The following is a 56,630-nucleotide window of genomic DNA, read 5'->3' as shown; positions in this document are numbered from 1 at the left end:
GGTGGCATGATTCTCGACACGACCGCCGACGGAGGAACGCGATGACGCACATCGGCTACACCATTTCGAGCGAGGAGCACGGGCCGAACGAACTGGTCGACCACGCGGTCCGCGCAGAGCGGGCGGGATTCGAGTTCGCGTCCATCTCCGATCACTACCATCCGTGGATAAGCCAACAGGGAAACGCCCCGTTCGTCTGGTCCACGCTTGGCGGGGTCGCACGGGCGACGGACGACCTGCCGGTCGGGGTTGGGGTGAACTGCCCCATCATGCGGATGCATCCGGCCATCGTCGCGCAAGCCGCCGCCACCGCCGCGACGATGTTCGAGGGCGATTTCTTCCTCGGCGTCGGGACGGGCGAGCGCCTGAACGAACACGTCACCGGCGAGCACTGGCCCGAACACGCGGTTCGAACGGAGATGCTCGAAGAAGCGATAGAGATTATCCGCAAACTGTGGCAGGGCGGCCAGCAGAGCTACTACGGTGACCACTTCACGGTCGAGAACGCGCGCCTCTACACGCTACCCGAGGAACCGCCGGACATCATCGTCTCCGCCTACGGGAAGCGGGCGGCGCAAGCCGCCGCTGACCTCGGCGACGGATTCTGGAGCGTCGGCCCGCAGGACACGGTGGAGACGTGGGAGGACGCGGGCGGCGAGGGACCGCGATATAGTCAGATGACCGTCTGTTACGCGGAGGACGAGGAGGACGCCATCGACACGGCCCACGAGTGGTGGCCGAACAGCGCGCTCGCGGGCGAACTCAACTCACAACTGCCGACGCCGACCCACTTCGAACAGGCGTGTGAAATGGTCTCTCACGAGGACATCGCCGAGGGGAGCATCGTGACCGACCCCGACCCGAAGACGCACATCGAGAATGTAGAACAGTTCGCCGACGCGGGCTACGACCACGTATACATCCACCAAATCGGCCCCGACCAAGAGTCGTTCTTCCGGTTTTACGAGGAGGAAGTGCTACCCGAGGTCGAATGAGCGAAGCCGACGGACGCGGAGAGAGCGAATCTTCGCTCCGTCTTCGAGACTAGAGCGAACGGACTCGAACAGGCGCGAACGGGAAGGACAACCCTCAAGGTTTAGGTGTGCCTAATCTCGTTCGAAATGGAGTTAACGCGCCGGGACGCGCTGTCCGCCCTCGCCGCGAGCGGTGTCGCCGTCGTCGGCGGGGCGGCGCTGGTCGAATCCGACGTGTTGGAGTTCGGCGACGACGGGAAGGAGCCAGCGCTGGCGGCGCACGACATCGACACGCTCGTCGCGGTCGCGCGGGTCGTGTTCCCCTCCGAGGTGACCGAAATCCGGGAGTTCGTGACGACCTACGCCGTCGGCCGCACCGAGGACCGCCCGGCCTATCGGCGGGGGACGACCGCCGCGATTTCGACCCTCGACACCTACGCGACCGAGTGGTACGACGGGGCGTTCGTCGAACTCGACCGAGAGACGCAGGATACCCTCCTCGACGAGATGGGTGTGGCGACCGCGCATCCCGACCCGGACGGATCCGACGCGGCGCGGGTCCGGTACTACCTCGTCAACGACGTCCTCTTCGCGCTGTTCACCTCGCCGACCGGTGGGGAACTCGTCGGTACCGAGAATCCACGAGGATACCCCGGCGGCCTCGACGGCTACCGAGGTGGTGGGGAGTGACCGACCGAACCCCCTCCGAGCGCGCCGACGTCTGTGTCATCGGCGCGGGTCCGGCGGGCGCGTTGGTCGCCCACACGCTCGCACGGCAGGGCCACGACGTCGTCATCCTCGAAGCGGGCGAGCGATTCGAATTCGAGGACCGAAAGCGTCGGATGGAGCGAGCGATTCGCCCCGGCGACGATGACCGCTCCGTCTGGGACATGGGCGGGCCGCGGGACGCCTACACCTCGACCGGCGAGCAGTTCTATCCGCTGAACCGCGCCCGCGTCAAGGGGGTCGGCGGCAGCACGCTCCACTGGCAGGGAATGGTCATGCGCCTGCACGAATCCGATTTCGACGCGTGGCCCATCAGCTACGACGACCTTCGACCGTACTACGCCCGCGCCGAGTCGCAACTCGGGGTCGCGGGTGCGGACGACAACCCCTTCGCGCCGCCGCGCGAGGAACCGTTTCCCCTGCCCGCGTTCCGTCCCTCCCACAGCGATTCCATCTTCGCCGACGCGTGCGAGTCGCTCGGCGTCGCCATGCACTCTGTGCCGAACGCGCGCAACTCCGAACCGCACGATGGACGAAGCGAGTGCGTCGGCTACGGCACCTGCAAACCGGTCTGTCCCTCCGGCGCGAAGTACGGCGCCGACGTCCACGTGCGGAAGGCCGAGGAGAAAGGCGCGCGCGTCATCGACCGCGCGGCGGTGCAACGCCTCGAGCACGACGACGCGGGAAAGCGCATCGAAGCCGCGGTGTACGCCGCGCCGGACGACGAGAACGGGGGAACGGGAAGCGTCAAACACCGACAGGAGGCCCGCGAGTTCGTTCTCGCCGGTGGCGGCGTGGAGATACCCCGCCTGCTTTTCCTCTCGAAATCGAAGACGTATCCCGACGGACTGGCGAACACCAGCGGCGCGGTCGGCCGCTACTTCATGGACCACCTGTACGCGGGATGGGTGGACGAATCGACCGGCGAACCCGACAGCACCGCGTCGGCTTCATCACCAGCGAGTGTCACCAGTTCTACGAGGACCCCGCGCGGGGAACGAAGGGAATCCCGGCGGCCGACGACGCCGAGTACGACCGCCTGAAACTCGAATTCTCGAACTACGCGGGACCCACGCCGGTCGGCCTCGCCCTCGGCGGGGACGAGTGGGGCGACGACCTGCTTTCGACCATCCGCGAGGAGTACGGCAACTCGGTCGGCATGGGGGCGCTCGCCGGTCAGAAACCGCGAAAGGAGAACCGAATCGCGCTCGATTCCGGGACGACCGACGACCACGGCAACCCGGTTCCGCGGATTCACTGGCGAGTCGACGAGCGGACGAAAGCGACGCTCCGCCGGGCGAACGAGATTCAGCGGGCCATCCTCGACGAACTCGGCGCGGAGGTGACGTGGCACGTCGGCCCCGAAAACACCGGCCCGGCGTTTCACCACATGGGGACGACCCGGATGGGAACCGACCCGAAAGCGAGCGTGGTGAACGCTCGCCTCCGCACCCACGACCTGCAGAACTGCACCATCGCGTCGAGCAGCGTCTTCGTCACCAGCGGGGCGATGAATCCCACTCTCACCATCGCGGCCCTCTCGTTGAAGGCCGCGGACCACGTTCACGAGCGGTTGTGAACCGTCCACGGGGGGCTATGAACTTCCCACAGGGGCCGTGAGCTGTCCGCGAGCGACTGCGAGCTGTCTTCCTCGATTATTCCCCTTCGTCCGTAACGGGCGCGGCAGACGTCTCCGACTCCAACCGGCGGCGCAGGAGCAGTACCGCCCCGCCGACCGGAACGCCGAGGACGACCAGATACGGAAGGAGGTAGGCCGCCCCGACGACGAATGCGCGGAGCATGACGATGGCACCGTCGACCGAATCGAGGAACGCGGCGACGACACCCGTCTCGTACCACGACTTCTCGGCCGGGCTTTTCGTGTCGCTCGTCGGTTGCGGTTCGTGCATCCGCACCGTCACCGTCGAGTAGGCGACTCGCCGTTCGAGCGACTGCTGTTTCGCCTCCAGTCGTTCGATGTCGGTTTGCACGTCGGAGAGTCGCTTCTGGACCGAGAGCACTGCCTCCGTGTCGCTCGCGTTCTCGTAGAGCGCTCGGAGTTTGTCGCGCTGTGACCGGAGGTTTTCGAGGCGAGCGTTCAGGTCCACCAACCGGTCGGTAACGTCCTCGGTGCCGGTGCTCGACTCCGCCACTTCACCCGCTCGTTTGACCTGCTCGAAGAACGCCGAGAAGTTCTCCTTCGGGACGCGGAAGACGACGCTCCCGGAGGTCCACGTCTCGTTACCATCGCGGTGGACGCGCTGGGAGGAGTCGCTGACGAACCCGCCGCGTTCGCGGGCCGCGCGGGTCAGGGACCGACTCGTGTTCCCGAAGTTTTCGACCGTCAGCGTGACGTTTCCGGTTCGGATGAGGGCGCGTTGCTGGACGACCAAGGCGGACTGCGGTGCCGTTCCGTCGTTCGGGCGCGCGTTCCCGGCGTCGCCGCCGTTCGAACCGCTGCCATCGTGATTCGCGCTGTCCTTCGCCGCGTCGTTCCCGCCCATTCCGGCGCATCCGGCGAGGACGACGAGGACGACCACCGAGAGGACGGCCAGTCGTCGGGTCCGTGTTGTCATGGAGTCTACTGGTAAAGCCGTGGACAAAACTGTTGGGTAGAGTGAAAGACCTGTTTCACCCTTCGGTCGCATCAGCGCTCGTCCCGCTCCGCATCCACCTCCCACGTTTCCGTCGTCCGGTTTCCCCGTCCGTACTTGCGCATGACGCAACCTATTTGGGGGCGCCGACAGTCGCTTCGGATATGTTCGTACTCGTCAATCTGAAAGCCTATCCGTGCGACCCGGTCGAAATCGCGGACGCCGCCCGCGACGTGAGCGACGACTACGGCGTCGATATCGCCGTGGCACCGCAAACCGCCCACCTCTCGCGCGTCGCCGACACGGGCGTCGAAACGTGGGGGCAACACGTCAGTCCCGTCGAACACGGAAGCCACACCGGGAGCACCCTTGCGGAGGCCGTCGCCGACGCCGGCGCGACCGGGACCATGATCAACCACTCCGAGTGCAGGCAGAAACTCGCCGACATCGACGCCGGACTCGACGCCGCCGAACGCGTCGGCCTCGACACCACGGTCTGTGCGAACAACCCCGAGCAGGTCGGCGCGGTCGCCGCCCTCGCCCCCGACGCCGTGGCCGTCGAACCCCCGGAACTCATCGGCACCGGCACGCCCGTCAGCAAGGCCGACCCGGACATCGTGACCGACGCCGTGGCCGCCGCGGAAGCGGTCGATGAGGACGTGAGCGTCTACTGCGGCGCTGGCATCAGCACCGGCGAAGACCTCGTTGCGGCGCGGGACCTCGGCGCGGAAGGCGTCCTCCTGGCGAGCGGCGTCGCAAAGGCCGACGACCCGAAGGCCGCGCTGGAGAACCTCGTCGAACCGCTGTAATCGATTCGAACTATTCGTCGGAAACGATGACGAAGTGGTCCTTTTCCTGTCGCTCCAGCACCGATTCCTCCCGCATGCTCACGATGTATCCCGTGACCGTCCGCTCCAGTTCGTGGGCCGCTCGGATGCGGACGAGGTTACCGATGACCTGCGCCGAGGGCGGTTTCTGTGCCGCACCGCAGTCGTAGATGGTGAGCAGTTGGTCGCCGCGCTCGGCCTCGTAGACGATGACGTGGGCATGTTGGGGAAGGTGCCAGCGACCCTCCTCGTCGCCCACCGCCGCCAGCTTGTTCATACCGGAACTACACGGGGCGGGGTAATCAGCGGTCCGAAGAACGAAACGGATGTTAGAAGTCGGAGAGCGACACCTGCCCGTCGCGTTTGCGTGGGGATCGGTGGTCCGTCTCGTCCGTTTTCTCACCATCATCCGCCGCCTCCGCCGACGATTTCGGGTCGTCCGCCGAGTCGGAGCTGTCCGCCGTTCTCGACGCTCCCGTTCCGCTCGGCGCGTCGAACCCGTCGAGGCTCGTCTGGTCGCTCTCGGTGAACTGGAGGTTCGAGACGCGCACGCCGACCTTTCGAACCCGGTCGTCGTCGAACTCGGCGAGCAGGTCGAGGGCGACCTCCTCGACCAGTTCGGGGTCGTCCACCGGTCCCGGAAGCGACCGTGCGCGAGTGTGCACGTCGAACGGCGGCGTCACGACCTTCACGCCGATGGTCCGGTACATGGCGTCCCGGTCGCGGGCGCGTTCGGCGACGGCCGCCGCGAGCGTGCTGACCCGCGCGCGCTTCTCCTCGGGGTCGGTCGTCGGATCGGTGAACGCCGATTCGCGCGAAAGGCTCTTGGGCCGTCCCGTCGGTGTCACCCGCCTGTCGTCGTCGCCGCGGGCGCGGTGGTACAGTTCGCGGCCGCGCTCGCCGAACCGGTCGGCGAGCGTGCGTGGGTCGGCATCGGCCAGGTCTCCCGCCGTCTCGATTCCCATCTCGCGGAGCGTGCGGGCCGTCACGGGGCCGATGCCGTGAATCTCGGCCACGTCGAGCGGGGCGAGAAAGTCCCGCGTCGTTCCCGGTTCGACGACGACCAATCCGTCCGGTTTGTCGTGGTCGCTCGCTATCTTCGCCGCGCTCATGTTCGGCGCGACGCCGACGCTCGCATTGACGCCGACTTCGCGCTCGATTCGGTTCTTGACGTGCCGGGCGAATCCCTCCGCGACCTCCCACGCGGTCCGTTCCGTGACGTCGAGGTACGCCTCGTCGATGCTCACCTCGCGCACCGTATCCGCACAGTCGTGGAGGATGGCACGAACGTCCGTGCTGACCGATTTGTAGAACTCGATATCGACGGGCCGGTAGTAGCCAGCCACGTCCACTTCGTCATCACCGTCAGCACCATCTTCGCCGTCCTCACCGTCAGCACCGCTAGAATCGGTCGAATCGCCCTCCGCCTTCCGGGGGAGTCGTTCGAGGGCGCTCCCGATTGCTTGGGCGCTTTCGACGCCGTATTCGCGGGCCTCGTAGCTCGCGGTGGCGACGGCTCCGTGGTTCTCTCCCTCCTCGTACCCCATCCCGACGACGACCGGTTCGCCGCAAAGGTCCGGTTCGCGGAGTCGCTCACAGGCCGCGTAGAAACAGTCCATATCGACGTGGAGGACGATTCGCTCCTCGCGTTCGTCTCCGACACCGGGCAAGCGTGAACCGCCGCGGTCCGACATTGACAGTCCGTTAGCGAGCCAACGGAATGAAGCTGTGCAAACCACGCCGAAAGTGGAAATAGAATCGGAAATATAGTATACATCTCCAACGGCCACAAGCAATAAATACCGACCTCCGGGCTTCTACGGGCGATTCCGCTATGTTTATGGACAGATATGTGGTAGCCGTGAATACAATGGTCGCCCCCGACGAAGGACGTTCGAATGCGGATGGTCGACTCAGTATCCGGGTAATCAACGCAATCGCCGAACACGAGGGAACGACCCCCACGGAAATCAGGCCCGTTCTCTACGATATTATCGACCCCGACGCGCTCGATTCGCTCTTTTCCGCGACGCACGAGGGGGACACCCGAGCGAGCGGCAGCGTCGAATTTCGGTACGGCCCCCACGAAGTGACGGTGCACAGCGACGGTCGAATCGACATCGAGCGCGTTCGAGACGCCGACTCGCCTTCATCGACCACCGAGACCGCATCGGGAGACAACTAACGACGACCATCGTTCGGGTACGCGACCTCCAGCCGATATCGATATCGCCACTGCCTGCGCCCGAAACCGTTCGCTATCGCTTCTGACACCGGACGACCCCCGCCGCCTCTCTCGGTTCCCGAAATCGCCGATAGCTATATTACTGCCTCGCCTCTGAGAGAGTAGTAGTATACCAGTGGTCGATTCACCCAGTGATGATAGTATGGAAATTGAGATAGAGAACCTTAGTGACGACAATCCAGCGGAAACGTCTTCGACGTACGTCTTCGATATCGAGCGCGAGATGGCAAACGGACACACCTGCGCCGGGCTCGTCCGCTCCCTCGCGAACGTCATGGACACGGAGCCGAACCGAATGCAACCGCTCCACGCCGCCGTCAACTGCGACGCCATCGACGCGCTGTTTCGAACCCGCCGCTACGGCGACGCACGGGACAACGTATCCATCACGTTCCACTACGACGTCTACGAAGTGACCGTCAACGCGAACGGAAAAGTCGTCGTCAAGGAATAGACCGGGTTCCGGCGGCGGGCGTGCGCCGCCGAGAACGCCCTCGTCTCCCCATACCGATTCGTACCGACCGAATCCGAGCCGTTCACGGAGCGGCTGCTATATTCGTAATATATCGATGATTCGATGAACGAGCCGGTAGTTCTCCGAACTTTTTAACCCTCGACTTACTATCCTCGGGTGATGAGATATTCAGACAGGGGCACGATACGAACGACCGAACCGTCTCGGCCGTTCCGTCGCGTCCGTGCTCTTCCGGCGGTGAAAATCCCATGATGCCGTGGGGTCACGCCGCCTTCGGGTACACCCTGTACTCGCTCGGCCACCGCGTGTGGACGCGCGCGCCGCCGTCCGCACAGGCAGTGCTCGCCCTCCTCTTCGGGACCCAGTTGCCCGACCTCGTGGACAAGCCCCTCTCGTGGGGACTCCACCTGTTCCCGCAAGGCTACTCCGTCGCCCACTCGGTCTTCGTGGCGATTCCGGTCGGCCTGCTGGTGCTCGCCCTCGGAGTGTACAAAAACCGCGTCGCCCTCGGTGCCGCCTTCGCGCTCGGCTACTGGTCGCACCTCGTCGGCGACATCCTCATGGCCATGATGGAACACCAGCGGTCGCCGTTCGACCGGGTGCTGTGGCCCGTCGTGACCCTCCCGCCGTACGGCCACGAGGTGTCCCTGTTCGACCGCGCCTTCCACATCATCGGCACGTTCTTCCACTCGCTCTCCACCGAAAAACAGCTGCTAATACTCGGCATCTACCTTGCGCCGTACTTCCTCGTGTTCCTCCTCTGGGTAGTGGACGGCGCGCCGGTCGTCGCGGAACTCAAACGCGCCGTCGTCGGTCGGTGAAGGCAGTCCGAACGGTTTCCCTTTCTCGCTTTTCGACAGTGGACGACGCGTTCAAGATGTTAGTTCGAACGTATATAGCCCAGTAAACGTGTCGGTGGCGACGATGAAGTCCCGCTCTTCGTTGTATTCCGTTTTCCACGCCATGGGTGCCTTGCCGAGTTGCGCGACTTCGTCGTTCACCCTGATATCGCTCACACCGTCGTCGGTCCGATATCGATCGACGGGAGTCGGAGTCGTCGGGTCGGTGATATCGTACACCACCACTCCCTCGTGCCAGTCGGCGCTGGCAACGAGCGTGGCCTCACCCTTCGGGACGATATCGAAGTGGTGGCCCGTCCAATCGAAGCGTTCGGCGTACTCATCTTCCATCCGTCGAGCGTTCGGTGAGACGGTAAATCCGACCGGGACCGGATTCTTCAGCGACCCGTTCTTCCACCCGATATCGAAGACGTGTTTTCCGCCCGGGACTCCCTGCGGGCGCTCGTCTCCCAAAACGAGCAGCTCGCGTCGCGGGTCGAAATGACCGTGATGTGCCGCTCCAAACGCTTCCTCGCCGACGTTGGCTTCGTCGTACGATTTCCGCTTCGTATAGTCGAACCGTCCGATCTCGGTCGGATTTCTCGGGTCGCTCACATCGTAGATGATGAAACCGATGAACTGTCCCGACTGGTACGCACAGCAGAGCAAGTCTCGCTCCGGGTCCACGTTGATGTCGTGACCCGCCCCCTGTGGACCGTACTCCCCGAGCTTTCGCGGGGAGGTCGGGTCCGAAACGTCGTATACGTCGAACCCGTTGCTTTCCAATCCGTAGTTCATCGTATAGAGCACCGGTTTCGTCGGGTGCGGTCGCACGTTGTGCGACTTGCCGTCCGAAACGGACCCGACGACGGTGGGATTTGTCGGTGTTCCGGCGGAGAAACCGTAGTCAACGATTTCGAAGTTCCCGGACCACGTTTTCTCTATCGCTCGATGATACAGCCCGTTTCGGGAGTCGAACTTGACGTCCAGATTCGGTGCATCGTTCGAGTTGCCGAGATAGTGAACTTGTTTCGGCGATGACGAATCGCTGACATCGACCAGAACAGTCCCGGTTGTCCCCCATTTGGTTCCGACGACGGCGTATTTCCCGTCCTTCCGAACCGACACTTCAGAATAGCCACCGCTCGAGGAGGACCCCGCCGAAAGGTGTGCCTGTCCTCGTTTCCGCAACGAGAGCCGATTGACGTCGGCCGCTTCGTCACCGCCATCCGACGTGTTCTTCCCCCGTTGTCGTTTTTGGAGCACATCTTTTATCGTCGAACACCCGGCGAGGGCCGACCCCACGAGGACAGCGCCAGAACGGCGAAGTACCCGACGGCGGGTTCGTGTGTCGCGTAGGGGTTTCATCGTGAGTGACTCACGTATGGATGAACAAACGACCGACTCGCTATTTGTTATGCGCCGTCTGAAAGCGATGCTAGAATCCCAGTTCGCGTTCGACCGAATTCGCTATCCGCTATCGACTATTATTTTGGAGAGAACCTTCGCTGCGCTCGTCGTGTGGTTCGCGGTAAAATGGGGTCGGAGGGATTTGAACCCCCGATCGACTGATATCTCCGGTGCGCCTCGGAACTCCAGAGGGTCGTCAACACGGGCGATGATCAGTCACCCGCTCGGTATATCAGCTGGAGTTTCGTCCCGGGCGCGTAGCCTCTGGAGTCAGTCGCCATCCCTGGCTTGGCCACGACCCCGCGAACGGTGATTGGTCGAAACGACCTAAAGGGGTTTCGATTTCTACTCCTCTCGCGTCCCCCAATCGCAGTCCTGGCATTTATACCCCGTAACGAACGCCGTCACGCTCGGCATGTACCCGACCGAGAGCACGTCGCCGCCGCACTCGGGGCACTCGCGCTCTGCATCCCGAATGCTGTCGGCTTCCATCACGGTGTCGTCTTCTATCAGTTCGGCCAGCCGCTTCGGCGTGACCATCCGCCCTTGCACGACGCGATTGTCCGGCATGTCAGAACCACGGCGACGGAGCGGGAAAAACGTTACAGCCGCGAACCGAGAAACAGAGAAAATCGAAGCTCGGCTTACAGCCACGGACGGCGTTCGTCGCCGTCCTCTTCGCCGGGGTAGCCGTAGGCCGCCGAGGAGTCCTCGCCCTCGGTGAGTTCGGCGTTCTCGCCGCCGTCCGTCACCGCGGTGCCGTCGGCGGGTGCCGATTCTGCCGGGGCGTCCGCCGATGCGTCCGCGTGCGCGTCGTCGAGGTCGTCCGGGACGTGTTCGCCGGGGTCGAGCGCCAACATGCTGGTGACCGCGAGGACGGCCAGCGGGGCGCGACCCGGCGCAAAGCCGAGTATCGACAGGGGCAGGACACCCAGCGCGACCGCGCTGCCGAAGCGGAAGCGGTCGATGTCCACGATGCCGCGGAGCCACGGCGAGGTGAGCGCGATGGCGAGCGCGAACGCGACGCCCGTACCGGCCGCCGCGACGGCGGGGAGGATTTGGGTCGCTTCGATGGCCTTCACCTCGAAGCCCGAGGGTTGCAGGCTGGCGAGCAGGCCGAAACCGATGATGATTCCGGGGCTCGGGAGAACCTCGCCGATACGCGCACTCGCGGTCTTCGCCGCGATTGCGGCGATGACCAGCGCGGCGAAGCGTTCGAAGGTCTCCATCTTCAACGCGCTCGCGATGGTCGGCGCGAACGCGGCCTCGATGCCAGCGATGGCGATGAGGACGACGCCGACCGCGAGAACGGACGTGGCCTGCTCACGCGGGGTGCCGTCCATCTCGGCGAGGATGACCGCGACGGTCGCGCTGCCGCCGAAGACGAGCAGGCCGACCTGGATGATGCCGACCGGCGAACTCAGCGCTCCGGCGAGAACCATCGCGGGGAAGATGCCGTCCACGAGGGAAGCCCCATGACGGTCGCCAGCAGCTTCGTCGCGCCGCCTACTTGTCGCTCAAGGCGATAGGCGACTGGGTGTTGGGAGCTGCTCATCGACTAGTGACTATAACCCTGACCCGTGGGCGAAGGGTGATGGTACCTGCGGTGCGACCGGTGATGCGAATTCGGTCGAAGATTCCCCGCAAGCGGTTTTCCTACCAGTGTTGTGCACAGTTTTGCAAAGATTGCAATCGGAGCGAAAGAGTCGCTGCTCGTCCGACCTGCAATACGCTGTGCCATGAGACTGGTAGAGTCCATATTTACGAATATTGTCGTTTGTTGCTTAAGTGTTGTGTGACAGATGCCCCCATGCAACGCGAAATAGACACGAAAACCGACGACACGCCTTTCCTTTTTTGTCAAATGCACTCATTCGCCAACTGTTCCTAAGTGGCAATATATGCCACATTCGGCCGATGACGCGCGAATAGACACATGCGTGTATAAAATTCAACGCTTACCACGTCAGTCAAGCACAATCTCGCAACGTTTTTCAGTAACCGCTTCGTTCGGATTACATGGCGAAAGATTCTCACCACGACGGGCCGTTTTCCGAGAAACTCCGCGTACCGGAGGCACTCACCTTCGACGACGTACTTTTGCGCCCGAAGGAGAGCCGCGTCGAACCGGACGACGCCGACGTGAAATCGCGCGTTTCGAAGAACGTTGAACTCAACGTGCCGGTCCTCTCCGCCGCGATGGACACCGTTACGGAAAGCGAGATGGCCATCGAGATGGCCCGACAGGGTGGTCTCGGGGTCCTCCATCGAAACATGGAGGTCGATACGATGGTCGACGAGATAGAACGCGTCAAACGCGCGGACGAACTCATCATCCGCGACGTCGTGACCGCGAATCCCGAACAGACCGTCCGAGAAGTGGACGGCATGATGGCGCGGCAAGGAGTCAGCGGCGCACCCGTCGTCGACGGCGACGACGAAGTGCTCGGCATCATTTCGGGCACCGACATCCGACCCTACCTCGAAGTCGGTGACAAGGACGAAGTACGCGAAGCGATGACCGATGAAGTCATCACCGCGACGGAAACCGTGACCGCCCGAGAAGCCCTCGAACTGATGTACGAGCACAAAATCGAGCGCGTCCCCATCGTGGACGAGGAAAACCACCTCACCGGACTCGTCACGATGCAGGGCGTCCTCCAGCGCCGCGAGTACGGCGAGGCGGTCCGCGATGAAGACGGCCACCTCCGCGTGGGCGTCGCCGTCGGACCGTTCGAAACCGACCGCGCGGTCGCCGCCGACGAAGCGGGGGCCGACGTGCTCTTCATCGACTGCGCCCACGCGCACAACCTGAACGTCATCGACGGCGCGCGAGAAATCAAGGAGTCCGTAGACGCCGACGTCGTTGTCGGCAACATCGGCACGCGCGAAGCGGCGGAGGACATCGTTGACTTCGCCGACGGTCTCAAGGTCGGTATCGGCCCCGGAAGCATCTGCACGACCCGCGTCGTGAGCGGATCCGGCATGCCCCAAATCACCGCCATCTCGCAAGTGGCCGACGTGGCGACCCAACACGACGTTCCCGTCATCGCCGACGGCGGCATCCGATACTCCGGCGACGCCATCAAGTCCATCGCGGCGGGCGCGGACGCGGTGATGCTCGGGTCGTACTTCGCGGGAACCGACGAGGCCCCCGGCCGCGTCATCACCATCGAGGGCAAGAAGTACAAGCAGTACCGCGGCATGGGCAGCGTCGGCGCGATGAAGAGCGGCGACGGCAGCCGCTACCTGAAAGACGACCCGCAGGACGAAGACGAGTACGTCCCCGAGGGCGTCGAGGCGGCCAAACCGTACAAGGGAACCCTCGAAAGCGAACTCCACCAGCTCGTCGGCGGCATGCAGTCCGGCATGGGCTACGTCGGCGCGGAGACGATTCCGGCGTTCAAAGAACGCTCCGAGTTCGTCCGCATCTCGCCCGCCGGACAGCAGGAGAGCCACGCCCACGACGTGATGATCACCGACGAAGCGCCGAACTACAGCCCCGGCGAATAAGAGAGTCGTTCACACACGTCAATTTTTGTCGCATCTGTTCGAAAATAGCAGCTATGAAGACGTTTCTCCGATTACAGTACGAGAAACCCGACGAACTCCCGTCCGAATTCGGGCACGACATTCGAACACCCGAGTCGTTCGTGGAGGAGTTCGTCACGGAGTTTTCGCAGGAAGGTGACACCGTTCTCGGCCCCTTCGCTGGGTTCGGAACGACGATGAAGGTCACCGAAGAGTTGGACCGAGTTCCCTACGGCGTCGAATACGAGGAAGACAGGGTTTCATTCATCCGTGACCGAATCGAACACGGGGAGAACGTCGTCCATGGCACCATCTTCGACCTTCCCGCTTACGACTTACCGACCGCCGATCTCTGTCTCACCTCACCGCCGTACATGGCCGAAGAAGGGGAGACCAATCCGTTTCAGAACTACACTGGAAAGGGCAGTTACGGGGAGTATCTGACAGATTTCCGCCGTGCTTTCGCTACCGTCAAAGAGTGTCTGGCAAGCGACGCTCACCTCCTCGTCGATATTTCTAACTTAAAAAACGACGGGAACGTAACGACGTTGGTGTGGGACGCTGGGAGAATTCTCTCGGACCAATATCACTTTGAGGGAGAAATCGTGATTGGGTGAGACGCGTCCGATACGGGTGAAAGAGACGGGAACTACGATTACGGCTACGACCACAACTACTGTCTCGTGTTTCGAAACGAGAAATAACGGATAGCGCCCGTACTGTGTACTCGGGCAGCGCCAGCCGAACCACCTCGTCAGCGCGCGACAGGAGGAAGGACGGGTTGTGCGATACGATCCAATCGGACGGCGCGCGATGGCGTACGCCAGTGCGCCCGCGCGAGGGACGACTGAACGGAGTGAAGGAGTCGGTTGGGGAGGGTGTGGTGCGGTAGCGGTGTGGTCGCGGACGGGACTTCTGAAAGGCTTCGCCTTTCAACTCCCCGCTCATGCCTCGCGGGGATGAAAGGGGCCGTCCGTTCGCGCTTACGTGGTCGCTTGCGCGGGCCACTATTTTGGCCGGGCGGGGGCTTTCGAAGTAGTCGTCTCGGTGGCTGCAATCGCAACAAAATCAGAATTCGAATCAAAATCAACGCGGTCTACCGCGGTTCCATCCCGTCGTCCTCAAATCACCGCGACAGCCACAACTCACGAAGTAGTTCGTGGCAAAAACGGGCCGGGCGCGATTTGAACACATGGTCGGACGTGCTCGCTTCGCTGTGCCGACATCCCGGCGATTAAAATCGCTGGCCGTTTCACTCCGCACCTCTGTTCGTCGTAGAAACGGGCCGGGCGCGATTTGAACTACGTCCAGACGTTCCGGGTCGCTCACGTCCGTTCGCTTCCCGGGCATGCGACTGGTCTACTTCAAATCGCTACTGCCGTTTTGCCACTCACGAAGTAGTTCGTGGCAAAACGGGCCGGGCGCGATTTGAACACGCGACCGTCTGATTAAGAGTCAGACGCTCTGCCTAACTGAGCTACCGGCCCAACGCATTCGGAAAAAGTCGGGTGGGACGTAAATACGTTTCCTTTCGGACTGCGGTCTTCGGGTTTGGCCGAGAAACGAACGACCTCGAGTGACCCGATGGGGTCAGTAATCACCGAGGACGCCGAGTTTCCGCGCGCGGCGCTGACAGAGGGTGAACGCCGCGTAGCCGACGGCGGTGTACACCACGGCGACGCCGACCAGAATACCGAGGTCGGTCGGGTCGATGTTCCAGAGGGTCGTTCCGTTCTGCATCGACTGGCGGAGCAGATAGCTCCCGAGCGAGAGCGGGAGGAACTTCGCCAGCGGCACGTCCGTCACGGGTGCCGAGAGCAGGCCGATGAAGACGAACTGCATCAACTGGAAGGCCGCGCTGATTCGTTTGTAGAGCAACGCGAGGCCGCCTAACGCGAACCCGAGTCCGATGGCCGACGCGATGGTCAGAATCCCCAGCGGGACGACGGTCACGAAGTCGATGATGAGCGTCTCGCCCGTCGTCACCAACATTAGAACGAGGATGAGACTGCCCCACACGAAACTCCACAGCAGGTTGACCACGGTCTGAATCGTGATGACGCGCCCGATGCCGAACGGCGTCATGTACAGCTGTTCGAGTGTCCCCCACTGCGCTTCCTGCGTCATCGTCTGTGCCAGGCTGGAGAACGCTATCTGCGTCATGGTGAACAGGAAAAAGCCGACGATGATGCCGCCGAGCGAGTCGTTCAGGGACCGACCGGCGACCGCCTGCCCGCCGAAGAAGATGAGCAAGAAGAGGATGTAGATGGTGCCGATTTGTGCGACCGTGTTGACGATGTAGCGTTTGAGCAGGATGTACGACTTGATGAAGTTGCCGCGAAAGAGGACGTAGTTGCTCATCCGCTTCCCTCCAACATTTTCTCTCCGTCATCCCCGGTTATCGTGAGGAACACCTCTTCGAGGTCGGATTCGTTCGACGAGACGGATTCGATGGCGACCCCGCCGTCGCGGAGGATATCCACGACGTCGTACAGTCGTCGTGGCGTTTCGACGGCGACGGTGAACTCGGTGCGATTGTCGGACGTCTTCCACCGACTGGTTTCGTAGGTCTCCTCGACGGTTTCCCGGTGGGAATCCGGCAGGCGACCTTCGAGCACGACCCGATAGGTCCGCGTATCGAACAGGTCCGAGAGCGCGTCCACGGGACGGTCGACGACGATCGACCCCTCGTTCATGATGATAACGCGGTCGCACAAGCTCTGTACGACGTCCATGTTGTGACTGCTGACGACGATGGTTCGGTCGTGTTCGTCGACGAGCGTGCGCAAGTCACGTTGGAGGTCGCGGGCCGCCTCCACGTCGAGCCCGAGCGTCGGTTCGTCCATGAAGACGACCGGCTTATCGCGCGCCAAGGAGATGGCGAGTGAGACCTTCTGTTTCATCCCGCGCGAGAGGTCCTTGACGACCTCGTTCGCCTTGTCGGTGAGCCGCAACTGCTCCAACAACTCGTCGTGTTGGTCTCGAACCGTCTTCGGGTGGATTCCCTGCAAACTGGCGAAGTAGTCGAGGTTTTCCCGCACCGTCAGCCGCCAGTACGCGTTTCGATTGCCTTCGAGGACCGCGCTGACGTTCTCGTACGCGCCTCGGTAGTCGTCGTGAACGTCGACGCCGTTGATGTGAACCGACCCGTCCGTCGGAATCAGCAGTCCGAGCGTGGACTTGATGGTCGTCGTCTTCCCCGCCCCGTTCGGTCCGAGAAGCCCCACGATGGTGCCGGACTCGATGTCGAACGAGACGTCATCGACGGCGGTGATGGCGTCACCATCCCGCGTCGAATACTTTTTTGTCAGATTTTCCACACTCTCGGAGGTGTCGTCCGCGGCCGAATCGGACGGCGAAGGAGTGTGGTCAGTGTCCATTTCGAGCGTGCCCATTAGTACCAAAGAGGTTTAGTAACTTACTTTTGAAAGTTTCGATGGTGAATACGATTCCTCCACCGAGTGATTAAAACAGTGCATCGGGCTGGTTTCAGCGGCGCTCCGGGAGGATTAAGTACCGGCCGGGGCTACGGCCCAATAGTAATGAGCGCCGGGATAACTATCTCCTCGATGTCTACGTACGCCATTCTCGGTTGTGGGAGCGTCGGCTACGCCGTCGCCGAGGAACTCGTTGCACAGGGGAAGGAGGTTCTCATCGTCGACAGGGACACCGACCGCGTTGAGGCGCTCCGTGACCAGGATTTGAACGCACAGGGGGGAGACATCCGCGAGGAATCGGTCGCCGAAGAGGTCGGCGACCGCGACGTCGTGCTCATCCTCTCCTCGGACGTCGCCGCGAACAAGGAAGCCGTCTCGAACCTGCAGGCACGTGGCGGCGAACGGTTCACCGTCGTCCGAGCGAGCGACCCGGTGTCGGCCGACGAACTCACCGAGATGGGTGCCGACGTGGTTATCAACCCCTCGTCTGTCATCGCCAACTCCGCGCTTCGGTCGCTCGAAGCGGGCGAGTTGGAGTACAAGGCGCGACAGCTGTCCGGCGTCATCGAGGACACGTCGAAAAAACTCGCGGTGCTCACGCACGACAACCCGGACCCCGACTCTATCGCCAGCGCCGCCGCGCTCCAGACCATCGCCGAAAGCCTCGGCGTCGAAGCGGACATCCTCTATCACGGCGAAATCGGGCATCAGGAAAACCGCGCGTTCGTCAACCTGCTCGGCATCGAACTCCTCCAACGGGACGAGGTTGACGTCGAGAGCTACGACACGTTCGCCCTCGTGGACCACATGCGGGCGACGCAACCCGAACTCGACTATCCGGTCGATATCCTCATCGACCACTACGAACCCGATTCGGAGTACGAGGCGGAGTTCTCCGACGTTCGCCCGAACGTCAGTTCCACCTCGACCATCATGACGAAGTACGTGCAGGAGTTCGACATCAACCTGAGCGAGGAAGTCGCCACGGCGCTCCTGTACGGCATCCGGGCGGAAACGCTCGACTTCAAGCGCGACACCACGCCCGCCGACCTCACCGCGGCAGCCTACCTGTATCCCTTCGCCAACCACGACACGCTCGAACAGGTCGAGTCGCCGTCGATGTCGCCCGAGACGCTCGACGTGCTCGCGGAGGCCATCACAAACCGCGAAGTACAGGGCAGCCATCTCGTCAGCAACGCGGGCTTCATCCGCGACCGCGACGCGCTGACGCAGGCCGCACAGCACCTCCTCAACCTCGAAGGCATCACGACGTCCGCCGTCTTCGGTATCGCCGACGACACCATCTACCTCGCCGCCCGGTCGAAGGACATTCGAATGAACATCGGCAACGTCCTGCAGGACGCCTTCGACAACATCGGCGAAGCCGCCGGTCACTCCACGCAGGCCAGCGCGGAGATTCCGCTCGGCATCTTCACCGGCATCGAGACGAACGAGGACAACCGTGATACGCTCCTCTCGCTCACCGAGGAAGCCGTCAAAAAGAAACTGTTCGACGCGATGGGCGTGGATGGAGAAACGAACGGAAATTAGACGACCGCTTCTTCTTCGCCGTCTTCGGATTGCTTCAGTCGTTCCACGACGTCGTTGACGAGGATGACGTCGCCGACCGCGCGTACCCACCGATACGGGATGATGACGCCGCGTCCGCCTTGAATCCGCTTGCCGAACAGTTCGTCGTTGATGCCGCCGAGCGCGAGGCCGGTCACGGCGATTTCGTTCAGGTCGAGTCGAACGTCGTCGACCTCTCCAACGAAGACGCCGTTGTTGGAGTACACCTCGCGGCCGACGAGCGTGGTGATTTCCTCTGGGGTTCCGTCCATATGAACGTGGATGGTATGCGCGGGCCTTAACTCTTGGCAGATACCGTATCGAGGACATCTCCGAACGCGTCCAATCCCTCCTTCACCGTCGCCGTATCGAGGCCGAGACTCAAGCGGAAACGGTCGCTATCGTCGAAAAAGCGCCCCGGAACGACGAGAATGTCCTCCTCCCACGCGGCCGCCGAAACCTCGTCGCCGTCGGCCGACTCGTGGGCGAAGAAACCGTAGGTACAGCCCGATGGAACGTCCCCGGAGAGGTCGTCGCGTTCGGCGACGAACGACGCGAGGAGTTCCCGGTTGGCCTCGATTCGCTCGCGCGAACCGTCCGCGAGGTCGGACTCGGCGTACAGTGCACGGCGGGTGAGGGCCATCCCGGGTGCCGAAATCGCCGGAACGTGGAACATGACCGACCGCGCACGTGAGACGAACTCGGCGTCGGCGACGAGCCACCCGACTCGAACCGGCCCGAACCCGAGGAACTTGGTCATCGAGTTCGTGACGACCGTGTTCGGGAGGTCGGCGGCGGTCGGGCCGCCGAACACGCTGGCCTCGCCGTTCGCACAGAAGGGTGCGTACACCTCGTCGACGAGGAGGGTCGCGTCGTTGTCGGCGGTAATGCGGCTCGCCTCGGCGAGCGTCTCTCGACTCGCCCCGCGTCCGCTCGGGTTGTGACGGTTCGTGACGACGACACAGCACGTCTCCTCGTCCATCGCCGCTTCGATTCGTCCGGGGTCGAGTTCGTATCCGTCCTCTTCCGGCCGTCGGAACCGGTCCACCGTGGCACCGAGGCCGTCGGGCGTCGCCACCAGCGGTTCGTAGCCCGGTTTTTCCACCATCACTCGGGGTCCCGATGCTCGTCGTCCGCCTCGTCTGTCTCCTCGTCCGCGTTCGCGTCGCCGATTGCTGCCGCTATGGCGACGAAGTTGGCGTGGGTCGCCCCGGCCGTGACGAGGACATTCTCCGTCCCCACGTCGTAGGCGTCGGCGATGATGGTTTCGAGGTCGAGGTCGTCCGGTGGAGACGGGAGGGCTTCGAGTTCGGGCGGGACGATGCCGTCCGGTTCCGGGACCGTCCGCCGAAGGTCGCTCGACCCGAGGTCGTGGGTCGCGGCCTCGGGACGACCGGTAATCCACTCGAGATAGTCGATATGGGGGAACATGGCGGGGGCTACGAGTACGAGGGTCTTAACGTTCGGGAAGGGTGCAAAGCGCGTCGCCGAAGGAATCAGTCGGTTCGTATCGCGTGCGGCATCGACATCGCGTTCGCCGCGAGCGAGTCGAACCGGTCGCGGGCGTCTTCGGCCATCGGATAGACCCCGTGGTAAGGGTCGGGGTCGTCGTCCACCCCGGTAACCGTTCGGATGGCGTCCGCGATGGACTCGTAGTTGTCGCCGACGATATCGCCGACCAGCGTCGGCACGCCTGCCCGCTCACAGAGTTCGCGGGCCGCGTCCCGCCCCACGTACACCCGTTTCTCCTCGCGTTCCGCGAGCACCAGCGCGAACGGCGTCTTGTCGAACTGAGCTTCGAGAAACGACTGGGCGGCGTCGTCGTCCCACGGAACCGCACCCACGCCGCGAACCCGTCGGAGCGCGGACGCGGCGGCCGAGCAAAACGGACAGTCGCCGTCGAAGACGAGCACAGCGCGATAGTCGGTCATGCGATTCGGCGTACGTGATTTTCGCGGAAAAGCGTTCTCGCACCGAGAACAGGAGAGTCGAAGGGAAACCGAGCGAACGAGGAGAGCCGCGAGCGCGTTCGTCCCTCACCGCTTCGAGCGTCCGGGCGGTTGGTCGTGTTCGGCCCGAACGTCGAGCATCTCCTCGTACTGGCAAGCTTCGAACGCGAGGTCCGAACGCGGTTTCGCGGTGCACGGCAGAATCATGTCTTCCTCACGGTCCTCCTCGTAGTAGCGCCGGGCGTCCGACTGGTCCACGTCGCCGGAGAGCAGTTCGGCGGCACAGGTCGTACACCACCCCTGTTGGCGGTCGGCGGGGAGCCACACGCCGCTCTCCCGCGCGGCGGCGAGGAGGTATTCGTCCTCGGGCACGTCTATTTCCACCGTTTCGCCCGCCTGCTCCACGTCGCACTCCTCGGGGACCTCGATTTCGACGGTGTAGGAGCTCACGGGAGTACTTACGAGCGAAGAAAAATGTGGGTGTCGGCCTTCGTGGTTCCCTACGCCGACTCGTTGAAACTGTGGTTCTTGGAGTACGGCGCGTCGCCGGGTTGGTCCCGGACGAAGTGACCGGCCGGGTTAACTTCGTCGTCGCGCTCCATCGAGAGCAGTTCGATGAACCACGCCTCGTGGTCGATTTCTTCCTGCAGAATTCGACTGGCCATGTCGTACGTCCGCGGGTCACAGCCCTGGGTCATGTCACAGACTTCGGACCACGTTCGAATCGCACACCGCTCGGCTTCGAGAAGGACTTCGAGGATGTTCTCGGCCGTCGGGTCGTCCGGCAGTTCGGCGTGCGGACAGCTCGCGCGGTCCATGAAGTCGCCGATATCCACGGGGATGTGGCCGCCGAGTTCGTACACCCGCGGCATCACGAGTTCGAAGTGAGCACGGTCTTCGAGACGCGCGTCCTCGGTTATTTCCTTGTAGTCCTCGTGACCCGCGAGGTGGGTGCGGAGATTGGTGTAGTAGTAGTACGTGGAGAACTCCGCCCCGATGGCGTCGACGAGCGTCTCACGAATCGCTTCCGGGTCCCCACCCCGCTCCCGAATGACCTGCATGCCGACTCGGTCGCTCGTGTCGCCCGGTGATACGCTTCCGGCACCGTGTTTCCTGTCGTCTGACATAGTTTCTAACCTCCTCATAGCACAGGATTCCAATTTCCTTAAGATTTTCTTCTGAATACTGGCCAAAGTTTTCGAGTGAGCAAAATCATTTTGCATGTTATTCGTTTCGGCGGAGTTTCTCACCTCGGAACGTTACCGACCGGTAGTGGGAAGTGGAACGGAGAAATGTACGCGTTGAACGGTCTCCACCTCGATTACGGACGGCGACGAATTCACCCGTAATCGGTAATTACTCAAGAGGGTAGTTCGCATTGAACCATACACTTCCCGGTGGGCGACTGGCCGACGTGAATAACCGCCCACTTCCGGGAGCAACGCCCCCATACCGTCTGCTTTCTCTTGGGGTGAAGCGGGAAATTCCAATTTATTTCCTATAATTATCATTTAGAAAAAGCTATCCTCAGGCGGTCCCTCCGGACTGATGCGATGTCCGAAAGTAATGACACGTTAACGACGTACCTCGCGGAGAACCCACGAATGATCGGCGTGCTGTTCGCCATCTGCCTGCTGCTCACGCAGACCGGTAACGTGGCGGCGGCGGCGGGCGGAACGATTCGGTAATCACCGTTTTTACAGCAGTTCCAGATTTAATTCGGTCGACCACGTGAGGTCACCATCGACGATCACCGGTATCTGTTCGAGGCGGAGAAACTGAACCAGCGTCTCCTTGTCCACCGAGAACGTGCTCACCTCCCCGCCGCTCAAAAAGTAGGTGTCGATGTCGTTGATGAACGGAGTGAAGAGGGCACCCATCCCAGACTCGACCGTCGGATACGTCAGTATCCGCAGTTCGTAGCGCCCGTCGTTTCCGTCCGCGTCCAGATGGCAGACGAACGGTGTCCCGCTTTCGCTCTGGGCGATTTCGATGCTCCCGTCACCGACGACGATGTACTGATTACCGACCATCCGCTGGTCCCGAACGATGGTGAGCGCGGATCGAAGAGAGAAGCCCCGGTTCAGAAGTCGTGCGATGGTTCGACCGACCGCTATCGCGCTCTTGTTCGTGATTTCGCTGTAGGTGACGACGCCGCCGATACTCCCGGAGTCGATGAGTTCGAGGCCCTGCTCGTACGACCGACACCCGTTCAACAGGAAGGTATCGACCGCAACGCCGTCGACCGATCCGACGTCGAGTTTTCCGTCCCGACAGATGAAATGGCCGTCCTCTACGTGACCGATGTAGTGGAGGAAATCGGTTGGGGTGGCGAGTACCGACGCCAGTTCGTCCACCGAGAGGTTCCGATGAACGTCGATGTCGAACGCGAGTTCGTCCCGTTTCCCGTAGAGTGCGTCCCCCGCGTCGTACTCCGCGCTCATCTCCGGTTCGTTACACACCACCGTGATGTCGATACCGTCGGTCGAGGACGAGCGCTCCAATCTGTTCTCGAACGCGCGTTCTACCAGCTTGTTCGCGCCGATGGGCATCCCCTCGCCGAGCCACGCGCGTTCCAACGAATTCGTCGAGGTCGGCGCGACGTACCGGCCGGGGTCGGCGGGACGGTCCTCCCGTCGTGATCCTCCGCCGCGCAGAAAGCTGTCGATTGGGTCGGGAACCTCCGGTGCCGGTTCGTGGCGCTCGTCCTCTCTCGGCGACGAGATGAACGAAAGGTTGTTCACCAGATACGGAATCGACCGGACGTTGGCGATATCGTCCGTGACCGTCGTCGACAACAACCACGTCGGGACGTGCTCCCGAACGACGTCGAACGGAATATCGAGATACGTTTCGAGTTGCTCGGCGAGGTCCAGTTCGTACAACTCGTCGAACGAGAGGTCGAGAAGCGGTTCTATCACGCGTCGCTCGTGAAGCGGTATCCGATACAATCCCTCGGTCCGCGTCACACAGTCGAAAAACAGCGACTGCGCGAGAACCCGTTCGATTTCTCCCTCGTATCCCCGTTCGTGATGGTCGAGGGGGTGAACGAAGCTGCGGTCCGTCACGAGCCTCGGTTCGTCGCCCGGAACCACGGTCGCGCCGAGATAGTACGCGAGGGTGCTCGCCGAATATATCATCGGCAGTTCGGGCGGAAGCTCGATTCGGACCCCCGTCTCCGGCGGCGAGAGTTCGTCAGGGACGTGCAGTTCGTCCCCGAGTTCGATTCGAGGGGGATGGCCCCTGAGCGACGGGAGCGACCGTTCGCAGCTCAGCGTCTTCAACGCCGACCTGAACGTCGAAACAGCGGTCATCACGTCCCGTGGGTCCGTCGTCGTCGTCACCGTCGCTTCGGGCTGTTCGTGATAGGACCGCGCGCCGATTCGAACCCGCGTCTCCGTGCCGAAGTCGAACGCCATGTGCTCCGCCGACGACGCGAGGGTCATCTCGCCGGAGACGCGCAGGTAAATTCGGATGGGTGCGTTCAGTTCGACGAGGTACTCCCCGTCGGGAAACTGTTCGTACGAAAAATCCTCGACTTCCCGCAGGAAGGCCCCGTCGATACTACGGACGTGTGTGATGACGACGTACGGCAGCATGAGGCTGTCCGTCGTGACTTCGACCGCACTGTCCACCGGGAAGTGAAATTGGTCGGTATCCGTCGGTCGCGGGGCGACGGGGGCTGACGTTCGAATGGGGAACTGTCTCCGATGAATCGGGTCGACGACGGTTACTCCTGGGAAGTCCGAACTTCGGCGAAATATCGGCTTCATTACTGTTCTGTAGGTTGACTCGCTATGCGGTACTTCGCAGACATCTCATATTCTGACAAGGACCGACGGGCGGGAACCGTTAGAGGGGGAACCACGTGGTCGTATAGTCCGTGTCGTGTAGATGCCACCGTTGCATCGGACCTCGCGCACCGACCTTCAGTTCGATTGTTCCGTCGAACAGCGGTTCGACGGCTCGAACGGGTGCGGAGTCGTATGCGCCCGGGAAGAGATACTGACCCAAGCCGGACACGTCTTCGACGGTCTTCGTAACGTTTCGCACGAACTCCTCCACCGAGGACGCCGATTTCTCCTCCGAGAGGAACTGTAACGAATCGAAACAGAATCGAAGCTGACCCGGTTCGAACCCTTTTTGCCGATATTGGAGTTCGAAGATGTCGTCCACAATCGCGGTTTCGAACTCGTCGAGCGACCCGACGACCGGCGTCACGGACGGTCTGTTCTGTTGGTTCTGCGGTTGTACTTCCGTCGCGGAACGTACCGCCGCTTCGTAGGTGAGGATGTTCGCGTGGTCGGTGTCGGCGGTCGCGCGTTCGAGACGCGCCCGGGCCGTGTCCGTATCTCGTCCGTAGAGCGCGAACAGATGCGTTCTGCCGTACTCCGGCTCGCCCAAGAACTGAGCGCTCAACTCGTCGAAAACGTCGGCCGGAACGTCGCCCGTGAGCAGTACGTTCCCCCCGGACCGTTTCAGTCGCCCGAGCTCCGACTCGATTTCTATCGTTCCGTCGCTGCTGACCGTGACGTAGTGACCCGCGAACGTGAACGTCACTTCGCCGTTCGCGCGCGGCGTTCCGTCGACGAGAGGTCGAAACAAGTCCTCCAGCGCGTCCGGGTCGATACGTCCGTACAGCGATTCTGGGACGTCGGTCGCACCAACCCGAGCTCGGTCCGCCATCTGCTGGACAATATACGTTCCCAGCGGCACCCCGCTCCCCCAATCGTACTGCAGCCTCGCCGGTTCCTCGACGCCGCACATGAACGGCAGGGCAGCATCATCCTCCATCGAACCCATAATCTGGTATCGGTAGTAGCTGAACGGCTAAAAGCGCTTGTGCTGGTTTTGCGTTATATCAACTAACGGTATCGAGATCCAACTCGATGAGAAACCGGATTCCGTACGGGTATCCCCCCATACGACCGTATACCGCACCATAGTAATCATCCAAATTACATCTATTGCGGACCCGATGAAGAACGAGCAACTGCCGGAGGATAGTACCATCATCGGGTGATTCATGCGTATTACTGTAGTAGAACTGGTATGGGCGATACATCGGACCGTGAGGAGGGGAGACTCATGGAGTTACTACGCTTCTTGGACGCGGTCGGTACCGAGTCGCTCACTTCCACGGAGGACTGGGTTTTCGAACTGCTCAAAGACGAACAACGGAGATACCTCGTCCTCTATCTCAGCGAACAGGAAACCCCGACACCGATTTCGCGGGTGGCGGCGGACGTAGCGAGTCGGTGTAACGACACGCCCGTGTCGAACGTAACGCCGTCCCAGCAGGAGCGAGTGCGCGTTCGACTCGAACAGGAGCACCTGCCACGGCTCGGGGACTACGGAATCATCTCGTGGTCGTACGGGGAGGACGTCGTGGACCCGATTCCGTCGCTGTTGAGCTCGGACGAAGAGTAGCGTTCCGTGGTTCGGCCCGCCAAAGATCGCTCGGCCGGGTCCCGTCGTGACATGCACGATGGACGAAACCGGTTAGAGCGTCCACTGCCAACCCCCTCGCAGTGCAGGACACCATCGACTGGCTTCGCGGGCGACGCTACTACGAGGGGCAAATCGCCCGTCACGAAACCGTTTCGGGGAACGACGGCGAGTTTCGGGACCTCCCGCTCGAATCGCGGTTGGAGTCGGCCCTCGAAAAGCGCGGCATCGACCGACTCTACCGCCACCAAGCCGAGGCAGTGGAGTCGGTCCGCGACGGGAAAAACGCCGTCATCGCCACGCAAACCGCGAGCGGCAAGAGCCTCGCCTACACGATTCCGGCGTTCGAGCGCGCGATGGACCACGGCGGTCGAACCCTCTACATCGCGCCGCAGAACGCTCTCATCAACGACCAAGAGGAAACGCTCTCCGAACTCGCCCGCGACTTGGGCTTCGGGAGTCGCGTCTCGGTAGCCCAGTATACCGGCCGACTCGACAAGAACGAAAAGCGGGCCGTACGCGACCGAATGCCGACCGTCGTGCTTACAACGCCCGACATGCTCCACTACGCCTTGCTTCCGTACGCGCATCGCCTGTGGGACTGGTTTTTCAAGGGATTGGAGACGGTCGTCATCGACGAAGTTCACGAGTACCGCGGGGTTTTCGGCAGTCACGTCGCGCTCGTCCTCCGCCGACTCGCCCGCGTCTGTGAGCGGTTCGACGCCGACCCGCAGTTCGTCTGCTGTTCTGCGACCATCGGTAATCCGGTCGAACACGCGAGCGCCGTGACCGGCCAGCCCGAACCCTCGTTCGACCTCGTGGACGAGAACACGAGTCGGACCGGACCGACGCACTGGCTCCTCTGGAACCCGCCGGAGTACGAGGACGACCGGTACGGCGGCACGAAGCGGCGGAAATCGAACCACGGCGAGACGAAGCGCATCTTCGCCGACCTCGTGGGACGGGACTGCCAGACGTTGGTCTTCACCCGCGCTCGACAGGCCGCGGAACGGTACGCTATGGAGAGCGCCGACGAACTCCGACGGCGAGGGAACGGCAACCTCGCAAACGACATCGCGGCGTATCAGGCGGCCCTGCGGAACGACCGCCGTCGGGAACTTGAGGACGGCCTCCATTCCGGGAAAGTCCGAGGCGCGTGGAGCACGAACGCGCTTGAACTCGGCGTCGATATTGGGGGACTGGACGCGGTGCTACTCGACGGCTATCCCGGCACGCGCATGGCGACGTTCCAGCAGGCCGGACGGGCGGGGCGGGGGACCGACCCCAGCCTCGTCGCGCTCGTCGCGGGCGAGGACCAACTGGACCAATACCTGATGGCGAACCCTGACGAGTTCTTCTCCGGCGACCCCGAGCGGGCGGTCGTCAACCCCGAAAACGCGGAACTGCTCCCCTCCCACGTCACCTCCGCGGCCCGCGAGACGTGGCTCTCGCCGGAGGACGAGGCCTATTTCGGCCCGAACTTCCCCGAACTCGTCGCCGACCTCGAAGCGCGCGGCGAACTCGAACGGCGGCAAACGAGCGGCGGGGTCCGCTGGGTGTACGACGGCGACGGAAGCCCCCAGCACGAGATGAGTCTCCGAACCATCGACGACCGCGAAATCGACCTGCTCGACCGTTCGCGGGGCGACGTCATCGCCTCCCTTCCGTTCAGCGACGCGCTGAACGACGCCCACCCCGGTGCGATATACCACCAGCAGGGCCAGTCCTACGAGGTGGTCGACCTCGACCTGTCGCGGGACGTCGCCGAACTCTCGCCGACGTGGGCGGACTACCACACGAAGACGCTGACGGACAAGGAGATAACCGTCGAGGAGGATTTGTCGGAGAAGGCGCTCCCGACCCGCGAGGACTGCACCGTCCGGTTCGCCGATGTGACGATGCGAAAGCGAGTCACCGGGTTCGAGCGCCGGGATGCAAAACGCGGCGAGACGCTGGGACGCGAGTCGCTCTCCCTGCCGGAACTCACGCTCCGAACCAAGGCGCTCTACTTCACGATTCCCGACGACCTGAAGCGCGAACTGCGGGCGATGGACGGCGACTTCAACGGTGCGATTCACGCCGCCGAGCACGGTATGATTTCGCTCTTTCCGCTCGAACTCCTCTGTGACCGCGGGGACATCGGCGGCCTCTCCACGCCGCTTCACCCGCACACCGGTACGAGCACGATTTTCATCTACGACGGTTACCCCGGCGGCGTCGGACTCACCCGAGAAGGGTACGAAACTGTCGAGTCGCTCATGACGAACACGCGGGAGATGCTTCGCGCGTGCGACTGCGAGTCGGGGTGCCCGTCCTGCGTGCAGTCGCCCCAGTGCGGGAACGCGAACGACCCGCTCGACAAACGACTCGCCGAACACCTCCTCGCCGACCTCACGGAGTGAGCCGCAACGCTTTTAGGCCGTCCTAAACCTAAGTTAGGTTAGCCTAAATATGGACGACATCCTCCGGCGAACCCGACGCGAAATCGAGGCGCTATCCGTCGAATCCGGTCCGTTCTCCGTTACCGCCGCCGAAACCGGCGAGTGTCCGACCCCCATCACCGGCACGCGATTCGAAACCCACGACGACGCCGCACGTGCCGCGGACCTCGCACGCGAGTATCGAAACGCCCTCCGCGACCACGACCCGGACCTGCCGACGTACCGCTTCGTCGTCACAGAACTCTCGACCGAACACCTCCAGATGGTCGGCGTCCGCGAGCGGACCGACGGCGTTCGCGCCAACGGACTCCCGCAAACACAGCGGTCCGTCACCGTCACCAGCGACCGCGAAGGTGCGTGGCTACGGATGGAAAACGCGCCGCTCGTCCACCTCGCGCGTGACTGTGGACCGGTCGGTGACGACGCCGTTGGCCGTCAACTCGACTCGAAACTCTGAGACGTCAGCGGATTTCCTCCCGAAGCTCCGGGATGAGGTCGAACTCCCGGTTCGTATCGCCCAGCACGAGTAGCGAAAAGTAGCCGAGATACGTCTGAATCGGCACGCGAACCAGCGCGAGCGCGAAGAGGAGGCAGACGACGTATCCGAGAACGAGCGCGCCGAACAGGACCAGCGCCACCGGATTCGAGAGCGTCGCACTGATGGCGGCGAATCCGCCGAACGCGACGACCAACAGGACAGCGAAGATGGCGAACGGAATCAACAGGAATACCGCGATGATACCGCCCGCGATGGAGACGAGAAAGCCTCCCGCGATAGCGAGGAAGAACTTGAGCACGAGGTAGACCCCGTACTGTTTCCACTCGCCGCGAAGCGTCGGCCAGAAGGCCTGCCAGCCCGCTATCACGCCTCGCTCCTGAAGTATCATCACGGGAACGACGAAGTTCGTCGTCAGCCCGTCCACGAGCGCGACGAACAGGGCGAGCAGTATGAACACGGGGATGAACACCAGCACCGTCCCGGCCGCGATGGATGGCGAACCAGCCGAAAACACCGGGACGGTGACGAGGATGAGGACGCCGATGGGCAGCACGACGACGAGAAAGAGGACGAGTCGAAACACGAACAGGCGAAGCCCCTGTCCGAAGTATCGACTCATGTATCGCCGAACGTGAACCTCCTGTGAGCGAAGCGACTCCACGAACGCGAATTCCATAACCGACCCGATGAGGGTGAACAACAGCCCTAAAAGGACGGCGACGATGATGACCGCCGCGACTACCATCAGAATCGTGTCGGTGGGTATCGAGACGTCACCGCCATCCGGCGGAATCAGGGGAGCCGAAACCGGGTCGTTCGACCCGGAGGAAAACTGCATGCCTCCTTGAAACGGGGACGCCGAACTGGCCCCTCCGAGGAAGAACACCACGATGGCGAGTCGAAGCCACGTTCCCGCGTCGAACGGGAAGAGGAACTCCCGCGTTCCCTCGATGGCGTCGTCCAGCGCTTCGACGGCGTACCATGACATACGTAGCTGTTGTGGGTTATGATAGTTAAACTACCGGACAGACCGACTCATAACGTGAGCGACGTACTCCTCGGGAAGCAGGAGGACGTTGTACGTGAACGTGGTCTGGACCCCAACGATCAGAAACGCGACGAGTCCGTGGAGCACGAACGTCAGGAGATAGCTGACGAGGAGGTTGCCGACGGTGGCGACGACGTGGACGAACGAGGTCGCTCGTATCTCCGTCGTCACGTTGGGTTCGACCGTGAATTCGCCGAACGTGAGGAACGCGAGGAAGGCGAACGCCACGACGGCACCGCCGACGTACGCGAACACCTCCGATGCGGTCGGCGTGCCGAAGCGAGTCAGAAGGAGTGCACCGCCGCCCCAGATAGAAAGCGTGTAGCCGTACGCCCGTACTTCCGAGAGCAGGTTTCTGGCAAGTCGGCGTCTCGGGTTCATACCCACCATTGAACCGGCTGAAAGAAATGCGTAGTGGGCTATTCGACGATTATATCATCGATATGTGAACTGACCGTCTGACAGAGGAGTTCCGCGAACCCGGTTTGGGAACTCCAGATGGCGCTTTCGCGCTCGCCGAGGATGCTGATGAGCACGGTATCGTCGTCCGCGATGAGGATGCGCCCTGCAGGGGCCCCCTCCGGCTTGTCGTGACGGACAACGAACCGTAGCCCATCGAATCGGTCCCGCAGCGACGGGTCCTGCGAGACGACGAGAACGTCGACGCCCGCAGTCGCCCGTTCCCGAAGTATCTCCGTGAGTTTCTCCGTGACCAGCGATTCGTCGTGAAGGCCGAAGACGATTCTCGATTCGGCTTCCGCCACCAACTGGCAGATTCGGCTGCTGACGGCATCCTTGCCGTCGACCGACCACACGTCTTCGCGCTCCTCGTCGCTATCGACGAACTCGTTTTTCGCCGATTCGAGGTAATCGAACGCGCGTTCTTGCGTCCGCTCGAACTGGTCGCGGAGGAGCGACTTCGCCGCCTCCAAACTCACCGGTCGATACTGAATCGGCTTGGACTGTTTTACCTCCACCAAGCCGTGCTCCTGGAGGTCTTCGGCCGCGCCGTACACCTGCGACCGCGGTACGTCGGTGACGCCGTGAATGTCCCGCGCGGTCCCGGTCCCCAACTTCTGTAGCGCGACGAACACCTTGGCCTCGTAGTTCGAGAGGCCGAGGTCGGTCAGTGCGTCGATGGCGTCAACTTCGTCCATGTCAGTCCTCACTTGGAGTTGGAGCACCTTCGGACTTCAGTTCGATGCTGCCGCGAGCGCCCGGTCCGAAGTAGCGCGTCCAGACGACGAGCAGACTCGGGAGGACCAACACGCTGGCGATGAACGCGTAGATGATGGTCAGTCCCGTGATGATGCCGAACTGCTGGAGCGCGGGCAGGATGGCGAAGGCGAGCACGCCGAAGCCACCTACGGTCGTCGCCGCGCTCCCCAACAGCGCGCCGCCAGTTCCGGTGAGGCTGACGTGCATCGCCTCCCACACCGAGCCCTGTCGTTCGAGTTCGACGTTGTAGCGCTCGGAGAGGTGGATGCTGTAGGCGACACCCAACCCGACGGTGAGGCTCGTAATCATGCCCGTCAGGACGTTGAACGGCATTCCGAGGAGGTACATCGTCCCCAGAATCCACGCGACACTGAACACGACGGGGAGCAGGGTGACCGCTCCAAGGGTCGCGCTACCTTCCGTGATGCGGTAGATGAGCATCAGGAACGCGAACACGGCGACCATCGTGATGACGAGGCTTTCGATGACCGTATCGAGCAGTTGGTCCTGCACGATTTCGAAGACGATGGACTGGCCCGTCGCGGTCGCGGTGAGGCCGTCGAAGTTGTCGGCGACCTCACGCATCTGGGTCGTGACCGCCGAACTCGACGCGCCACCCTTCAGCGAGATGGTGACGCGAAGCGCCTCGTAGTCGCCGTCCTCGCGGTAGATGACGCCAGCGGCGTCGTCGGGCGCGGCGGCGAATAGCCCGTCGTAAACCGTCTCCAGGTTCTTGTCGGGCACGCCGTCACCGTCCGTATCCGCCGCGGTGAACGTCTGATTGAACGTCTCGTTCTGTGCGGCGACCTGCTTCATCACCGACAGCGGGCTCTGAACCTGTGGCTCACCGTTCGAGAGGGTGAGCGTGACGTCCTTCTTCGCCGCCTGCTCTTCCGCCCGCTTGACTTGTTCGAGCGCGTCGTCACGGGTGATATCGCCCTCGACGAGTAGTTGAGCCTGAGAATCCTCCCTGACGAAGTTGTCGTTCACGAAGTCCAGGTTCTTCTTGGCGGAGTAGTTCCCGGGCTTGAACGGTTCCGGGAGCTGTTTCGTCCAGTGTGGTGGGCTACTGGCGAGGAAGTCCTCCTGCGAGAAACTCGTGTCCACTTTCGTCGCCCCGTAACCGCCCGCCGCGCTGACGAGCAGCGTGAGGACGATGACCACGAGCGGCGCTTTCCGCGCCGCGGTCGCGCCCACGGTCAGGATGCTTCCGAGCGCGCCGCCGCCGGTACCGAACGCGCGCTTTTTGCGGTTGAAGCCGCGCGATTCGAGGAACCCGTCGAGTTCCAGTTTGAGGGCGGGAATCAAACCGCCGAAAATAATCAGCGCCGCGATAATGCCGACCGAACTCACGATACCGAAGTCCTGAATCGGCGGCAGCGGGCTGACCAGATTCGAGAGGAAGCCGATGACCGTCGTTGCGGTCACCCACGTCAGGGCCGCGCCGACGCTGACGAGCGCGACGCGCATCGACCCGCGAACGTCCTCGTCGGGGTTCGTCTCCCGCTCCTCGCGGTGGCGCATGAAGACGTGAATCGCGTAGTCGATTGCCAGTCCGATGAGGAGGACGGGCACCGCGATGAACATCTGGTTGAACGTGATACCTGCCCAGCCCATGAAGCCGAACGTCCAGACGAGGACGAAGACGATTCCGAGGATGCCGAGCAGGATGTCGAGGACGTCACGGTAGGCGATGATGAGCGTCAGGATGACGAACAACAGCGCCAGCGGTCCGACGATGGCGAGGCTATCTGCCATCGACTGATTGATCTCCTCGCTGATGATGCCGCTCCCGAAGACGAGCGCCTCGTGGTCGAACTCCTCGTCCGCGATGGTCTTCATTCCCTGCTGGGTGGAGACGAGCACGTCGGAGGCCTGTCCCTCCATCGACGACTGGCTCTCCTGTTTCTGGAAGATGACCAACATCGTCGCGTTCGCCTCCGTCGACCCGGTGTCGTAGGACGTCGGCATGAACGCCAACGCTTGGCTCGCCATGCCGCCCGAACCGCCGCCGTCGTCGGAGAGCACGGCCTTCGTCAGCGAATCGATCTGCGACTGGTTCATCGACTGCAACTGGTCGAGTTGCTCGGCGAGCGTCGGCATCGAGCCGTTTTCGAGCGCGCTCCGCTTTTGCTGCAGTTTCTCGCTCTGCTCGCCGAGTTTCTCATACTCGTCCGCCAGTACGCCTTGGGTGCCGAGTTTGTACACCTTGCCGAACTGCGACTGGATTTCGCCTGCCTGCTGCTTGTAGGTCGATTCGTTGATGTCGCCCGACCGGTAGGAGGCGTTCAAGCCGTCGAGTTTGGCCTGCAAGCCGCGCGCCTGCTGTGCGGACTTGTTGAACGTCGCCGACTGCTCGGCCGAGAGGTTCGCGGTGGCTGTCGCCCGCACCTGTGAGAACTGGGCTTCGATTTTCGCCGACTGCTGGCGATACGATTCGTTGTCCACGTCGCCCGACTGATGGGACGCGTTCAACTGGTCGTATTTCCCCTGCAGCGCGCGCGTCTGATTCAGTGCGTCGCTCAGTCCGGCGGCCGTCCGGTTGAGTTGCTGGCTGCGCTGTTGGAGTTTCGCACCAGACGCTTTGAGCTCCGCGACCTTCTGCTGTTGAATCGCGGAGATGGCGATGACGTTCGCAACGCCGGTGGAGGCGGTTCCCTCCGCCAGCGTCTCATTGATGGTTTGATTGTCCCGAAGGCGCTGTTGGAACTGTAACGAGTTCACCATCGCTTCCTTCGACAGGACGTTATCGCCCTTGAGGATGACCTGTACGGTGGTCGTATTCTCGTTCCCCGTCGTGAAGTTCGAGTTGATGTAGTTCAGTTTCTTCGCGGCCGGACTGTCGCTCTGGAACTGGTCGAGCGACGAGGACTGCTCTATCATCGGCGCGCCCGCCCCGACGAGAATCGTCGCAACGAGAAGCACGGCGATGATGGCCCGACTGTGCTTGGTTACGTTTTCGAAAAGCCGGTCGAGAAGCGTCACGGACGCCCTCCTCGGCTATGTAGCTGTAATGCCATAGCTGTTGTTAGAATACTACTGACAGCCGCACCAAAAAGATGGAGGTTTCGGTTTCTAGTATGACATAAAGTCACAAACACATTTCCGGTACAACGAAGAAACGGTCCAATCAGAGCACGTACAGCACTCTATCGCGCGTTTGTGCCGGACGAAATCCGGACCGGGCGACGGCGGTATGTCCGGGGACGAGAATGGGATGGGTTCTCCGAGACGTGTCACTTTGTGAATTGCATATCTCCAACAACAAGTGGAATTTTCGTCAGTTCGCCATCAACGTTACCATCGTTCCCGATACAGAGAGAGACAATGGTAGATTTGCTCACCGTACTCCATCTCCTCGGTGGCGTATTCCTCCTGCTGATGAACGCATACTTCGTCGTCACCGAGTTCGCCATGACGCGGGTGCGGCAGTTCGACGAGTCCGAGTTCGAGGATTCGAAGGGATTGCAGCGCGCGTGGGATATGACCGACCGCCTCGAAATCTATCTCTCCGGGTGCCAAGTCGGCATCACCATCGCCAGCGTCGGATTGGGTGTGGTCGCCGAACCAGCGGTGGTGGCAGTGTTCCATCCGGTCATCGAAGCCGTCGGTCTCGGGGCGGCTCCACCGAAGCGCTCTCGGCGATCCTCGCACTCGCCGTCATCAACCTCCTGCACGTCATCGTCGGGGAGCAAGCGCCGACGTACCTGGGCATCGAGCGAACGAAGTTCGCGGCCCGATACGGGTCGGGCATCCTCTACTGGTGGACGAAACTGATGTCGCCGGTCATCATCCTCGCTGACAAGACCGCCAAGAGCCTCCTCTCCCTGTTCGGCGTCGAAATCGAACGCTCGTGGACGGAAGCCGAGGAATCGGACGGCGACGAGCGGAAAATCGTCAGCCGCGCCGACCTCCACCGCGAGATGGGCGACGTTCTCAGCGCGGTCGAGGGACTCCCGGAGGAACGCGAAGAGGAGATTCTGGCCGCGCTTCAAATCGAGCGCGTCCCGGTTCGTGACATCGTGATTCCGCGGGAGGACATCGTGGCCCTCTCGACCGACGACCCCATCGAGGAGAACGTCGAACGGATGGAAAAGAACCCGCTCGTCCGCTTTCCGCTCATCGACGGGTCGCTGGACGAGTTTCGGGGAATCGTCTACGCGCCGACCGTCATCGAACGGTACGACGAACTCACCTCGGGGAGGTCTCGCTGACCGACATCGCACACGACCCGATGACGGTCGCGGGCGATACGAGCGTCGCGGACGCCATCGACCTGTTTCAGGCGCAAAACCAGGAACTCGCACTGGTGTTGGACGGACAGGACGTCATCGGGTTGGTAACGGCGACGGACGCGTTCGAAGCCGTCCTCGGGGAGTTAGAGGACCCGATGGACAGGGAGATGGCCGCCTGAGGAATCGTTCGCCTACCGGTCGTGGAACTCTCGCGCTTGCTCGCGCGTCATCGTCTCCCACTCGCCGTCGTCGGTTCGAACCTGCACGTGTCCGTCGGGAATCTCCGTTTCGACCGTTTCAACGTGCGTTTCGAGGAGATGCGATTCGTACTGCTTCCACGCGGCCCGCTCTGACGGCGCGATGGCGACCCAACCGCACTCGTCTTGACTGCACCGAATCATTGAATGTCGTCACTCGCTACGAGGGATATAAGCCTTGAGAAACGTCGGTGACGGTCAGTGGCGGTCGGTGGGGTCTATTCGCCGCTCACGACCCGCGAGGAGAGGTCGCCGATGGTTCCCTTCACGGTGTACTCCGGCGTCTCGATGTGGATCATCGAGTCCGCCGTTACGTCCTCGAACTTGAGTTCGAGGGTGTAGGACCCGTCCGTCAGGATGTCCGTCGCTTCGTTCTGTCCGGTTTCGAGCTGTCGCGCCCACGCCGTCTTTCCGGCGAAGGCGGCGTCGGTGACGCCCGAGATGATGTACGCCACCGGATTGTACGACGTGTTGGAGCCGCGAATCGGGTAGTCCCTGTCGTGCCACTCCCAGAACCCCTCGTCGATGACGAAGACGTTCTCGTAGCCCTTCTGCATGAGTGCGGATGCTCGAATCGAAGAGAGATGGTGCGGACAGCCACAGTAACAGACGATGCGGTCGGATTTCGGCCAGTTCAGCACGGGGTCACGCTCCGGGGCACCACGGACGCCCGGTGCGGGACTCAACACGGCCCCGTAGATGTGCGAGGTCTTGTACTGTTTTGTGCCGCGAGCGTCGGCGAACCGCGCTTCCCCGCGCTTGTACCAGTTGTAGACGATATCTGTCGGGACGAGGGGGACCTCCTCACCGCCCTCGGATTTCGTGTCGAACGAGGACGGGTCGAAGCTCTTTTTCTTCGGCTTCTCGTCGAACTCCGGCGGATACCCATCGACGTTGCCGTCTTCGGGCATGGGATAACTCGAAGACCCCGAGCCACTGCCTCGATTGAGACACCCGCTCAATCCCGCGACTGCCACGGATCGAAGGCGCTCGAAGTGGCGCTGTCCGACTATCCGGACGCCGACGTGACGGTCCTGCACGTCATGGACCCCATCGGGTCCGGGTTCAACATCGTCGAGGTAATGCGACCGAAGTTCCACGACGGTGCCCCGCCGGGGTCCGTCTCGATAGAGTACTGGAACGAGTGGTACGAGTCGGCCCGAGCAAAGGCGACGAAGCTGTTCGACGAGGCACAGGAACTCGCGGACGAATTCGATGTCACGCTACGAACCGAGACCGAGTTCGGCGAACCGAAACACGTTATCGTCGAGTACGCCGAGGAGCACGATACGGACCGCATCGTTCTCGGGAGCCACGGCCGGGCCGGTGCCACCCGGCTCGTCCTCGGAAGCGTCGCCGAGACGGTCACCCGCCGGGCATCGATGCCCGTCCTCGTCGTGAAGTAGCCGCGATATCCGTCAATAGCTCTGCTACCCGTCACTCGAAACCCCTCTGCCAATCGCTCGATACCTCCCTTCCCGTCGCTCGATACCCTCATTCGAGAACGTACACGAGCGCCTCGTACGGCCGCAAGTCGAACTCCCGTATCGAGTCGCGGGACGCCGACTCGTAGTTGCCGATCAGCTTCTCCCAGCGGTCGTAGCTAACGTCGTTCGGAAGCCGAAACGTCGGTTCCCCGTCGAAGAAGTTCAGGACGACGAGGAGCGACCGCGACCCGTCCGTCGGCGTTCGGAGATACGCGTATATCTCGGGGTGGTCGTCCAGCAGTTGCGCGTAGCGCCCGTACACCATGACAGGGGTGGAGTGACGGAGGTCGATGAGGCGACGGTAGTACTGCAGTACGGAATCTTCGTCGTCGCGTTCCCGTTCGACGTTGACCTCGGGGTAGTTCTCACAGACCTTGATCCACGGTTCGCCGTCGGTGAACCCGGCGTTCCGTTCGTCCGACCACGGTATCGGCGTGCGGGCGTTGTCGCGGCTCCAGAAATCGACCGCCTCCCGAATCTGGTCGAACGTCGAAACGCCCCCGCTCCGCAACGCCAACATGACCTGTTGGATGGTCTCCTCGTCCCGATACTCGTCGAGTCGCTCGAAGGTCGGGTTCGTCATCCCGAGTTCGTCCCCCTGATAGACGAACGGTGTTCCGCGCAACGTAAAGAGGTACGTCGCCAGCATCTTCGCGGATTCGACTCTGTACCTTCCCTCGTCGCCGAACCGCGAGACCATTCGGGGCTGGTCGTGGTTGCCGAGGAACAGGCTGTTCCACGATTGCTCGCTGACGCCCCGCTGCCACGCCGCGGTCGCGTCGCGGAGTTCGTCGAGGTCCCAGTCGTCGAAGTCCCACGGCCCCGTATCCCCTCTGTCGATGTGTAAGTGTTGGAACGTGAATACCATGTCGAGGCCGTCCTCGTAGAACCGTCGCGCCTCCTCGACCGTGATGTGGGACGTCTCCCCCACGGTCATGATGTCGTACTCGCTGAGCACCCGGTCGTACATCTCCCGGACGTACTCGTGGACCCGCGGTCCGTCGATGAAGTACTCCCTCCCTCGTGGGGTCAAATCGGGGTCGCCGTCGGGGAGCGCCGACGGTTTGGAGATGAGATTGATGACGTCGAAGCGAAACCCGTCGCAGTCCTTTTCGAGCCACCAGCGGAGCATCTCGAAGATGTCCTCCCTGACGGCTGGGTTTCGCCAATTCAGGTCCGGCTGTTTCTGGTCGAACAGGTGCAGATACCACGCCTCGCGCCGCTCGTCGTAACTCCACGCCGGGCCGCCGAAAAACGACTCCCAGTTGTTCGGCGGGCTATCCGGGTCGCCGTCGACCCACCAGTAGTACTCCCGGTAGGGGTCCACCCCTCGCCGCGACTTGCGGAACCACTCGTGTTCGTCGGACGTGTGGTTCGTCACCATGTCCATGATGAGGCGAATCCCTCGCTCGTGGAGTTCGTCGCGCAGCGCCTCCCAATCCTCCATCGTCCCGTAATCGGGGTGTATCGACCGGTACTCCCGAACGTCGTAGCCGCCGTCGACGAGCGGCGAATCGTACACCGGGTTGAGCCACACGACATCGACGCCCAACTCGTCAAGGTAGTCCACCTTTTCGCGGATGCCTCGCAAGTCGCCGATGCCGTCCGCGTCCGAATTGTAGAAGCTCCGAGGATAGATTTGGTAGACGACGGCTTCCTTCCACCACGCACTGTCGCGCCCCATGGTGGGTGTTCACCGTCATGTGCCTTGAGAGCGGCGACGAGCGTCGTCTACTCTCCGTTCGCCACTGACCGACGTCATCTACTCTCCTTATCCGCTCGCAGTCGACCGATATTACCGATATCCGTTAGTTCGCGGCGCAGTTGTTCGGCCCCAGTTCGAGGGACTCGACGTCGCCGCCGGGTTGTTCTTTCCCCCAGTTGATCTGCTTTATTTCGTTGTAGTTCGCGGGTTCGTCGGCGAGGCTCTCGACGATGGTCTCGACGAAGGCCGTCTCGTCGTCGGCCTCGACGTAGCTGAGGAGTTCGTTGGTCGTCTCCTCCTGCAGGTGTTCGAGGTTCGTGGCGAGCGGGCGCATCTCCTCGTCGCTGAAGTGACCGGGAAGGACGAGCGTCTCATCGTCGCGGTCGGTGAGGCGGTCGAGGCTGTCGAACAGTTCGCTCGCGGCCTCACGAACGGCGTCCTCGGCTCCGTCTTCGAGGTCCGGCCGACCGACGCTCCGGAGGAACAGCGTGTCCCCCGAGAGGAGCGCGTCGCCGAATTCGAAGGAGACGCTCCCCGGCGTGTGGCCGGGCGTGTACACGACGTCGAGGGAGCGGTCGCCGACGGAAATCTCGTCGCCGTCTTCGAGTTCGACCACTTCTTCGAGTTCGCCCGCGTCGTCGTCGTGGAGGTAGTACGGAACGTCGAGTTCGCCGGAGAGCCGTCGTGCGCCGGAAACGTGGTCCGCGTGCGCGTGCGTGTCCGCGACGCCGACGATATCGAGGTTCCGCTTGTCCGCGACGGTCAGGTACTCGTCGATGTACTGGGTCGGGTCGACGACGACGGCCTCGTCCTCGTCGTGGACGAGGTAGGAAACGCACCCCGTTCCGGGACGGACGACCTGAACGACGCCATCCGCCACGTCGAGGTCGTACTGCCGGTGGACGCGCCCCCAGCCGTTCATTCCGTCCTCGATGGATTCGGCGTCGTAGCCGTGCTCCCGGAGGAACTCGGCGGCGCGCGCCGACGTGATTCCGCCGACGCAGACGATGGCTATCTCCTCGTCCTCGGGAATCTCGTCGAGATTGTCTTCGAGCGAAGAGTAATCGAATTCGAGGAGTTCGTCGTAGATGGGTAGGTTCGTACTGTCCGGAATCCGCCACTCCTCGTAGTCTTCTTCCCGTCGGACGTCGAGGACGTACAGGTCCTCGGCGTCGTCGTCCTGTACGCGTCGTGCGACCGTGGACGGCTCGAAGTTAGTATTGCTCATTTCATACAATACTATTTTCTCTATCGACTTAAACGCAATGGCATCGGTGAGACACGCGGTCCGTCGGCTACCGGTGTTGTGTGGAACGGCGCGAAACGGAAGGGAGAACCGAGGTTTGAGAGGAATGAGGTTCCGGATGGGGCCGCGTTTCGTTCGGAATCGCGGCGACCGTCCGGTGGTAAGCGTGGTCTTCGGTTTTAGTTGGTAAGCGCTTCTTCGCTGGCCGCGCAGTTGTTGGGGCCGAGTTCGAGTTCGAAGGCTTCCTCGTCGTCGGGGTCCTGCTGACCGAGGTTCGTGGCGATGATGTCCTCGTAGTTCGCCGGTCGCGGCGGCATGTCAGCGACGATGAAATCGACGAACTCGTCTTCGTCCATCGTGAGCGCGTCCATGCGCTCCGTGAGGTCGCCGAGTTCCGCGGTGTACGTGCCGTCGTCGTTCGGCGTCGCCGCGTCGCTGAAGTGGGCGGGCGCGATAGCCGTGTCGTCCGACAGCGGCAGGACTTTCTCGTTGAGGCTCTCGTAGAGGATTTTCGCGGCGTTCTTCGCCGCCTCGGGGTCTTCGAGGTCCGGGCGCGCGACGCTCTCCGTGAACAGGCCGTCGCCGGTGAACAGCACGTCGCCGACGTGGTACGCGGTCATTCCGCTCGTGTGGCCGGGCGTGTGAACGACCTCGATTTCGACGTCGCCGACGGTGAGCGAGTCGCCGTCTCGAACGGTTTCGAAAGGCTGGTCGTACTCGACGCCGCGGTCCACCGCGGGCTTCGGGAGCACCGCTTTCGCGTCGGTCGCCGCCGCGACGTCACGAATCCCGGAGATGTGGTCCGCGTGAACGTGCGTGTCGATGGCGTACTTCAGGTCCGCGCCGAACACGCGTGCGTCCTGGATGTACTCCTGCGAGAACGCGCGGAGGGGGTCGATAACCGCCGCTTCACCGTCGGAGACGACGAGATATGCGAGACAGCCGCTCGACGGCCGTCGGTACTGTGCGATGGTCGCGTCGACGTCCACGTCGAGTTCCGTGTACTCGTAGATGCGCGCCCATCCCTTCATGCCGCGTTCGAGGTGTTCGACGTCGTAGCCGTCGTCTTCGAGGTGCTCCGCGACGAGTTCGCTGGAACCACCCTTCGCACAGAGGACGGTGATACGCTGGTCGTCCGGGAGGTCGTCGTGGAGGTCCTCCGGGATGCCGTCCAGCAGTTCGAAGTAGGGGTAGTTGACGATGCTGACGGTCTCCCCGTCGATGTGCCACTCCTCGAAGTCGCCCTCGGAACGCGCGTCGAGGATAAAGACGTCCTCGCCCGCGTCGATGCGGTCTTTGAGTTCTTCAGGAGTGGTCGCTGCGACCGGTTCGTCGGTGGTTGCTTCGGTCATTGTCACTCTCGTCTATCTCCCGCTACCAAATAAGGCTTTTCATGGTTATCCGCATAATACACAATACTATCAAGTCAAAAACCGGATTTAGAAGGGCATAGTGACAATCGTGCGTGTGTTGGGGGAAATGGTTGTGTCCAGTGCACGAACTACTACCGACACGTTTTTCATACCCCATCCAGTATTGGGTGATGACGTCAATACTATGACCGAGTACGAAATCACGGAAACACTCGATGTAAAGGGGCAGAACTGTCCGATGCCCGTCGTCAAAACGAAGCAGAGTATCGACCAGCTCTCCGAAGGGGAAGTCCTCGAAGTACTCGCTACGGACCCCGGCAGCATGAGCGACCTCGGTGGCTGGGCCGACACGACTGATGGTGTCGAACTCTTCGACCAACAGGAAGGCAACGACGTGTACAAACACTACGTCCGCAAAACGGAGTGAATCTCTATGGATAAAATCGGAATCATCGTCGACAACGACAGCCCGAAAAGTCTCGCGATGGCGGTCAACCTCGGACACACGGCAATCGCGTCCGAAACCGAAGTCCTCGTCTACTTCACCTTCGACGGACTGACCCATCTCCTCGAAGGCGAACAGGACCTCTCCGAAATCGAGGACCTGCTTGACGCCGGAATGCCGAACCCCTACGACCTCCTCGACATGCTCGTCTCCGACGGCGGCGACCTCGTTACGACCGTCGCCTGCACGACGACGCTCGACATGCTCCAGTGGGACAAGGACGCGATAGACGACTCTCTCACCACTAAATTCGCTGGCGCGGCGACGTTCCTTGAAGAGGTCGAGGACGCGGACCAGGTGTTCACGTTCTAACGACGAACCGACCACCTCACCTACACACTCACCCCGGACGGCGCAGCGCGTCCCGTCGATTCCCCTCAACCCCCCTCGACGTCGGTCGGTCGCTCGAAGCGTGCCATATACTTCCACCGACCGACGCCGGACGGGATGGCGCTTCAACGCGCTTCCACCTCCTTCGAAGACCTCCGATTTCTTCGATTTTAACTGTCCCGCGCCCGTACCCACTGGTATGACCGACTGGACCGCGGAACTGGAACAAGAGCGAGCGGAAAAGGACGAGTTCTTCGCAAAGCACCCTCGCTCGCCGATTCCCGTCGGCGAGCGCGAGTCCTTCGACGGTCTCGACTACTATCCGCCGGACGAGGACCTTCGGTTCGAACTCGAACTGGCCGTGTTCGACGACCACGAGGAGATAACCGTCGAGACGACGCAGGACGGCGCACAGGGATATCTCCGATGGGGTGAGTTCCCCTTTACCGTCGACGGAACAGAGTGTACTCTGACCGCGTTCAAAGCGGAACAGGGAGAAGAACGGCTGTGGGTTCCGTTCCGCGACGAGACGAGCGGAGAGGAAACGTACCCGGCGGGCCGGTACCTCGACCTCGAATCCGAGGACCGCACCGCCGACGGGAAATGGATTCTCGACTTCAACCGCGCGTACAGCCCGTTCTGTGCGTACTCCGAAGCCTACGAGTGTCCCCTCGTTCCGATGGAGAACTGGTTGGACGTTTCCATCGAAGCGGGCGAGCGGTTCGACGAGCACTGACGGGAACGGTCGTCGTTTTCCCCCGAGCGCGCCAAAGCATTCAGTAGTCAGCCCACCGAAGGGGTATTCATGACGGGGGAGGAGGGGGACACATCGGTCACTCGGCGCGGATTTCTCTTCGGTTCCACGGGGGTCGTGGCGGCCGGGGCGACCGGAGCGTCCGGAACGGCAGCAGCACAGAACGAAAGCGGCGGAAACCAAAGCGGCGGAAACGCGAGCGGGGGTGGCGGCGGCGGACCGACGCAGACGGTCCAAGTGGGCCCCGGCGGGGACCTCGTCTTCGACCCCGATTCGATGACGATATCGCCGGGAACGACCTTGGAGTTCGTGTGGGACTCGGACAACCACAACATCTTCGTCGAAAGCCAACCCGACGGCGGCAACTGGGATGGCACGCCGGGTGGTCAGAGCAAGGTGTACAACACCGGCTATACCTACTCTCACACGTTCAACACGGAAGGGGACTACGAGTACTACTGCGTGCCGCACAAGAGTGCTGGCATGACCGGTTCCATCACGGTCGGTGCCGCGTCAGGGCCGTCGGAACCCGCAATATCGAATGACGCGAAGACGCTCGGTATCGCCACGACCGGTGCACTGGCGTTCACGCTCGGGATAGGGTACTTCTTCCTGAAGTACGGCGGGGACTACGGCGAGTCCTGAGACCGCCGTTCCCCTGCCACGGAACGACGGGAGTGAGGGAAAGCGGTGAGGAGGAGAGCGCGGACGACGGTCGGTGCCGCCTCAGTGGCTTTCGACTTGCTGTCGAATCTCCTCGGGGACGCTCGGGTCTTCGAGCGTGGTCGTGTCGCTCAATTCCCGGTCGTTGCTGATCTCCGTGAGGAGTCGGCGCATTATCTTCCCGCTCCGCGTGTACGGGAGGACGGTGACGAATTCGACGTTCTCTGGACGGGCGAACTTCCCTATCTCCTCGCTCACCGCGTTTACCACTGCTTCACGAATCTCCTCGCTCGATTCCGCGTCTTCCTTCAGGACGACGTACGCGTCCGCGACCTGCCCTTTCTCGGGATGGTCCCGCGGAGCGACCGCCGATTCGGCGACCTGTGGCACCTCGACGATGGCGCTTTCGAGTTCCATGCTTCCCAGGCGGTGCCCAGCGACGTTCATCACGTCGTCGAGTCGGCCGAGAACGCGGTAGTATCCGTCCGCCGCTAGAACGGCGCTATCCCCTGCCTTGTACACCCAGTCGTGCCAGTCGTCGCTGTCCGTCTCCGAGAACGTCTCCCAGTACTCGCTGATGTAGCGCTCGTCGTCCTCGTAGAGCGTTTGGAGCATCCCTGGCCACGGACGGGAAAGCACGAGATACCCGGCTGTTCCCATCCCCGGTTCGATTTCCTCCCCGTCTCCGCCGAGGATGGCTGGGGATATCCCCGGCATCGGTTGACCGACGCTTCCGGGTTTCATATCGGCCAGCGCGGGAAGGTTACTGATGACCACGCCGCCGGTTTCCGTCTGCCACCACGTGTCGATGATAACGGCGGACTCCTTCCCGACGTGTTCGTAGTACCAGCGCCACACCTCCGGCTGTATCGGTTCGCCGACCGTCGTGAGGTGCTTGAAATCGAAGTCGTAGGGCTGGAGATGCTTTTCACCCCACTTCATGAACATGCGGACGGCCGTCGGTGACGTGTGGAAGATATCGACGTCGTAGCGTTCGGCAATCTCCCAGACCCGCCCCCGGTGTGGGTGGTCGGGTGCGCCTTCGAACATCACCGACGTCGCGCCGACCGCCAGCGGCCCGTACACGATGTAGGAATGGCCGGTTATCCACCCGATGTCGGCGAAACACCAGTACGTGTCCGTCGGATGAATATCGAAGAGGTATTTCGCGGTCCCCGCGACGTAGCTCAGATAGCCGCCGGTCCCGTGTTGTGCGCCCTTCGGCTTCCCGGTCGTGCCGCTGGTGTACATGAGAAAGAGGATGTCGTTGGCGGCGCGCGACACCGGGTCGATGCGCTCGCCGTGGTGGTCCGCCAAGCGATCGGCGACGAGGACGTCCCGGCCGTCTTCGAGGTCGGTATCCGGGTGAAGTTCGTCTTCACGCGTGAAGACGAGGACCGTATCGATGTCTACTGTGTCGTCTTCGAGCGCCGCATCGGCCTTCCGTTTGTGGTCGAGGAACTCTCCTCGGCGATAGTATCCGTCGATGGTGACGAGATAGCGGCTGTCCGCGTCCGCGAGTCGATCGGCGAGCGCCGGTGCGGTGAATCCGGCGAACACCTCGCTGTGCGGCGCGCCGATGCGGGAACACGCGAGCATCGCAACGGGCAGTTCGGGGACCATCGGAAGATGGAGGGTAACGATGTCATCCTTGGTGACGCCGACGTCCCGTAACACGGCGGCGAACTCGTTGACCATCCGGTAGAGGTCCTGATACGCGATTCGTCGCGTCCCGCCCGGCTCACCCTCCCAGAGGAGCGCGGTTTTGTCCCCGTACGAATCGAGATGTCGGTCCACGCAGTTGTACGACGCGTTGAGCCTGCCGCCGCCGAACCACTCGTAGAAGGGTGGGTCGCTTCCATCGAACACCGTTTCCCAGTGTTCGTCCCAGTCCAACAACCGCGCGTACTCCTCGAATCCCTCCGGGAAATCCTCGAATCGTTCGTAGACGGCCGGGTCGCTGACGTTGGCCTGTCCCACGAACGCCGGTGGTGGTCTGTAATACTCCTGTTCCCCCAATCGTGCCTCGATGGTATCGGATTCATTCCCCGACATCGTGACCCCCGCACGACTTCTAGCGAGAGTCAATAATAAATGATTGTGTAAGTACGTGCTGCGTGCGTCGTGAACTCGTTGGCGTCCCTGCACTCTCATCGGTGATACGGGTCGATGGTGCTGGGGAGCATCTTCAAGTGGTTGAATCGCAAGGATTCAGAGAAGGACGCCGTTTCACTTCGTCCCGAACGCCCGTTCCGGCCCACGTATGATAGAAATCGACGGTACCGTCGGTGGCGGCCAACTGCTACGAACGGCGCTTAGCCTCTCGGCCGTCACCGAAACGCCGTTTCGAATGACCGACGTTCGAGGGTCCCGTCCGAATCCCGCCTCAAACCACAGCACGTCACCGCGGCCGATATCATGGCGACCATCTGCGCCGCCGACGTCGCGGGCGCACGACTCGACTCGTCGACGCTGACTTTCCGACCGGGTACCGTTCGCTTCGACCCGATGGCCGTGGACATCGGCACCGCGGGGAGCATCACCCTTCTCTTAGACACCGTGCTCCCGATAGCGATGGCCGCCGACGAACCGTTCCGGATGACCGCCGTCGGCGGCACCGACGTGAAGTGGGCACCGACGATGGCGTACTTCCGACGCGTGAAACTGCCGCTCCTCGCCCGGTGTGGGCTTGACGCTGACGTCGACTGTACGAAAACCGGCTTCTATCCCGCGGGCGGCGGGGAGGCGATACTGCGAACGACTCCGGGGCCGCTCTCGACGCTGGAAATCGAGCGGCGGGGCGAACTCGAACGGGTCGAAATCCGTTCGAAAGCGGCGACGGAACTCGCGGACCGGGCGGTCGCGGAGCGACAGGCGGAACGCGCGCGGAAACGGCTCGACGACGCGGGCTGTACGGCCGAAATACGGCGTGTGGAATACGTCTCCACCCGCTCGCTCGGCTCGTCGCTGTTGTTGTGCGCGGTGTACGATCAGTCGGTCGCCGGGTTCGATTCGGTGGGCGAACGCGGGCGAACCTCGGAGGAAGTCGCGAACGACGCGTTCCGCCGGTTCGAAGAGTTCCACGCCGGTGGTGCTCCAGTGGACGAGTACATGGCAGACCAGGTAATGACCGTCCTCGCGCTCGTCGGCGGGACCGTCCGTATTCCGACCGTCACCGCACACGTTCGAACGAATCTGGCCGTCATCGAGAAGTTCGGGAGCGATATGTCCCTCACCAGCCGTGATGACGGTACGATTCTGCTCGAAGCGTCGCCGCATCCCGCCGTGCGGACCTGATGTGGGACAGCACAGTCCGCGCCCGTTCACCGCCGATGACCGAACGGCAACAGGTACACCGGGTCGAGCTCGGCGGGTAAATCGAGAGTCCTCTTTACACTCTCGTCGGAAAACGCACCGACGGGACAGGTACACAAGTCGTGCGCCTCGCACACGAGCTGGACGTTTTCGGCGACGTGCCCGGCCTCCATGTACACGTACCGAGTCCCGTGGTCGGGGTACTCCCGTCTCGTTCGCTCGAAATCGGCGGTGACGACGAGCACCGCGGGGGCGTCCCGCACGACCGCCTGCCCGCCCGCCGCGCTCGTGAGCGCCGACCGAACCGAGGCGTCGCGTATCCGTTCGAGGGAGTGGCTCGGCGGGTCGTACCGGAAGACGCCGGGCGGGAGCGCCTTCGCCCCGTCGGGACCGACGTCTAGAAAGAGAGTGAGCGGATAGGTGGCCCCAGCGCTCGGTACGGCGCGCATCTCGATGCCGTCCCTCGTGTGCGTCACGCCTTGCGCCGCCCACAGGACGCGCGACGCGTCCTCCCGCGACACGGGTGCCGCGCCGAACGAGCGCCGACTGGCCCGCCGCGCGATGGCGCGGTCGACGCTGACCGTCCCATCTGGCTCGGGTTCGGGAAGTGTGATGGAACTCATCGAACGCTGTTCGGGACGCGTGCGGAAATAGCCTCGTCCGTCACTCCCGATGGTGGACCGTGAGGACCGGCACGTCGCTCGTTCGGACGGTCCGTTCCGTGACGCTGCCGATGAGATACCGGTCGAGTCCGGTTCGGCCGTGCGTTCCCATCGCCACGAGGTCGATATCCTGCTCCGGGACGTACTCCCGAATGACGCTCGACGGAATGCCGTGCTCGACGTGCGTCGTGACGTCGAGTCCGCGGTCTTTCGCTCGTTCCGCGACCCCCTCGACCGACCGCTCGCGTGCCTCTTCCACGACGTCCAACAGCCGCGGCGTCCACGAATCCGTCTCGTACATGCCGGTCAACTGCCGCACGTCGACCACCGAGAGCGCGTGGACGGTGGCCCCGTATCGCTTCGCGATTGCGAGTCCGTGCTCGACCGCACCGGCGGCCGCATCGCTGCCGTCGGTCGGGAGCAAAATCGCGTCGTAGCTCCGCTCGTCTTCCGCCGCCTCGCGGGAGGTGAGGACCGGAACGTCGCTCGTTCGAACCACGCGTTCGGTGACGCTGCCGAGCAGATACCGGTCGAGACCCGTCCTGCCGTGCGTCCCCATGGAAACGAGGTCGATATCCTGCTCGTCGACGAAGGACCGAATCGCCTCGGAGGGGATTCCGTGTTCGACCACGCGCTCGGACTGCACGTTCGCATCGGCGGCGAGCTCCGCCAGTTCGTCGACCGCCTCCTCGGCGCGGTCTTCGAGCGCCTCCCTGTGTTCTCGAATATCCCGGTCGATATCGACGAGTCGCGCGCTGTACGCCCGCTCGTCGACGACGCCCAACAGATGCACTCGGGAATCGAACGCGCGTGCGAGGTTCAACCCGTGGCGGGCACCCGCGGTGGCACCTCGACTGCCGTCGGTCGGAATGAGTATGTTATCGTACATGGACCATCGCTCCCCCTCTACCTGTCATTCCGAATTGACTTAACTGATTGCCGACACCGGTTCCCGGCGCGCTGATTTCGTCGCGCCGCCGACCGAACATTCACACGATTGTTTAAGATGACATCCTCCGCGCGCTAAAGCACGGGGCTTCCCACACCCACCACTGGGTGGTTCGTTGGGAACGTACGGTTCGCACCCCGACGAGGTGCTGGCTATGCCACGTAGCCGGTACTCCTATCTCATCCGGGAAACGGACGGGATTCGGAGGTACTTGATTGTTTTGTGTCAGTCTGCCGTCCATGGGCTTACTTTTTGACGAGGCAAACACCCAGTCAACTGCCGGTTATAGGACTGTCAGAATCCGATGGGGAACCGTCGGATCGACACCAAGAGATACTCACGGAGAGCACCTAAAACTTTCGCTAACAGCGTTTGAACGGATGAAGACGGCGCTGTATCCCCACCCTCAAGGGCGGGGTTTTAGCGCCTACATTAAAGATAATCCCGCCCCTCTCTAGTGGACGACCATGGCACAGCAAGAAGTCCAACAAGAACTCGTGGTCGACCGGTACACGCTCGGTCTCGTGGGACCGGACCAGGAGTGGGGGGGCACCGTCGCGGACGGGGGAACTATCAAAACACACACGCCACCGGCGTGTTGGGGGCCGATGATAACGCCCGAGTTCAGAGGGGGCCACGAAGTCACCCGCCCGATTCGCGTCGAGAACGCGGAGGTCGGCGACGCCATCGCGTTGAAAATCAAGAACATCGAGGTGACGAGCATCGCGACCAGCACCGGCAGCATGCGCGAACGTGAGGGCGCGTTCGGCGACGACCCCTTCGTGGACCACAAGTGCCCGGAGTGCGGGACGAAGTGGCCCGAGAGTATCGTCGAGGGGACGGGCGAGGAGTCGATAAAGTGCGCCGAGTGCGGCGCGAACGCCTCCTCGTTCGGCTTCGAGTACGGGTACACGGTGGCCTTCGACGACGACCGGACGGTGGGGCTCACCGTCGGCGAGGAGGGTGCCGACGACTTGGCCCACCGGGCCGACGAGGCGATGGCGCTGCCCGAACACTCCCGCCAGCACCCCATCCTCCTCTACGAACCGTCGGAGATGCCGGGGACGCTCGGTCACCTCCGCCCGTTCATCGGGAACGTCGGGACGACGCCGCCCATCGAGATGCCGGACTCCCACAACGCGGGCGACTTCGGCCAGTTCCTTATCGGCGCGGACCACGACTGGGGACTCGCCGACGAGGACGAACTCGCGGAGCGCACCGACGGCCACATGGACATCAATGCCGTCCGCGAGGGTGCCGTCCTCGTCTGCCCCGTCAAAACCGATGGCGGCGGCGTATACGTCGGCGACATGCACGCGAATCAGGGCGACGGCGAACTCTCGCTTCACACGACGGACGTGAGCGGACGGGCCGAGTTCGAGGTCGAAGTCATCAAAGGCCTCGACATCGACGGCCCGCTTCTGTTGCCGAACGAGGAGGACCTGCCGTACATCAGCAAACCCTACACGGACCGAGAGATGGAACGCGGTGAACGCCTCGCCGACGAATACGACGTCGAAGCGATAGCCGAGACGGGACCGATACAGGTCGTCGGCAGCGGCGCGACAATCAACGACGCGACGGACAACGCCTTCGAACGCGCGGGCGCGCTCCTCAACATGACCGAAGGGGAGGTGCGCGCTCGGTGTACGTTCACCGGCGGCGTCGAAATCGGACGCCTTCCCGGCGTCGTCCAACTGACGATGCTCGCGCCGATGGACCGCCTCGAAGAGCGCGGCCTCGCCGACCTGGTTCGCGCACAGTACGACCGCTGAGCGCTCTCCTACTTCCGAACGTTCTTCGATTTTCTGCGATTCGTCCGGGGCTCTCCCGTGAAACGGAATTTGTCTCTCTGCGCTCCGTCGGTAGGTCTACCCTGTCCGTCGGTACGTCCGCCCTGTACGGCGGGAAACACCGTCACTTCCGCGTCGGCCGGGCACGCATCGTCTATTTCGACCCGCTCCCCGTTCACGGAGATACGGGCGCTGGTTCGGAGGCTTCCGTCATCGTCGAACAACTGGGTCTCCGCTCGGGGATAGCGCTCGACGAAGGCGGCGAGCGCGTCCTCGACGGTCCCTCCGTCGAACGCCATCGAAACCGTCTTTTCGCCCGTCGCGCTCCGAAGCGGGCCGTACACGCTGAGTCGCATGTCGTCCCCTACGGGAACGTGGCGGAAATGCGCACCGCCGTCGAAAGTCGGTTTGTCCACCCATAGTTAACCCACTGAAGAACGTGTATCCCGGACGATGGTTTCCGGGGGGATTCAGGCGGCGGGGAGTCTCGAATCGCATCTTTTCACGCTTCTCGCCGTCTTCGTCATCGCGGGAGTCGTCGGGACGTTCACGACGAAAGTCGTTCGCATCCCGTACACCGTCGGCCTCGTTCTGGCAGGGTTGGCCGTCTCCGTTCTCGACCTTCCGCTGACGACGCCGCTCTCGAACCAACTCATTCTGCTCGTCATCCTACCCACGTTGATATTTCAAAGCGCGATGAACATCGACACCGAACAGCTACGCGAGGACGTCGTTCCGATTTTGGTGCTCGCAGTCGTCGGCCTCGTCGTGTCAGTCGCCATCGTCGGTATCGTCGGTTCACAACTGCTCGGACTCTCCGTGGCCGTCGCCCTTCTTCTCGGTGCGATTGCGATGCCGACCGACCCCGTTTCGGTCGTCGCCCTGTTCGAGGACCTCGGCGCACCGGAACGGCTGTCGGTGCTCACCGAAGGGGAGAGTATTCTGAACGACGGCGTCGGCATCGTGCTGTACTCCGTCCTCCTCTCCGTCCTCCTCGAAGCACGCATTCGAGACGTCACCGCCACCGAGCTGATCACACCCTCGCTCGTCGTCAGGGACGTCGGGTTCGGCATCGTCATCGCGATGGTCGGCGGCGCGTTCATCGGCCTGGTCGCCGGGTACGTCGCCTATCGTCTCCTCATCCTCGTGGACCAACCGATGACGGGAATCGTCTTCACCGTCGTCCTCGCGTACGGCGTGTACGTCCTCGCGGAGCACCTCGACGTCAGCGGCGTCATCGCCGTGCTGGGTGCCGGTCTCGTCGTCGGCACGCACGGAACCCGTGACGCGGTGAGCGCGCGAACGCGGCTGACGCTCGGAACGGTCTGGGCGAGTGCGGCGTTCATCGCGAACACCGTCATCTTCGTCGCCATCGGCGTCGCAACCCCGCTCGACCTGCTCGAACGGTACGCCGGTGAGATTTTGGTCGCCGTCGTCCTCGTCTTTCTGGCGCGAGCGGTCGTCGTCTATCCGCTTGTCGCGTTGCTGAACAGGCGATTCACGAGCACGATTCCCCGGTCGTACCAGCACGTTATGGTCTGGGGCGGTATCCACGCTTCCGTCCCTATCGCACTCGTGCTCGGGCTACCGCGAAGTCTTCCGGTAGCCCTCCGGGAGGAACTCTCCGCAATCGTGTTCGGCGTAGCCGCGGTCACCCTCGTCGTCAACGGCCTGACGATGGGACGACTCATCGAGCGACTCGGAATCGTCATCGTCTCCGCAGCCGAACGCCAGTACGAACTCCTGATGGGGCGGTTACACGGCGTCAACGCCGCCCTCGCGGGTGCGGAAGAACTCCATGAACGGGACGACATCTCCTCGGAGATATACGAAAACATCGACACGCGATATACGTCCCAAAAACGACGGTTGAATCGCGCTATCTCGACGTTGCTCGACGAACATCCCCATCTGCGAGAAAAAGAGGGACTCACCGCGGAAGCCGAGGTCGTTCGATACGAAATCGTCGGCATCAAGACGGCGATGGAACGGGGTATCGTCAGCACCGAGGTCGGCAATCGGCTCCTCGAAGAGACGGAACGGCGGCTCGAACACATCGACGACAGTCAGTACGCGCTCGAAACCGAGGACGAGAATCACGACGAAACGTGACCGCGGGCCGACCCCGCGTCGAGCGCTTCTATCTCCCGAAGGTACGTATCCGTCGGTGAGACGTCCACGTAGTCGATTCCCCGCTCCAGACACGCGGCGGCGAACGTCGAACCGCCTGGTCGAGACACACGACAACGGTGGAACGTCGTCGAAGGTCGCGGGGGCCTCGGTATCCACGACACCGGGCCGGAGTCCTTCGACCGACGCCGCGAACCGCTTCGTTTTCTCGGCCGTTCGTCCAGCGGCGACGACCCGCCCCGGCGCGTCCGCGACGAGTCGGGTGCTGACGACGCGACCAACCGCGCCGTAACCGCCAACCACGAGTACGTCTCCCGGCATCGTCACCGGTCGCTCGGACGGATTTCGAATCCACCGCGGTCATTCGATTCGTCGAGCGGGTCGGCCGGACGCTAATTTTTCTCTCCGGAGGGTACCATCGGACTTTGTGTCGGAGCCGTGCCGATGTCGTTCCTCTCGTTTCCCGTTCTCGACCAGCTGTTATTACTGTGCCTGCTAAAAGTGGGGAATAATTATAACAAATCTAGCAAAATATTGTGATTTAGTTAATAATTCGTGCCGGGAACGACGACTCTTCTCCCGATTCATCGACGCTCGACGGGCGAACGCTCTCCCCGATTTTTTGCCGTTCGACCGACTTACCGACTCTGACCGGTCCTACCGCGTGGTCCCGTCGATTCTCCCGGTAAAATCAGTCGTTGCTCGCACGGAGATATGTGTCGGATTTTCAGAAGGATTCTTGACGACGGCTGTCGTCCGCTTGATGAATGAGTGATACGTCCACGGCGGCGTCCGGGTTCGACCTTCGGTCATCGGCCGACCTCGTCGCGGTGGACGTGTGTTCGGTTCTCGCGGCCGGGGCGCCGTTCGTCCCTTTCATCTGTGCACAACCGATTCGACTCGGTCTGACGCTTCCCCTCGTTCTCTTCTTCCCTGGCTACGTCCTGCTTTCCGCGCTGTTTCCGCCCGGGGACGGAACGACCGACGATACCCGACTCGACGGGTTCGAGCGCGTCGGATTCTCCGTCGTGGCGAGCGTGTTCGTCGTCGCGGCGGTCGCGCTGGGTCTCGACGGGTCGGGCGTCGGCATCCGACCCGTTCCGGTGCTGTTCTCGACCGCCGGGTTCACCCTCCTCGTCTCGGTGGCCGCGGCCGCGCGTCGGCGCCCCGAGCGCCGCTCCGTCGGCTTCCCGTCCTCGAAGCGCACGCTCCGCCGTTTCCGGATTCAGAGGGCGGAAACGCGTCTCGATAGCGTGCTGAACGTCGTGTTGGTCTTACTTCTCGTCGCCGCGCTCGTCAGCATCGGCACGGCGCTCGGCGGACTCGGGCGGACGGAATCGTACACCGAGTTTTACCTCAGTACCGGAAACTCGTCCACGGCCGCTCCGTCCGCGGGTGTCGCGGCCCCCGATTTCGATGGCAGTATCGGCATCGAAAACCACGAACACAGTCGGGTTCGCTACACGGTCGTCGTGCAACACCAGCGCGTCCGACCGAACGACCCGATGTCGATTCGAACGCGGCGGACCCTCGCGACGCGCCGCGTTACGCTCGATACTGGCGATAGTCACACCATCCCGTACGCCGTTCCGTCGTCGGTCGGCGGTCCCCACCAGCGCGTCGTGTTCCTGCTGTACGAGGGGGTCGTGCCGCCGACGCCGACCGTTGAGAACGCGGATCAGGAGATTCACCTCTGGGCGACTCAGACTGCGAACCGCTCCGAAAAGATGCGGGGACCGGGGTAGTTGGTGGGCTACCCCCCGTCGCGCGAAAGTGGTTCCTTTTCGCTGGATACCGGTCGCGGTTCCGCGGCGGGTCTGTTCGCTACTGGAACCGGTTGTGAGAATGTTACTCGACGGTAACGCTCTTGGCGAGGTTTCGCGGTTTGTCGATGTCGCGGCCTTTCTCCTTTGCCACGTGGTAGGCGAATAGCTGTAGATACACGTTCGCGACCACGGGTTCCATCAAGCCGATGGACGGAACGTCGAACGTCGTACCGAATACGGCGTTGGGTTCGTCGTCTGAGGTAACGCCGATAACGGGTGCCCCCCGCGATTCGACCTCCTTGACGTTGTGAAGCGTCTCGGACGCGTTCGTCTCGTCGGTGAGGACCGCGATGACCGGGGTTTCGTCCGTCACGAGCGCGAGCGGCCCGTGTTTGAGTTCGCCGCCCGCGAACCCTTCCGCGTGCTCGTAGGATATCTCCTTGAGTTTCAGTGCGCCTTCGAGCGCGACCGGATGACCGAGTCGCCGCCCGATGAAGAAGAACGACTCACTGTCGGCGAACGCCTTTGCCTCCCGTTGTACCGTCGGTTCGGCGTCGAGCACCTGTTGAATCGCACTGGGCACCGCGGACAACTCTTCGAGGATGCTCGCCCGCTCGGTCGAGGACAGGGCGTCCCGCTGTTGGCCGAGATACACCGTCACGAGCGTCAGCGTCGCCACCTGCGATACGAACGTCTTGGACGCCGCGACGCCGATTTCCGGCCCGGCGCGGATGTACACCGTGTCGTCCACCTCGCGGGTGACGGTCGAGCCGACCGTGTTCGTCACCGCGAGCGTGCGAGCGCCCGAACCGGCGGCCTTGCGAAGCGCACGGAGCGTGTCGGCGGTTTCACCGCTCTGGGTGATGGCGACGACGAGCGTTCGCCACGGGTCGCGGTTCCCCTTGAACTCGTATTCGCTCGCGATGTGCACCGAGACGCGAACGTCCGCGTACTCCTCCAACAATCCGGCGGCGTACAGTCCGGCGTAGTACGACGTTCCGCACGCGACGATCTGAATCTCGTCCAAGGAGCGACAGTACTCTTCCGACAAGGTGAGGTCAAGGTCCACCGTCCCGGCGAGTTCGTCGATACGTCCCGAGAGCGCCTGCCGTACCGCCCGCGGTTGTTCGTGTATCTCCTTTCGCATGTAGTGCTCGTAGCCGCCCTTCTCGGCTGCGTCGGCGTCCCACTCGACGGTTTGGGGCTCGCGCTCGACCACCTCGCCATCGTTGACGATGGTCACTCCGTCCTCTGTAAGGTGTGCGATGTCGCCGTCTTCGAGGAACGTGACCGTTCGGGTGTGTTCGACGAAGGCCGTCACGTCGCTCCCGAGGAAGGTGGCGTCGTCGTCGTGGCCGATGACGAGGGGGCTGTCCTGCCGCGCCGCGACGATGCCGTCGTAGCCGACGGCCGTAACCGCGATGGCGAAACTCCCGGAGAGCTTCGAGACGACCCGTTCGACCGCTTCGCGGAGGTCCACGCCGTCCTCGTTCAGGGCCTCCTCGATGAGGTGAGCGATGACCTCGGTATCGGTCTCGCTGGTGAACTGGTGTTCGTCGAGGAGGTCCGCCTTGAACTGCTCGTAGTTGTCGATGATGCCGTTGTGCACGACCGCTATCCGCTCCGTACAATCAGTGTGCGGGTGCGCGTTTCGCTCCGTGGGGGCCCCGTGAGTACTCCACCGCGTGTGACCGATGCCGCAGGTGGCGTTCGACGTCGACGGAACGGTCAGGTTGTCTATCTCCCCGCTTCGCTTGTTCACCTCCAACGAGTCGTCGAGGAGGGCGATACCCGCGGAGTCGTAGCCGCGATATTCAAGGTTCTTCAGACACTGTGCGACGATGGTTGAGCAGCTTTCGTTTCCAATATAACCGGTGATTCCACACATGAACTATCCTCTCCGTACAACCGCACCGTCTTCGATTCGTTCACGAACGGTCGTCCCGCTCTCCACCGTTACCCCGTCACCCACGATAGCGCCCGGCAGGATCGTGACGTTGCCACCAATTCGAGCGTTATCCCCGACGAGGCCGCCAAACGTCACGTCGTGATGGACGGTTTCGTCCAGCGTCACGTCCGTAACGCCGCCTTCGACGGTGGTGTTCGGTCCGATGGTCGCGTTCGCGCCGACGATGCAATCCGGACGACCGCTCCCGGTTCGATGGTCGCGTCCGGGAAGACGACGGCATCCTCGACGACGGCGTTCGCGCAGACCATCGCGTTCTCGCCG

Annotated in this window: 52 protein-coding genes, 2 tRNA genes and 4 pseudogenes; 25 read left to right on the top strand and 33 right to left on the bottom strand. The window is 62.6% G+C overall.

Features of this window, described 5'->3' with window-relative positions; translation table 11 throughout:
* Window positions 1–41 precede the first annotated feature (41 nt).
* From BG842_RS21530 to BG842_RS21520, 3 genes and pseudogenes are all read left to right on the top strand, one after another.
* A complete protein-coding gene (locus BG842_RS21530; protein WP_069452397.1) occupies window positions 42–995 on the top strand; it encodes a TIGR03557 family F420-dependent LLM class oxidoreductase in 954 nt (317 codons plus the stop codon).
* 126 nt (window positions 996–1,121) lie between these two features.
* Window positions 1,122–1,664, top strand: coding sequence for a gluconate 2-dehydrogenase subunit 3 family protein (locus tag BG842_RS21525; RefSeq protein ID WP_069452396.1), 543 nt, complete (start codon window positions 1,122–1,124; stop codon window positions 1,662–1,664).
* Window positions 1,661–3,279: pseudogene (locus BG842_RS21520) on the top strand (GMC family oxidoreductase). Before BG842_RS21525 ends, BG842_RS21520 begins: the two are co-directional and overlap by 4 nt.
* Window positions 3,280–3,355: 76 nt before the next feature.
* Here the strand turns inward: BG842_RS21520 and BG842_RS21515 are convergent.
* A complete protein-coding gene (locus tag BG842_RS21515; RefSeq protein ID WP_254663379.1) occupies window positions 3,356–4,276 on the bottom strand; it encodes a DUF4349 domain-containing protein in 921 nt (306 codons plus the stop codon).
* 182 nt (window positions 4,277–4,458) lie between these two features.
* Between BG842_RS21515 and tpiA the strand changes: the two genes are divergently transcribed.
* Window positions 4,459–5,103: a triose-phosphate isomerase gene (tpiA, locus tag BG842_RS21510; protein ID WP_069452395.1), complete on the top strand. Its 645-nt coding sequence runs from the start codon at window positions 4,459–4,461 to the stop codon at window positions 5,101–5,103.
* A 10-nt stretch (window positions 5,104–5,113) separates the two neighbouring features.
* Here the strand turns inward: tpiA and BG842_RS21505 are convergent, their stop codons facing one another.
* Window positions 5,114–5,398, bottom strand: coding sequence for a hypothetical protein (locus BG842_RS21505; protein ID WP_069452394.1), 285 nt, complete (start codon window positions 5,396–5,398; stop codon window positions 5,114–5,116).
* Between the two features lie 52 nt (window positions 5,399–5,450).
* Window positions 5,451–6,815, bottom strand: a complete 1,365-nt coding sequence (locus BG842_RS21500) for a helix-hairpin-helix domain-containing protein (RefSeq protein WP_069452393.1) — start codon at window positions 6,813–6,815, stop codon at window positions 5,451–5,453.
* Window positions 6,816–6,991: 176 nt separating this feature from the next.
* Here BG842_RS21500 and BG842_RS21495 point away from each other — a divergent pair, with 176 nt between their 5' ends.
* From BG842_RS21495 to BG842_RS21485, 3 genes are all read left to right on the top strand, one after another.
* Window positions 6,992–7,306, top strand: a complete 315-nt coding sequence (locus BG842_RS21495; protein ID WP_069452392.1) for a HalOD1 output domain-containing protein — start codon at window positions 6,992–6,994, stop codon at window positions 7,304–7,306.
* Between the two features lie 202 nt (window positions 7,307–7,508).
* Window positions 7,509–7,820 carry a HalOD1 output domain-containing protein gene (locus BG842_RS21490; protein ID WP_069452391.1) on the top strand — a complete coding sequence of 104 codons (312 nt, stop codon included), beginning with the start codon at window positions 7,509–7,511 and terminating at the stop codon, window positions 7,818–7,820.
* Between the two features lie 269 nt (window positions 7,821–8,089).
* Window positions 8,090–8,662, top strand: a complete 573-nt coding sequence (locus tag BG842_RS21485; RefSeq protein WP_069452390.1) for a metal-dependent hydrolase — start codon at window positions 8,090–8,092, stop codon at window positions 8,660–8,662.
* A 51-nt stretch (window positions 8,663–8,713) separates the two neighbouring features.
* Here the strand turns inward: BG842_RS21485 and BG842_RS21480 are convergent, their stop codons facing one another.
* The 4 genes and pseudogenes from BG842_RS21480 to BG842_RS21470 all read right to left on the bottom strand — a co-directional run bounded on the left by BG842_RS21480 (window position 8,714) and on the right by BG842_RS21470 (window position 11,645).
* On the bottom strand, window positions 8,714–10,048 hold the full coding sequence (locus BG842_RS21480) for an LVIVD repeat-containing protein (protein WP_254663378.1): 1,335 nt from the start codon (window positions 10,046–10,048) through the stop codon (window positions 8,714–8,716).
* Window positions 10,049–10,217: 169 nt separating this feature from the next.
* Window positions 10,218–10,392 (bottom strand) — tRNA-Trp (locus BG842_RS30265).
* A 43-nt stretch (window positions 10,393–10,435) separates the two neighbouring features.
* Entirely contained in the window at window positions 10,436–10,660 is a 225-nt protein-coding gene (locus tag BG842_RS21475; RefSeq protein WP_018128679.1) for a DUF5795 family protein, read from the bottom strand.
* A gap of 74 nt (window positions 10,661–10,734) precedes the next feature.
* Window positions 10,735–11,645, bottom strand: a pseudogene (locus BG842_RS21470) (DUF5794 domain-containing protein).
* 464 nt (window positions 11,646–12,109) lie between these two features.
* Between BG842_RS21470 and guaB the strand changes: the two are divergent.
* Window positions 12,110–13,603 carry an IMP dehydrogenase gene (gene guaB / locus BG842_RS21465; RefSeq protein WP_069452389.1) on the top strand — a complete coding sequence of 498 codons (1,494 nt, stop codon included), beginning with the start codon at window positions 12,110–12,112 and terminating at the stop codon, window positions 13,601–13,603.
* Window positions 13,604–13,656: 53 nt separating this feature from the next.
* A complete protein-coding gene (locus BG842_RS21460; RefSeq protein ID WP_254663377.1) occupies window positions 13,657–14,238 on the top strand; it encodes a DNA methyltransferase in 582 nt (193 codons plus the stop codon).
* A 796-nt stretch (window positions 14,239–15,034) separates the two neighbouring features.
* Here BG842_RS21460 and BG842_RS21455 read toward each other — a convergent pair.
* The 3 genes from BG842_RS21455 to BG842_RS21445 form a co-directional block, all read right to left on the bottom strand.
* Window positions 15,035–15,108, bottom strand: a tRNA-Lys gene (locus BG842_RS21455).
* Window positions 15,109–15,211: 103 nt separating this feature from the next.
* Window positions 15,212–15,982 (bottom strand): ABC transporter, encoded by a 771-nt coding sequence (locus tag BG842_RS21450; protein ID WP_069452388.1) that lies wholly within the window; start codon window positions 15,980–15,982, stop codon window positions 15,212–15,214.
* Entirely contained in the window at window positions 15,979–17,016 is a 1,038-nt protein-coding gene (locus BG842_RS21445; protein ID WP_069452387.1) for an ABC transporter ATP-binding protein, read from the bottom strand. Before BG842_RS21445 ends, BG842_RS21450 begins: the two co-directional genes overlap by 4 nt.
* 147 nt (window positions 17,017–17,163) lie before the next feature.
* Between BG842_RS21445 and BG842_RS21440 the strand changes: the two genes are divergently transcribed.
* Window positions 17,164–18,609, top strand: coding sequence for a DHH family phosphoesterase (locus tag BG842_RS21440; RefSeq protein ID WP_069452386.1), 1,446 nt, complete (start codon window positions 17,164–17,166; stop codon window positions 18,607–18,609).
* Here the strand turns inward: BG842_RS21440 and BG842_RS21435 are convergent.
* The 5 genes and pseudogenes from BG842_RS21435 to dps all read right to left on the bottom strand — a co-directional run bounded on the left by BG842_RS21435 (window position 18,606) and on the right by dps (window position 21,703).
* Window positions 18,606–18,899 carry a PRC-barrel domain-containing protein gene (locus tag BG842_RS21435; RefSeq protein ID WP_007979088.1) on the bottom strand — a complete coding sequence of 98 codons (294 nt, stop codon included), beginning with the start codon at window positions 18,897–18,899 and terminating at the stop codon, window positions 18,606–18,608. The two genes, BG842_RS21440 and BG842_RS21435, sit on opposite strands and share 4 nt — an antisense overlap.
* 26 nt (window positions 18,900–18,925) lie before the next feature.
* Window positions 18,926–20,058 (bottom strand): annotated as a pseudogene (locus BG842_RS21430) (pyridoxal phosphate-dependent aminotransferase).
* A gap of 65 nt (window positions 20,059–20,123) precedes the next feature.
* Window positions 20,124–20,558, bottom strand: a complete 435-nt coding sequence (locus BG842_RS21425; protein WP_069452385.1) for a DCC1-like thiol-disulfide oxidoreductase family protein — start codon at window positions 20,556–20,558, stop codon at window positions 20,124–20,126.
* Between the two features lie 105 nt (window positions 20,559–20,663).
* The gene (locus BG842_RS21420) at window positions 20,664–21,026 is read right to left on the bottom strand and encodes a 2Fe-2S iron-sulfur cluster binding domain-containing protein (RefSeq protein ID WP_069452384.1); all 363 of its coding nucleotides are present in this window, start codon (window positions 21,024–21,026) and stop codon (window positions 20,664–20,666) included.
* 50 nt (window positions 21,027–21,076) lie between these two features.
* Window positions 21,077–21,703 carry a DNA protection during starvation protein gene (gene dps, locus BG842_RS21415; protein WP_069452383.1) on the bottom strand — a complete coding sequence of 209 codons (627 nt, stop codon included), beginning with the start codon at window positions 21,701–21,703 and terminating at the stop codon, window positions 21,077–21,079.
* 426 nt (window positions 21,704–22,129) lie between these two features.
* Here dps and BG842_RS32610 point away from each other — a divergent pair, with 426 nt between their 5' ends.
* Window positions 22,130–22,264, top strand: coding sequence for a hypothetical protein (locus BG842_RS32610; protein ID WP_256388563.1), 135 nt, complete (start codon window positions 22,130–22,132; stop codon window positions 22,262–22,264).
* A 9-nt stretch (window positions 22,265–22,273) separates the two neighbouring features.
* Here the strand turns inward: BG842_RS32610 and BG842_RS21410 are convergent, their stop codons facing one another.
* Both BG842_RS21410 and BG842_RS21405 read right to left on the bottom strand, forming a co-directional pair.
* Window positions 22,274–24,211, bottom strand: a complete 1,938-nt coding sequence (locus BG842_RS21410; protein WP_254663374.1) for a hypothetical protein — start codon at window positions 24,209–24,211, stop codon at window positions 22,274–22,276.
* 217 nt (window positions 24,212–24,428) lie between these two features.
* A complete protein-coding gene (locus BG842_RS21405; protein WP_069452381.1) occupies window positions 24,429–25,379 on the bottom strand; it encodes a HalOD1 output domain-containing protein in 951 nt (316 codons plus the stop codon).
* 285 nt (window positions 25,380–25,664) lie between these two features.
* Between BG842_RS21405 and BG842_RS21400 the strand changes: the two genes are divergently transcribed.
* The 3 genes from BG842_RS21400 to BG842_RS21390 all read left to right on the top strand — a co-directional run bounded on the left by BG842_RS21400 (window position 25,665) and on the right by BG842_RS21390 (window position 28,922).
* Complete coding sequence (locus BG842_RS21400) at window positions 25,665–26,006, top strand: hypothetical protein (protein ID WP_069452380.1); 342 nt, start codon at window positions 25,665–25,667, stop codon at window positions 26,004–26,006.
* A 101-nt stretch (window positions 26,007–26,107) separates the two neighbouring features.
* Complete coding sequence (locus BG842_RS21395; protein WP_069452379.1) at window positions 26,108–28,426, top strand: DEAD/DEAH box helicase; 2,319 nt, start codon at window positions 26,108–26,110, stop codon at window positions 28,424–28,426.
* 49 nt (window positions 28,427–28,475) lie between these two features.
* Entirely contained in the window at window positions 28,476–28,922 is a 447-nt protein-coding gene (locus tag BG842_RS21390; protein WP_069452378.1) for a hypothetical protein, read from the top strand.
* Between the two features lie 4 nt (window positions 28,923–28,926).
* Here the strand turns inward: BG842_RS21390 and BG842_RS21385 are convergent, their stop codons facing one another.
* From BG842_RS21385 to BG842_RS21370, 4 genes are read right to left on the bottom strand one after another with little or no spacing between them, the layout of a single operon-like run.
* Window positions 28,927–29,952 (bottom strand): hypothetical protein, encoded by a 1,026-nt coding sequence (locus BG842_RS21385; protein WP_069452377.1) that lies wholly within the window; start codon window positions 29,950–29,952, stop codon window positions 28,927–28,929.
* A gap of 30 nt (window positions 29,953–29,982) precedes the next feature.
* Window positions 29,983–30,393, bottom strand: coding sequence for a hypothetical protein (locus BG842_RS21380; protein ID WP_254663373.1), 411 nt, complete (start codon window positions 30,391–30,393; stop codon window positions 29,983–29,985).
* A 38-nt stretch (window positions 30,394–30,431) separates the two neighbouring features.
* Window positions 30,432–31,169, bottom strand: coding sequence for a TrmB family transcriptional regulator (locus BG842_RS21375; protein WP_069452375.1), 738 nt, complete (start codon window positions 31,167–31,169; stop codon window positions 30,432–30,434).
* A 1-nt stretch (window position 31,170) separates the two neighbouring features.
* Entirely contained in the window at window positions 31,171–34,215 is a 3,045-nt protein-coding gene (locus BG842_RS21370; RefSeq protein WP_069452374.1) for an MMPL family transporter, read from the bottom strand.
* A 342-nt stretch (window positions 34,216–34,557) separates the two neighbouring features.
* Here BG842_RS21370 and BG842_RS21365 point away from each other — a divergent pair.
* Window positions 34,558–35,644 (top strand): annotated as a pseudogene (locus tag BG842_RS21365) (CNNM domain-containing protein).
* 12 nt (window positions 35,645–35,656) lie between these two features.
* Here the strand turns inward: BG842_RS21365 and BG842_RS21360 are convergent.
* Together BG842_RS21360 and BG842_RS21355 are read right to left on the bottom strand one after the other, a co-directional pair.
* Window positions 35,657–35,866 carry a hypothetical protein gene (locus tag BG842_RS21360; RefSeq protein ID WP_069452373.1) on the bottom strand — a complete coding sequence of 70 codons (210 nt, stop codon included), beginning with the start codon at window positions 35,864–35,866 and terminating at the stop codon, window positions 35,657–35,659.
* A 74-nt stretch (window positions 35,867–35,940) separates the two neighbouring features.
* Window positions 35,941–36,633, bottom strand: a complete 693-nt coding sequence (locus BG842_RS21355) for a rhodanese-like domain-containing protein (protein ID WP_069452372.1) — start codon at window positions 36,631–36,633, stop codon at window positions 35,941–35,943.
* Between the two features lie 84 nt (window positions 36,634–36,717).
* Here BG842_RS21355 and BG842_RS21350 point away from each other — a divergent pair, with 84 nt between their 5' ends.
* On the top strand, window positions 36,718–37,128 hold the full coding sequence (locus tag BG842_RS21350) for a universal stress protein (RefSeq protein WP_254663372.1): 411 nt from the start codon (window positions 36,718–36,720) through the stop codon (window positions 37,126–37,128).
* Between the two features lie 88 nt (window positions 37,129–37,216).
* Here the strand turns inward: BG842_RS21350 and BG842_RS21345 are convergent, their stop codons facing one another.
* The 3 genes from BG842_RS21345 to BG842_RS21335 all read right to left on the bottom strand — a co-directional run bounded on the left by BG842_RS21345 (window position 37,217) and on the right by BG842_RS21335 (window position 41,512).
* The gene (locus tag BG842_RS21345; protein WP_069452371.1) at window positions 37,217–38,893 is read right to left on the bottom strand and encodes an alpha-glucosidase; all 1,677 of its coding nucleotides are present in this window, start codon (window positions 38,891–38,893) and stop codon (window positions 37,217–37,219) included.
* A 124-nt stretch (window positions 38,894–39,017) separates the two neighbouring features.
* Entirely contained in the window at window positions 39,018–40,142 is a 1,125-nt protein-coding gene (locus BG842_RS21340; protein WP_069452370.1) for an MBL fold metallo-hydrolase, read from the bottom strand.
* Window positions 40,143–40,339: 197 nt separating this feature from the next.
* Window positions 40,340–41,512, bottom strand: coding sequence for an MBL fold metallo-hydrolase (locus BG842_RS21335; RefSeq protein ID WP_069452369.1), 1,173 nt, complete (start codon window positions 41,510–41,512; stop codon window positions 40,340–40,342).
* A gap of 205 nt (window positions 41,513–41,717) precedes the next feature.
* Here BG842_RS21335 and BG842_RS21330 point away from each other — a divergent pair, with 205 nt between their 5' ends.
* From BG842_RS21330 to BG842_RS21315, 4 genes are all read left to right on the top strand, one after another.
* Complete coding sequence (locus BG842_RS21330) at window positions 41,718–41,960, top strand: sulfurtransferase TusA family protein (protein WP_069452368.1); 243 nt, start codon at window positions 41,718–41,720, stop codon at window positions 41,958–41,960.
* Window positions 41,961–41,966: 6 nt separating this feature from the next.
* On the top strand, window positions 41,967–42,350 hold the full coding sequence (locus BG842_RS21325) for a DsrE family protein (RefSeq protein WP_069452367.1): 384 nt from the start codon (window positions 41,967–41,969) through the stop codon (window positions 42,348–42,350).
* 217 nt (window positions 42,351–42,567) lie between these two features.
* Entirely contained in the window at window positions 42,568–43,104 is a 537-nt protein-coding gene (locus BG842_RS21320) for a DUF1684 domain-containing protein (RefSeq protein WP_069452366.1), read from the top strand.
* A gap of 69 nt (window positions 43,105–43,173) precedes the next feature.
* The gene (locus BG842_RS21315; RefSeq protein WP_069452365.1) at window positions 43,174–43,767 is read left to right on the top strand and encodes a plastocyanin/azurin family copper-binding protein; all 594 of its coding nucleotides are present in this window, start codon (window positions 43,174–43,176) and stop codon (window positions 43,765–43,767) included.
* A gap of 81 nt (window positions 43,768–43,848) precedes the next feature.
* On the opposite strand, the gene acs is transcribed toward BG842_RS21315, so the two are convergent.
* On the bottom strand, window positions 43,849–45,840 hold the full coding sequence (gene acs / locus BG842_RS21310) for an acetate--CoA ligase (protein WP_069452364.1): 1,992 nt from the start codon (window positions 45,838–45,840) through the stop codon (window positions 43,849–43,851).
* Window positions 45,841–46,048: 208 nt separating this feature from the next.
* On the opposite strand from acs, the gene BG842_RS33290 reads away from it, so the two are divergent.
* A complete protein-coding gene (locus tag BG842_RS33290) occupies window positions 46,049–46,261 on the top strand; it encodes an RNA 3'-terminal phosphate cyclase (protein ID WP_394327493.1) in 213 nt (70 codons plus the stop codon).
* Window positions 46,204–47,082, top strand: coding sequence for an RNA 3'-terminal phosphate cyclase (locus BG842_RS21305; protein ID WP_254663371.1), 879 nt, complete (start codon window positions 46,204–46,206; stop codon window positions 47,080–47,082). Before BG842_RS33290 ends, BG842_RS21305 begins: the two co-directional genes overlap by 58 nt.
* 26 nt (window positions 47,083–47,108) lie before the next feature.
* Here the strand turns inward: BG842_RS21305 and BG842_RS21300 are convergent, their stop codons facing one another.
* Window positions 47,109–47,723, bottom strand: a complete 615-nt coding sequence (locus tag BG842_RS21300) for a SagB/ThcOx family dehydrogenase (protein ID WP_069452363.1) — start codon at window positions 47,721–47,723, stop codon at window positions 47,109–47,111.
* A gap of 40 nt (window positions 47,724–47,763) precedes the next feature.
* Complete coding sequence (locus BG842_RS21295; protein ID WP_069452362.1) at window positions 47,764–48,651, bottom strand: universal stress protein; 888 nt, start codon at window positions 48,649–48,651, stop codon at window positions 47,764–47,766.
* A gap of 527 nt (window positions 48,652–49,178) precedes the next feature.
* Between BG842_RS21295 and BG842_RS21290 the strand changes: the two genes are divergently transcribed.
* Complete coding sequence (locus tag BG842_RS21290; RefSeq protein WP_069452361.1) at window positions 49,179–50,486, top strand: acetamidase/formamidase family protein; 1,308 nt, start codon at window positions 49,179–49,181, stop codon at window positions 50,484–50,486.
* An 8-nt stretch (window positions 50,487–50,494) separates the two neighbouring features.
* Here BG842_RS21290 and BG842_RS21285 read toward each other — a convergent pair whose 3' ends face one another.
* Window positions 50,495–50,860: a ubiquitin-like small modifier protein 1 gene (locus tag BG842_RS21285; RefSeq protein ID WP_254663370.1), complete on the bottom strand. Its 366-nt coding sequence runs from the start codon at window positions 50,858–50,860 to the stop codon at window positions 50,495–50,497.
* A gap of 97 nt (window positions 50,861–50,957) precedes the next feature.
* Between BG842_RS21285 and BG842_RS21280 the strand changes: the two genes are divergently transcribed.
* Complete coding sequence (locus BG842_RS21280; RefSeq protein WP_069452360.1) at window positions 50,958–52,616, top strand: sodium:proton antiporter; 1,659 nt, start codon at window positions 50,958–50,960, stop codon at window positions 52,614–52,616.
* On the opposite strand, the gene BG842_RS28165 is transcribed toward BG842_RS21280, so the two are convergent.
* Window positions 52,601–52,933, bottom strand: a complete 333-nt coding sequence (locus tag BG842_RS28165) for a hypothetical protein (RefSeq protein ID WP_254663369.1) — start codon at window positions 52,931–52,933, stop codon at window positions 52,601–52,603. The genes BG842_RS21280 and BG842_RS28165 overlap by 16 nt on opposite strands.
* A 468-nt stretch (window positions 52,934–53,401) precedes the next feature.
* On the opposite strand from BG842_RS28165, the gene BG842_RS21275 reads away from it, so the two are divergent.
* Window positions 53,402–54,379: a DUF1616 domain-containing protein gene (locus BG842_RS21275; RefSeq protein WP_069452359.1), complete on the top strand. Its 978-nt coding sequence runs from the start codon at window positions 53,402–53,404 to the stop codon at window positions 54,377–54,379.
* A gap of 103 nt (window positions 54,380–54,482) precedes the next feature.
* Here BG842_RS21275 and glmS read toward each other — a convergent pair whose 3' ends face one another.
* Both glmS and BG842_RS32120 read right to left on the bottom strand, forming a co-directional pair.
* Window positions 54,483–56,288, bottom strand: a complete 1,806-nt coding sequence (glmS, locus tag BG842_RS21270) for a glutamine--fructose-6-phosphate transaminase (isomerizing) (RefSeq protein WP_069452358.1) — start codon at window positions 56,286–56,288, stop codon at window positions 54,483–54,485.
* A 3-nt stretch (window positions 56,289–56,291) separates the two neighbouring features.
* Window positions 56,292–56,474: a DapH/DapD/GlmU-related protein gene (locus BG842_RS32120; RefSeq protein ID WP_069452357.1), complete on the bottom strand. Its 183-nt coding sequence runs from the start codon at window positions 56,472–56,474 to the stop codon at window positions 56,292–56,294.
* Window positions 56,475–56,630 lie beyond the last annotated feature (156 nt).

Source organism: Haladaptatus sp. W1, assembly GCF_001723155.1.
Classification (GTDB): domain Archaea; phylum Halobacteriota; class Halobacteria; order Halobacteriales; family Haladaptataceae; genus Haladaptatus; species Haladaptatus paucihalophilus.
Note: the sequence above shows the minus strand (reverse complement) of the source record. Positions and strands in the feature narration are given on the sequence as shown.

Excerpts from the sequence above, each read along its gene's own strand:
- BG842_RS21295 (WP_069452362.1), bottom strand. The coding sequence starts at position 48,651 with ATGTACGATAACATACTCATTCCGACCGACGGCAGTCGAGGTGCCACC.
- BG842_RS21360 (WP_069452373.1), bottom strand. The coding sequence starts at position 35,866 with ATGATTCGGTGCAGTCAAGACGAGTGCGGTTGGGTCGCCATCGCGCCG.
- BG842_RS21480 (WP_254663378.1), bottom strand. The coding sequence starts at position 10,048 with ATGAAACCCCTACGCGACACACGAACCCGCCGTCGGGTACTTCGCCGT.
- BG842_RS21340 (WP_069452370.1), bottom strand. The coding sequence starts at position 40,142 with ATGAGCAATACTAACTTCGAGCCGTCCACGGTCGCACGACGCGTACAG.
- BG842_RS21380 (WP_254663373.1), bottom strand. The coding sequence starts at position 30,393 with ATGAACCCGAGACGCCGACTTGCCAGAAACCTGCTCTCGGAAGTACGG.
- BG842_RS21285 (WP_254663370.1), bottom strand. The coding sequence starts at position 50,860 with ATGCGACTCAGCGTGTACGGCCCGCTTCGGAGCGCGACGGGCGAAAAG.
- BG842_RS21385 (WP_069452377.1), bottom strand. The coding sequence starts at position 29,952 with ATGTCATGGTACGCCGTCGAAGCGCTGGACGACGCCATCGAGGGAACG.
- BG842_RS21405 (WP_069452381.1), bottom strand. The coding sequence starts at position 25,379 with ATGGGTTCGATGGAGGATGATGCTGCCCTGCCGTTCATGTGCGGCGTC.
- dps (WP_069452383.1), bottom strand. The coding sequence starts at position 21,703 with ATGTCAGACGACAGGAAACACGGTGCCGGAAGCGTATCACCGGGCGAC.
- BG842_RS21325 (WP_069452367.1), top strand. The coding sequence starts at position 41,967 with ATGGATAAAATCGGAATCATCGTCGACAACGACAGCCCGAAAAGTCTC.
- BG842_RS21400 (WP_069452380.1), top strand. The coding sequence starts at position 25,665 with ATGGAGTTACTACGCTTCTTGGACGCGGTCGGTACCGAGTCGCTCACT.
- tpiA (WP_069452395.1), top strand. The coding sequence starts at position 4,459 with ATGTTCGTACTCGTCAATCTGAAAGCCTATCCGTGCGACCCGGTCGAA.
- BG842_RS21355 (WP_069452372.1), bottom strand. The coding sequence starts at position 36,633 with ATGCCCGAAGACGGCAACGTCGATGGGTATCCGCCGGAGTTCGACGAG.
- BG842_RS21305 (WP_254663371.1), top strand. The coding sequence starts at position 46,204 with ATGGCGACCATCTGCGCCGCCGACGTCGCGGGCGCACGACTCGACTCG.
- glmS (WP_069452358.1), bottom strand. The coding sequence starts at position 56,288 with ATGTGTGGAATCACCGGTTATATTGGAAACGAAAGCTGCTCAACCATC.
- BG842_RS21485 (WP_069452390.1), top strand. The coding sequence starts at position 8,090 with ATGATGCCGTGGGGTCACGCCGCCTTCGGGTACACCCTGTACTCGCTC.
- BG842_RS21495 (WP_069452392.1), top strand. The coding sequence starts at position 6,992 with ATGGTCGCCCCCGACGAAGGACGTTCGAATGCGGATGGTCGACTCAGT.
- BG842_RS21375 (WP_069452375.1), bottom strand. The coding sequence starts at position 31,169 with ATGGACGAAGTTGACGCCATCGACGCACTGACCGACCTCGGCCTCTCG.
- BG842_RS21315 (WP_069452365.1), top strand. The coding sequence starts at position 43,174 with ATGACGGGGGAGGAGGGGGACACATCGGTCACTCGGCGCGGATTTCTC.
- BG842_RS21290 (WP_069452361.1), top strand. The coding sequence starts at position 49,179 with ATGGCACAGCAAGAAGTCCAACAAGAACTCGTGGTCGACCGGTACACG.
- BG842_RS21450 (WP_069452388.1), bottom strand. The coding sequence starts at position 15,982 with ATGAGCAACTACGTCCTCTTTCGCGGCAACTTCATCAAGTCGTACATC.
- BG842_RS21475 (WP_018128679.1), bottom strand. The coding sequence starts at position 10,660 with ATGCCGGACAATCGCGTCGTGCAAGGGCGGATGGTCACGCCGAAGCGG.
- BG842_RS21525 (WP_069452396.1), top strand. The coding sequence starts at position 1,122 with ATGGAGTTAACGCGCCGGGACGCGCTGTCCGCCCTCGCCGCGAGCGGT.
- BG842_RS21530 (WP_069452397.1), top strand. The coding sequence starts at position 42 with ATGACGCACATCGGCTACACCATTTCGAGCGAGGAGCACGGGCCGAAC.
- BG842_RS21345 (WP_069452371.1), bottom strand. The coding sequence starts at position 38,893 with ATGGGGCGCGACAGTGCGTGGTGGAAGGAAGCCGTCGTCTACCAAATC.
- BG842_RS33290 (WP_394327493.1), top strand. The coding sequence starts at position 46,049 with ATGATAGAAATCGACGGTACCGTCGGTGGCGGCCAACTGCTACGAACG.
- BG842_RS21280 (WP_069452360.1), top strand. The coding sequence starts at position 50,958 with ATGGTTTCCGGGGGGATTCAGGCGGCGGGGAGTCTCGAATCGCATCTT.
- BG842_RS21440 (WP_069452386.1), top strand. The coding sequence starts at position 17,164 with ATGAGCGCCGGGATAACTATCTCCTCGATGTCTACGTACGCCATTCTC.
- BG842_RS21275 (WP_069452359.1), top strand. The coding sequence starts at position 53,402 with ATGAGTGATACGTCCACGGCGGCGTCCGGGTTCGACCTTCGGTCATCG.
- BG842_RS21490 (WP_069452391.1), top strand. The coding sequence starts at position 7,509 with ATGGAAATTGAGATAGAGAACCTTAGTGACGACAATCCAGCGGAAACG.
- guaB (WP_069452389.1), top strand. The coding sequence starts at position 12,110 with ATGGCGAAAGATTCTCACCACGACGGGCCGTTTTCCGAGAAACTCCGC.
- BG842_RS21505 (WP_069452394.1), bottom strand. The coding sequence starts at position 5,398 with ATGAACAAGCTGGCGGCGGTGGGCGACGAGGAGGGTCGCTGGCACCTT.
- BG842_RS21300 (WP_069452363.1), bottom strand. The coding sequence starts at position 47,723 with ATGAGTTCCATCACACTTCCCGAACCCGAGCCAGATGGGACGGTCAGC.
- BG842_RS21320 (WP_069452366.1), top strand. The coding sequence starts at position 42,568 with ATGACCGACTGGACCGCGGAACTGGAACAAGAGCGAGCGGAAAAGGAC.
- BG842_RS32610 (WP_256388563.1), top strand. The coding sequence starts at position 22,130 with ATGTCCGAAAGTAATGACACGTTAACGACGTACCTCGCGGAGAACCCA.
- BG842_RS21330 (WP_069452368.1), top strand. The coding sequence starts at position 41,718 with ATGACCGAGTACGAAATCACGGAAACACTCGATGTAAAGGGGCAGAAC.
- BG842_RS21445 (WP_069452387.1), bottom strand. The coding sequence starts at position 17,016 with ATGGGCACGCTCGAAATGGACACTGACCACACTCCTTCGCCGTCCGAT.
- BG842_RS21390 (WP_069452378.1), top strand. The coding sequence starts at position 28,476 with ATGGACGACATCCTCCGGCGAACCCGACGCGAAATCGAGGCGCTATCC.
- BG842_RS21435 (WP_007979088.1), bottom strand. The coding sequence starts at position 18,899 with ATGGACGGAACCCCAGAGGAAATCACCACGCTCGTCGGCCGCGAGGTG.
- BG842_RS21460 (WP_254663377.1), top strand. The coding sequence starts at position 13,657 with ATGAAGACGTTTCTCCGATTACAGTACGAGAAACCCGACGAACTCCCG.
- acs (WP_069452364.1), bottom strand. The coding sequence starts at position 45,840 with ATGTCGGGGAATGAATCCGATACCATCGAGGCACGATTGGGGGAACAG.
- BG842_RS21515 (WP_254663379.1), bottom strand. The coding sequence starts at position 4,276 with ATGACAACACGGACCCGACGACTGGCCGTCCTCTCGGTGGTCGTCCTC.
- BG842_RS21335 (WP_069452369.1), bottom strand. The coding sequence starts at position 41,512 with ATGACCGAAGCAACCACCGACGAACCGGTCGCAGCGACCACTCCTGAA.
- BG842_RS21500 (WP_069452393.1), bottom strand. The coding sequence starts at position 6,815 with ATGTCGGACCGCGGCGGTTCACGCTTGCCCGGTGTCGGAGACGAACGC.
- BG842_RS21425 (WP_069452385.1), bottom strand. The coding sequence starts at position 20,558 with ATGACCGACTATCGCGCTGTGCTCGTCTTCGACGGCGACTGTCCGTTT.